This window comes from Corynebacterium confusum, from assembly GCF_030408715.1.
Taxonomy (GTDB): Bacteria; Actinomycetota; Actinomycetes; order Mycobacteriales; family Mycobacteriaceae; genus Corynebacterium; species Corynebacterium confusum.
Window position 1 is genome coordinate 2407897 of sequence record NZ_CP047202.1, and the last position, 56167, is coordinate 2464063.

Here is a 56167-nt window from a genome sequence, read left to right on the forward strand (position 1 = left end):
ACGCCGCGGAGCGCGCCGGTATGCAGATGCCGCAGACCCGCGAGCAGGGCGAGTACTCCGCCTACACGGAGGCCCCCGGCGCCAACGGCCACATCAAGAACCAGGTCATCCGGGAGCTGGGCGAGGTCGGCATCACCGAGGAAGACGTCAACACCCGGGGCCTGCGGATCACCACGACCATCGACATGAACGTTCAAAACGCCGGCATCGACGCCGTGGACACCAACCTGGCCCCGCTACAGGACGACGCCCGCGCGGCGGCGGTGACCATCGAGCCGTCTACCGGCGCTATCCGCGGCTACTTCGGCGGCCACGAGGAGCACGGCTGGGACTACGCCAACGCGCCGCTGCAGACCGGCTCGACGTTCAAGATCATGGCCCTGGCGGCCGGCCTCCAGCAGGGTATCTCGCTGGATACCAACTACTCCTCGGCCCCGTACCAGCTGCCCGGCTCGCAGGTGGTCAACAACGTCAACGGCAGCGGCTGTGGGGTCTGCTCCCTACGCGAGGCGACCAAGAAGTCCTACAACACCTCCTTCATTCGCCTGCAGGAGGACCTGAAGAACACCACGCAGGAAACCGCGGACATGGCCCACGCCCTGGGTGTGGCCCGCTCCCTGCCCGGGATTGAGAAGACCCTGACCGAGAACGGCAAGCAGCCCTACGAAGGCATCGTTCTGGGCCAGTACCAGTCCCGCCCGATGGACATGGCCGTCGCCATGGCCACCCTGGCCAACCAGGGCGTGTGGCACAACCCGCACTTCGTCGAGAAGGTCGAGACCATCAGCGGCGAGGTTCTCTACGAGCACCCGACGGACAAGGGCGAGCGCCGCGTCGGCCAGCAGGTAGCCAACAACGTCATCGACGCCATGCGCCCGGTGGCCGCTTGGTCGAACGGCGCCCTGGCGGGCGGGCGTGAGTCCGCCTCCAAGACCGGTACCGCCCAGCTGGGCGACACCGGCTACAACAAGGACACCTGGATGGTGGGTGCTACCCCGCAGCTGGCCACCGCCGTGTGGGTCGGTACCGCGGAGAACACCGACGCCATCTTCAACGCCTACGGCGGCAACATGTACGGCGCCGGCGCCCCGACCCAGATCTGGAAGTCCATCCTGGACACCTCGCTGGCCGAGGCCGACTACGAGACCTTCCCGCAGGCCGCGCCCGTGCGCTATGGGACCGGCGGCGCCGGCGGCGGCGCGACCTACTACGCCCCGATGGAGGACACCTACGCCCCGACCGACTCGGAGGGCGTCGAAGAAGCCCCGGCCGAGGGCGAGGAAGAACAGCCCTCGCAGCCGGCCCCGGCCGAGCCGAGCCGCAACCAGAATGAGAACCCCGGCAGGGGCGGAGGCAACGCCCCGTCCGGTGGAAACGGCGGCGGCAATGGCGGCGGTAACGGCGGCGGCGATGGCAACCCCTCGCTGGAAGACTTCCTCGAAGATCCCCAGGGCGGCTTAGCCGACATCCTGGGCTAAGCGCCGAGGCGGAGGAGTACTAAGACACATGGACGACACCGCCCCGGCCCCGCAGGCAGGCCCCGACCTCGCGACCCCCGTTAGCTATGACCGCCGGCGCTCCTGGGTGGCGCTGAGCGCGGAGCCGATGGCGCGGGGCATCGTCGACTTCCTGGGCGGTCCGGCCGGGCGCTTTGCCCGCCCGCGCCCGCACTGGATGACCCCGACACGCGCCGTCATCGCGGTCGCGTGGGTCTTCCTCACCCTCGGGTTTCTGGCCAAGGCCAACTGCGCGGGCGGCGTCCGGGACGAGCACGGTGCGGTGCAGCTCAACTGGTCCGGCAACCGGCACTACACCTCCGCCTGCTACAACGACATCGTGCCGCTCTTCGCCGGGCGCGGCCTCGACCAGGGCGGTTTCCCTTACGCCTTCTCCTGGGTTGAGGACGGCGTTAACCGCTACATGGAATACCCGGTGCTGGCTGGACTCTTTCAAGGCGCAATCGCGGCCGTGGCGCGCGCGACCCACCCGCTGGTGGTCTGGGCGGGCATCCCGGCCGCCGGCTGGTATTTCGCGCTGACCGCCCTCACCATGTCCATCCTCTGGGTCGCGGCCATCACGCTCGTGATGCGGCTGGTGGGCAACCGCTTCTGGGACACGCTGCTCATCGCAGCCAGCCCGCTGGTTATCGTCCACGCCTTCACGAACTGGGACATCCCCTCCATCTTCTGCATGGTCACCGCCGTTTTCGCCTTCCAGCGCTCCCGGCCGGGCTGGGCTGGGTTCTGGATCGGCATAGGCACCGCGGTCAAGCTCTGGCCGCTCTACATCCTGGGCGCCTACCTGGTGCTGGCCATCCGCACGAAGTCGTGGCGCCCGTTCAGCCTGATGCTGGGGACTGCGGCCGTGACCTGGCTGGCGGTCAACCTGCCGGTGGCGCTAGCCTACCCGGCGGCGTGGGGCGAATTCTTCCGGCTCAACTCGGAGCGGTCCTGGGAGTGGACCACCGTCTACGCGCTGCTGGCCCGCAACACCGCGTTCAACCTCTCCCCCGGCGTGCTCAATGTAATCTCCTTCGGGCTCTTCGCCGCCCTCTGCCTGTCCATCCTGGTCGTGGGCCTGAAGGCTTCCCACACCCCGCGGGTGGCCGAGCTCATCTTCCTCATCGTGGCCGCGTTCTTGTTGGTCAACAAGGTGTGGTCGCCGCAGTACTCGCTGTGGCTACTCATCCCGGCGGTGCTGGCCGTGCCGCGCTGGCGGCTGGTTACCGCGTGGGCCTGGGCCGAGTTCGCCGTCTGGCCTCTTCTGATGTGGCACATGCTGGGCGCCGAGAACGGCGGCATCCCCCACGAGCTGCTGGACGCCGCCATCCTGGCGCGCGACGGCCTCATCATGGCCATGGTCGTGCTGGTGCTGCGGCAGATGCGCGGCAGCGCCGACGATGCCGTCCGCCGCAGCCACCCCGACCGTCCGTATTCCGATCCCCTGCAACCGGTGCACTAATCATGCTTATCACCATTATTGGCATTATCTCTATCGTCATTGGCTTCGCCAGTGTTGGCACGGCCTACTACCTCTACCAGCAGAAGGGCCAGCGCACCGCGCCCATCGTCCTGGGCCTATTGGCGCTGGTTTTCCTCACGCTCGTGCCCGCCGGCAGCGCGGTGTTTTTCGCCGCTACCCAGGGCGGCTAGATTTCAGTTTTGGGCCCCGAATGCGGTACTGTGGTGGGGTTGCTTGACGCAACGTACCCTCCTGCCACATCCGCAAAGGTGATGTGGCCGAAAACCATTTACTAGACCATAGGAGGTGATGAGGTCCGTGCGTCACTACGAAGTAATGATCATTCTGGATCCTAGCCAGGATGAGCGCACCGTAACCCCGTCCCTAGACAAGTTCCTCGACTCCGTCCGCAAGGACGGCGGCAAGGTTGAAAACGTCGATGTCTGGACCAAGCGTCGCTTGGCCTACCCCATCAACAAGAAGGAAGAGGGCATCTACGCCGTCGTCAACCTAGAGTGCGAGTCCCACTCGGTACTCGAGCTCGATCGCCGTTTGAACCTGAACGACGCCATTCTGCGTACCAAGGTTCTGCGCACAGACGCTAAATAGCGGATACTGGGGTTTGTAAAAACTACAGTTTCCACGAAAAGGAGTTTAAGAACATGGCACAGGGAGACACCCCAATCACCGTAGTAGGCAATATCGTCGCCGATCCGGAATTGCGTTTCACCCCGTCTGGCGCACCCGTAGCTAATTTCCGGGTGGCCTCTACCCCGCGTTACTTCAATGCGCAGCAACAGCAATGGGAAGACGGCGAAGCTATGTTCTTGACCTGCAACGCCTGGCGCAACATGGCTGAAAACGTCGCAGAGACCCTGACCAAGGGCATGCGCGTTATTGTCAACGGCCGCCTGAAGGCCCGCAGTTTCCAGACCCGTGACGGTGACAACCGCACCGTCTTCGAGATTGACGTTGATGAGGTTGGCCCCTCGTTGAAGTACGCCAAGGCCCAGGTTCACCGTAACCCGCGTGAGGGCGGCAGCGGCAACTTTGGCAATAACCAGGGCGGAAGCAACTCGGGTTCCAACAACTTCGGCTCCAATCAGGGCGGAAACCAAGGCGGCTTCGGCGGCAACCAGGGCAACCAGGGCGGTTTCAGCCAGGGTGGCTTTGGCGGCAACCAGCAGTCCGCGCAGGACAACGATCCGTGGAATTCTGCACCGCAGGCCGGAGGCTTCTCCGGCGCTGATGATGAACCCCCGTTCTAACTAAGTGCGCAGTAATCATCGAATAAACGACTCAATTGAAAGGCAGGGATCATGAAGCTGATCCTCACCGCTGCCGTTGAGAACCTCGGCGCCCCCGGCGAAATTGTTGAGGTTAAGAACGGCTACGGACGTAACTACCTGCTGCCGCGCGGCCTGGCCATCGTTGCCACCCGCGGCGCAGAAAAGCAGATCGAGGGCATCAAGCGCGCCCAGGAAGCCCGCGCAATCCGCGACCTGGACCACGCTCGTGAGATCCGCGATCAGCTTGAACAGCTCAACGACGTCACGGTTGAGGTTAAGACCTCCGAGAAGGGCAAGCTCTTCGGCTCCGTGAACGCTGAGGACATCGTCAACGCCGTGAAGAAGGCTGGCGGCCCGAACCTGGACAAGCGCATCGTCAAGATGCCCAAGGGCCTGGTCAAGAAGACCGGCAACTACCAGGTCGAGCTCCAGCTGCACGCTGACGTTCTCGGCAAGGTGAACTTCTCGGTCGTAGCTGCCTAATTAGGCGCTCGACGGTCAAACCATAGACCCAAAGACAACAGCAGCTTTAAGGCCTTGGGGCCGGCAATCCTATGTGAGGTGGGATTCCGCTCCCAGGGCCTTTTTGCATGCCCACTCTCAGAACATCTTCCCCTTCTCCCCCCGTTTTCCCCACCCCGCCGGCAACCGCGACTCCCGCAATCACGAGCCGAACTGTGAATGACTGTGGATAAACCTCCCCTTCCTGTGGATAACTTCCGCCGGGCGCGGACTGTTACAAAAAATATACAGCGCGAATGTGACTCCCCGTCGCCGCAGGTAGGAAAGTTATTCACGGTTTTCCTTAAAGAATTCACACCTTTGAAAGACCCGTGACCTGTGCTTATTAAAACCGCAGTTCAGAAAATCGGGAAGTTATCCACAGCGCTCGGTGGATACTTCGACGGCGAAAGTAGAGGTGAGAAGGAATTCTACAGATAACTGTGGATAACTCCCCCAGCCTTATCCACCAGGGGCGACGATTTGTACCCCCGAGGACCACGCCGTGGGGGTAGATCCGGGCACCACTGGCCCGCCGGATGCTTCCCCGTCCCCACCCGCGGGGCGCTAAATTAAGAAAGTCTCACCGCGGGGAGCGCGGGTACGCGATGGCTGGGTCGGTGCTAGTTGTCCGCGTTCTCCGCGGCGCGAGCGGCGGCAGCCGCGCAGTCGGGCCGGCCGCAGTGCTGGGTCTCGGTGTGCTGGGCGCAGTGATCGCAGATGAGGACCTGGCGCCGGCAGGTGTCCTCGTTGATGCAGTTGTGGAAGGTGTTCGTTCCGGCCCCGCAGTGCACGCAGTGGCCCAGCTGGATAAAGCCGGGATCCTCGGTGCCGATGCCGAATTCGTGGTGCATGCGCTTGTCGAAGACGTACATCGATCCTTCCCACAGGCCGTCGTTGCCGTATTTCTCCCCGTAGCGCACGATCCCGCCATCGATTTGGTAGACCTCGTTGAAACCGCGGTTTTTCATCAGGGCGGAGAGGACCTCGCAGCGAATGCCGCCGGTGCAATAGGACACGACGGGCCGGTCCTTCATCCAGTCGTATTTGCCGGACTCGAGCTCCTTGATGAAGTCGTGCGTGGTGTTCACGTCCGGCACCACCGCGCCCTTGAACTTACCGATCTCGGCTTCCATAGCGTTACGGCCGTCGAAAAAGACGACGTCGTCGCCCCGCTCGGCGACCAGCTCGTTGACCTGTTCCGGGCGCAGGTGGACCCCGCCGCCCACGACGCCGTCCTCGTCGACCTGCAGTTCCTCCGGCGCGCCGAAGGCCACGATCTCGTCTCGCACCTTCACCGACAGCCGCGGGAAGTCGTCTGCGGAGCCCTCCGACCACTTGAAGGCCATCTTTTGGAAGCCGGGGTAGTCGCGGGTCTTGCGCACGTAGCGCTTGCAGGCGTTCATGTCCCCGCCCACAGTGCCGTTGATCCCGTGCTCGGAGACCAGGATGCGGCCTTTAAGCCCCAGGGATTCGCACAAATCCCGCTGCCACAGCATGATGGCCTGCGGGTCCTTGAGCGGGGTAAAGCAGTAGTAAAGGAGAATTTTGCCGATGCTCACGCCTTTGAATTTTAGGCGGGGCACCGGCAAAATCCGAATTGTTGACCTGCAGCTTAGCGCTTGTGGTACAGGCCCTTCTTACGGGCGAAAACCGGGTCCGAGGTCACCAGGACGCCCAGGTTGCGGAAGATACCTTCGTCAACCGAGCCCAGGATGGTGGTGGTGTGGACGTCGCAACCGGTCAGCTCCTTGATGTGCTCGAGGGCGCGGCGGGCGTTCTCGTCCTTCGCCGCGGACGTGGACAGGGCGATGAGCACCTCGTCGGTGTGCAGGCGCGGGTTGCGGGAGCCCAGGTGCTTGGTCTTGAGCGTCTGAATCGGCTCGATGGCCTCCGGGGACAGCAGGTGGATCTCGTCGTCGATGCCGGCTAGGTGCTTGAGCGCGTTGAGCAGCATCGCCGCCGAGCAGCCCAGTAGCCCGGAGGTGCGGCCGGTGATGATGGTGCCGTCGGCCAGCTCCAGCGCGGAGGCCGGGTCGCCGGTCTCCTGGGCGCGCCGGCGCGCCGGCTCGACTACCGGGCGGTCCTCGACGCGGATGCCGGCCTTGGCCATGATGACCGCGGCGCGGTCGGACTGGATGGAATCCAGGCCCTCGCGAGCTTCTTCGACCAGGGCCTTGAAGTAGCGGCGGATGATCTCCTGCTGGGAGGCGGCGCAGCAGACGGCGTCGTCAGTAATGCACAGGCCGGCCATGTTGACGCCCATATCCGTGGGGGACTGGTAGGGGGTCTGACCCGTCAGGCGCTCCAGCAGCGACTTGAGCAGCGGGAAGGCCTCCACGTCGCGGTTGTAATTCACCGTGGATTCCCCGTAGGCCGACAGGTGGAAGTGATCGATAATATTCGAGTCGTTCAGGTCCACGGTCGCGGCCTCGTAGGCTAGGTTGACCGGGTGCTCGAGCGGCAGGTTCCAGATGGGGAAGGTCTCGAACTTGGCGTAGCCGGCCTGCACGCCGCGCTGGTGCTCATGGTAAATCTGGCTCAACGCGGTGGCCAGCTTGCCGGAGCCCGGCCCCGGCGCAGTGACCACCACGAGGTCCCGGGTGGTCTCGGCGAATTCGTTGCGCCCCAGCCCCTCCTCGGAGACGATCAGGTCCGTGTCGGTCGGGTAACCGGGAATGATGTGGTGCCGAGCGACCTTAAGCCCCAAGCGCTCCAGCTTGTCGATGAAGGCTTCGGCCGGGCCGTTACCGTCCTCCAGCTGGGTCATCACCACGTTGTTTACCAAGAAACCGCGCTCGCGGAAGACGTCGACCAGGCGCAGCAGGTCGTCTTCGTAGAGGATGCCCAGGTCCGCACGCACCTTCTGGCGGGCGATATCCTTGGCGTTAATGCAGATGAGGATTTCCACCTCATCCCGGATGTGCTCCAGCATGGCAATCTTGTTGTCCGGGGTGAACCCGGGCAGCACGCGGGAGGCGTGCATATCGTCAAAAAGCTTGCCGCCCATCTCGAGGTAAAGCTTTCCCCCGATGTCACGCCGCCGGGCACTGATGTGTTCGGACTGGAGTTGGATGTATTTTTCGCGGTCGAGTCCAAGTGCGTGCGTCATAAATGGCCCTTCTTGCTCCATCAGCATGGGCGGCGTTACTGCCGTCTTATCGATTTATGTACGCCGCTACAGTCTACGCAACCCCGACCTAAAAGTCATAGAAATCCTAGTCAGCCTATAACGAGTCCCGAAAAATTTGTCATCTGCTTTGCGCTGGGAGGGAGATTCTTTACGATGGGGGAGACCCGGATATATCAAACGGCGCCGCCAGCCACGGAAAGGAATATGGGTAAGCGGCGCCGTTCGCCTCTCTCCAAGAATAGCATCCGACGGTTGCCGCTCTTACCCAACAACCGTCACGCCCGTACCCGACGTCAACCCTCTCGGACGGCGTCCGTCACCAGCCGCGACCGGCGGCCGCGCGTGCCCTGCCGACTAGACTGGGAAACTATGCCCGAAGGTCACGTCATCCACCGTCTAGCCAACCGCCTCAACCGGGATTTCCGGCACCGCACGCTGCAGGTCACCAGCCCCCAGGGCCGCTTCGCCGCCGAGGCCGCGCAGCTGGAAGGGCGCGAAATCGACCAGGCCGAGACCTTCGGCAAGCACCTCTTCGTGCACTTCGACGCGCCGCAGCCGGAGCACATCGTCTACATCCACCTGGGCCTTATCGGCTCCCTGCGCTTCGAGCCGACAGAAGACGTCTGGGGCCAGATCCGGCTGCGGATCGCCACCGACGAGCTGGCGGCCAATCTGCGCGGCCCGCAGTTCTGCCGGCTTATCACCGAGGAGGACTACGCCGCCCGCCTGACCAAGGTGGGGGAGGACCCGCTGCGGGCGGACGCGAATCCCGAGGCCGTCTGGGAGAAGGTGCACCGCTCCCGACGCAGCATTGCCTCGCTGCTGATGGATCAGCACCTGTTCGCCGGGGTGGGCAATATCTACCGCGCAGAGGCCCTTTTCCGGCAGGGCATTAGCCCTTTCCTTCCCGGCCAGGAGCTAGACCGTGCGGCTTTCGATGCCCTCTGGGCGGATCTGGTCTTCCTCATGCAGGTAGGCGTGGAGCGCGGCCGGATCGACACCGTCCGCGACGAGCACACCCCGGAGGCGATGGGACGCGATCCGCGCCAGGACGATCACGGGGGAGAGGTCTATGTCTACCGCCGGGCCGGCCTGGGCTGCTACGTGTGCGGCACCCCGATTGCCGAGCGCGCGCTGGAATCCCGCAATCTTTTCTGGTGCCCGAGCTGCCAGCCAGCCTAGGCTGGAGGCATGTTAGCCACCTATAGCACTGCCGCTGTCCGCGCCGCCGAGAAGGAACTGCTCGCCGCCGAGCCCGAGCCGGACCACGTCATGCGCGCCGCCGCCCAGGCCGTCGCCCGCACCGCGGCGGCGATGTCGGCCTCCGGGCGCATCCTGGTGCTGGCCGGACCCGGGGGCAACGGCGGCGACGGCCTCTACGCCGGCGCCCTGTTAGCGCAGCTCGGCCGCTCGGTCGAGGCCCTGCTGGTCACCGGCTCCGCCCATCCGCGAGCCCTGACCGCCGCACGGGAGGCCGGCGTCACCATCGCCGACAAGGCCCCGGAAACGGGGCAGTTCGACCTGGTCATCGATGCGGTCGCCGGGCTGGGTTCGGCCCGCGGCCTGGACGCGGACGTGCACTGCCTGCTGGCCGACGCGCAGGTCCTCTCCGTCGACATGCCCACCGGGGTGGACGCCGACTCGGGAGTGGCCGCGGACACCGCGGTCTGCGCCGACGTCACCGTCACCTTCGGCGGCGGGCGGCTGGGCCAGGCCGTGGCGGCCGAGTGCGGCGAGGTCGTCGTCGGCGAAGTGCCCGGCTTCGCCGAGGCGCTCGCCCGGCACATCCCGGACGCCTATTTGGCGGCCGAACCCACCGTGGGCAGCGGCTATGTTTGGGACTCGCCATTTCTGTACCCTGCAGAAACCACCGGCCCCATCCCGGATCCCCGCCCCGGGATCCACTCCCACAAGTACAGCGGCGGGGTGACCGGCATCTGCGCCGGCAGCCAGCGCTACCCGGGCGCCGGGGTGCTCGCCGCGGCCGGCGCCCTACGCACGACACCATCCATGGTCCAGGTCCTCAACAACCCCGGCGCCACGCAGCGCTTCCCGGAGATAGTCTCGGCCACCGGTACCGACGCCCGCGTCGATAGCTGGGTGGTCGGCCCCGGTAGGGCAGAGGCGGCCGCAAAGGAGCTGGAGGCGGTGCTGCAGCGCCCCGAGTGCGCGGTGGTCATCGACGCCGATGGCCTGCGCCAGCTGGCCGAAAGCCCGCGCCTGCACAGCCTGGTCCGCGCGCACCCGGCCGTCCTGCTGACCCCGCACGCCGCGGAATTCGACGCCCTCTACGTCGGCTGCGTCGGGGGCGAAAAGCCCGCCGGGCGCCTAGAGGCGCAGGACGCTCTCGCCGCGGCATTGGACTGCTGGGTGCTGCACAAGGGCCGGATCACCACCGTCGTGGGCCCGGAAAGCGCCGGCACCACCCCGGTCGGCATCAACGCGGGCCATTCGCTGGCCGCCACGGCCGGCTCCGGCGACGTGCTCAGCGGAATACTCGGCGCGCAAGTGGCGCTGGAGGGCATGAGCATGGAAGCCATCACCCACGCGGTGACCATCCACATCCACGCCGCGGAGATCGCGGCGACGACGGAGTACGGGGTATCGGTAGCCACCGCGGGACAGATAGCCGCCGCCATCCCCGCGGCTATCGCGCGTCTACTTGCGCGCCAGTAGCTTGCGGACCAGGCCCTTCGGGCCGATAGGCCGGGTGCGGCGGCGCAGATTGGGCAGCTGCCACGGCGCGGTCATCGCGGCCCAGGCCGCGCCCACCGCGAGGATCTCGGAGACGATGTAGAAAGGCCACGGGCCCAGGTAGTCGATGATGGAGCGGCTGCCCGGCGGGTGGTTCAAGAAACCGTAGTTGCCGTCAGTAAAGCGGTTGACCAGCATAGCGGTGGCCATCCAGACCGGGGTGGTGGCCACGACGGAGCGGTACCCGGCCCACGTCGGGCGGTAACCCAGGCCGAAGGTGAGCGCCAGGGGAGTGGCCAGCGCAGTGATGTGGAAGAACCAGTAGGTGGCAAAGCGCAGCCACTTCGGCTCGAAGTAGTAGATCACGTCCGGGGTGATGATCGCCTGCGGGTTGAGGATAATCCCCCAGAAATACGTGAGGTTTAGCGCCCGCTCGTTTTCCGTGATGAGACCTAGGGCCAGCACCGGCCGCAGGACGTCGCACAGGTGCAGCGGCAGCGACTCCCGAACGTCGAACTGCTTCGGGTCCAGGGAGATAATCGTCCAGGCGGTGCCGGCGACGAGCATGACCCAGCCGGCCATCTTCCGCAGGAAGGATTCCTTGCTGGTGCCGCGCACGCGCCGCGCGGCCACGATGAACACGCCGCAGGCGGCGACCGTGACGGCCAGCATGGTGATATGCGCAGGTCCCCACTGCGGCATCCGGGAATACTCGGTGGGGACTACACGTGCTTTACGCGGGCGTTTTAACATGACCCGAACTAGGTTACTATCGTCTCCTTAACCTTTCCGTCATTGACCTCCACTACGGCGTCGCACTCGGCGGCCAGGCCCCGATCGTGGGTAACCACCACCGTGGCGAGATCGCGCTCGCGGGTAAGCCGAATCAAAAGGTCCATGATCTGCTGGCTGAGCTTGGAGTCCAGGGCACTGGTCGGCTCATCCGCCAGCAGGACCTCCGGGTCGGCCATCAGGGCGCGGGCGATATTGACGCGCTGGCGCTGGCCGCCGGACAGCTGCTGCATGCGGCGTCCGCCCAGGCCGCCCAGGCCGACCTGCTCGAGGAGCTCGTCGGCGTGGTGCGAGCGGCGCTTGCGCCCGCTGATGTGATCGACGATCTCGAGCTGCTCGCGCACCGTCAGGGAGGCAATGAGGTTGGCCTGTTGGAAGATGATGCCGATGTGGTTGCGGCGGGTTTGAGAGCGCAGCTTGTCCGGGGCATCGGTGAGATCGGTGCCGGCGACGCACACACTCCCGCTATCCGGGACCACCAGGCCGCCGCCCACCGACAGCAGGGTGGACTTGCCGGAGCCGGACTCGCCGACGAGCGCGGTGGCCTGGCCGGCCGGAACCTGCAGGTCCGCGGCGTCGAGGGCAGTGGTCACGGTGGGACCATCGGGGTAGGTGACGGTGATATTGCGTAGATCAAGTGGGTAAGTCATCTTAGGCAGCCCCTCCTAGAGCCAGCATCGGATCGGTACGGGAGACCTTGCGGGTAGCCAGCGCCGCCCCCGCCAGGCCGAGCAGCCAGATGCCGACGGCGGGCACCAGCACGGTGTTGATGGACAGTTCGAACGGCAGCGCCTGGGCGGCGGCTTCGCCCAGCCCCCAGCCCACGACGGCGCCGAGGACCGTGCCCAGCCCCAGGACCACGGCGGCCTGGCCGAGCGCGTCGCGGCGCAGGTAGGAACCGTCGGCGCCGAGCGCGCGAAGGATGGACAGGTCGCGGGTGCGCTGGATGGTCCACACGGTCAGGAAGGCGACGGTCACCAGCGCGGAGATGGCGTAGAGGAAGCCCTGCATGGTCAGCAGCGAGCCGCGCTCCGACTGGTAGCTGGCCAACCCGCCGAGTGCGTCCTTCAGGGAGACTGCGCCCGGCGCGTCGGCGTCCTCGGTCAAAAGGACAGTGCCGACGACGTCCTGCGGGGCGTGCGAGATCTCCCGCCAGGTCTCCGTGGTGGTCCAGGCAACGGGGGAGTGGGAGTAGAACTCGTCCGGGACGGTCCCGGCGACCCGAGCGTCCTCCCCGCCTACCTGGATCATCTCCCCGGCGGAGGCGGCGACGTCCTCGGCGGCCGTCTCGGACAGTTGCAGCTGCCCGGATTTCACCGGGGTCTCCGTGCCGGGGACGAGGCTGCCTTCGGGCAGGCCCATCACTGCGACGGTCCCGGCCTCGTCGCCGGCGGCGATCCGGGTCTGGCTTACTCCTAGGGCGGTGGCGCCGGGGTAGTCGGCGGCGAAGTCCCGGTCGATCTGGGAGTCGCTGAACGAGGGCTCGTCGCTACTGAAGACCACGCCGGCCGGGTCGAGCGCCTCCAGGGCGGAGGTGTTTTGCTTGCTGAGGCCGCCGGTAAGTCCACTCAGCATGACGAGCAATAGAGTAATGAGCCCGACGACTGCGGTCATCAGCGCGAACCGGCCGCGGGCATAGGCGATATCTCGAAGTGCTAAGAACATACTTTCATCATGGTTTTCCAAGCTCAGAAAGTAATCGGGGCGGCGGTTGATTTGCCAGTCAACCGCCTGGTTGATGAAAATCAACCTCCCGCCCGACTAGCGTGGATCGCTGTGAAGTTTGGTTTCGACTCCGTATTGAGTGGGTTACGCGTGGGCCTGCACGTCATGTTCGCCTTCCTGCTGGGCTTCGGCGTGCTGCGCGCCGGCGTGGACGGGCGTTTGGACTACCGGGCCGTCCTGCTGGCCGGGGTTTTGGCCGTGGTCTACGTCGCCGGCACCTGGCAGGAAAAGCGGGGCGTGCCGCTGCGCTGGGTCACCCGGTATGCCTGGTTGGTGCTGGTGACCGTGCTGTGGCTCGGGCTGGTCGTGCACACGCCGGACTTTTTGTGGCTGGAATTCCCGCTGGCCTTTTTGTACCTGCACCTGCTGCCCACGGTGCCCGGCCTAGTGGCCGTGGCGGGCGCGTGGGCGGTGGCAGCCTTCGTGCCGGCCTGGCTCCACCCGGCGGATTGGACGGTGGCCGCGGCCATCGGGCCGGCCATCGGCACCCTGTTCGCGGTGGCTATCTACTACTCCTACCGGGCCTTGGCGCGGGAGGCGGATCACCATCGGAAGGTGGCCGAGCAGCTACGGGCCACGCGCGAGGAGCTCGCCGCCGCGGAACACCAGGCCGGCCGGCTGGAAGAGCGCGAGCGCCTGTCCCGGGAAATCCACGACACCGTGGCCCAGGGACTGAATTCCATCGTGCTGCTGGCCCGTGCGACCCGCGCGCAGGCCCCGGACAGCGCCCAGGAGGGCCTGTCCACCATCGAGTCCGTGGCCCGTGAGAACCTGGCCGAGGCCCGGCGCTTCGTCCGCGATCTGACGGCGCCGGAGTCCGCTCGCCCCCTCCCGGAGGCCGCCGCCGAGGTGCTGGCGCGGATGCGGCGCCGCGGCAAGGCGTTGGGGGAGCCCACCACCTTTGAACTGCACACCCACGGCCAGGCCGCCGCGCTGCCGGAGCCGGTCTTCTCCGCCGCCCTGCGCTGCGTGCAGGAAGGCCTCAACAACGTGGTCAAGCACGCCCACGCCTCCCGCGCCGTGGTCACCCTGGGGTTGTTTACCGACGCCGTGACCGTCGACGTCGTCGATGACGGCGACGGTGCGAACGGCCACTTCGGCTATGGGCTGCGTGGGCTGGCCCGCCGCGTGGAGGACTTAGGAGGTAGCCTGAGCCTAGAATCCACCGGCGCCGCCGGCACCGCCCTGGCGGTCAGCATTCCCCTGACCAGCCAACACGCGGCCGAATCCCAGCGCCCCGGCTAGGTTTCTGGACCCGGCCCCGGCGCGGCAGAAACGGGCACACAGTAGGAGCGGTCCGGACGCGGACGCACGAGTAGACGAGGAGGACGAGCACCATGGTGGCAGTGATGCTGATTGATGATCACCCCGTGGTCCGTGCGGGCCTGCGCGCCATTTTGGACAGCTTCGACGACATCGAGGTCGTGACCGAGGGCGCGGACGGCTCCGCGGTCGATGACTTAGACCCGCAGGTCGAGGTCATCGTCTGCGATATCCAGATGCCCGGCATGGACGGCATCACGGCCACCCAGCGGGTGGTGGAGCGCGGTGGTCCGCCGGTGCTCATCCTAACCACCTATGACACGGAGGCCGATATCGTCGCGGCCCTAGAGGCCGGCGCCCGCGGCTACCTGCTGAAAGATTCGCCGGAAGAGGAGCTCCACCAGGCGGTGCTGGACACGGCCGCCGGGCGCCGCACGCTGTCCCCGGAGGTCGCCGGGATGCTCGCCGACCGGCTGGGCCGGGGGCAGCAGGCGCTGTCGGCCCGGGAGATTGAAATCCTGCGCGTGCTGGCCACGGGCGTGTCCAACAAGGAGCTGGCCAACCAGCTGTTTATCTCCGTGGCGACGGTGAAAACGCACCTGATTCACATCTATCAGAAGCTGGGCGTGGACACCCGCACCGCGGCCATCCACCGGGCACAGGAATTGAAGCTCATCTGATGCTGGATTGTCTCGTTATCGGCGGCGGGCAATCCGGGCTCGCCTGCGGCTACTACCTGCGCAAGCGCGGCCTCGATTTCCGCATCCTCGACGCCGAGCCCGCCCCGGGCGGGGCGTGGCAGCACACCTGGGATTCGCTGCGCCTGTTCAGCCCGGCGACGGCCTCCAACCTGCCGGGCATGCCGATGCCCGCCTACCCCGGCTACCCGCCAGCCAGCCACGTGGTGGACTACCTGCGTGCCTACGAAAAGCGCTACGACCTGCCGGTTATCCGGCCGGTCACCGTCACGCGGGTCGACCACCACGCCGATAACCACAGTAAGGACGGCAGGGATCACTTCGTGGTGGCCCTCCGCGGCGGCGATGCCCCGACCGTTGCCGCCCGCACCGTCGTGGCCGCGACCGGCACGTGGACCAGCCCGTTTATCCCGTTCTACCCCGGGCACTTCCGCGGCAAGCAGTGGCATTCGGCGTGGTACCCGGGTTCTTCCCCCTTTGCCGGTGCGCGCGTGGCCGTGGTGGGCGGGGCCAATTCCGGCGCCCAGATCGCCGCGGACCTGCTGGACACTGCGGCCGAGGTGGAGTGGTTTACGCACCGGCCGCCGCGCTGGATGCCGGACGACATCGACGGCCGGGATCTCTTCCACCGCAGCCGCGCGCGGCTGCTGGCCCAGAAGGAGGGCCGCCCCGATCCGGGTTCAGAGTCTTCCCTCGGCGATATCGTCATGGTCCCGCCCGTCAAGGAGGCCCGCGATGCCGGGCGCTTGGTCGCCCAGCCCATCTTCGGGCGGCTGGACGAGCTCGACCACGACCACCTCATCTGGTGCACGGGTTTCCGCCCGGCCCTGGGGCCCATCCGACACCTCGTCGCCGAGGGCAAGGCCCAGGTGCCCAGCCTTTTCCTGGTGGGTTATGGCAGCTGGACCGGCCCCGGCTCGGCCACCATCACGGGGGTCTCACCGTTCGCTAAGCAGACCGCCGCCGCGGTCGAGGAGATCGTCCGCGCCTAACCGCGCAGGAAGGTAAAGCCCAGGGCGGCGAGCATCATCGCGGCGACGATGGCGGCTATCAGCGTCAGGCGCCGCAGGAGGCGGGTGCGGGCCGCGTGGTCGCAGCGGGCGAACCAAATGCCGCCGAGCGCCGCGCCGATGGTGTTGAACAGCAGATCGTCGACGTCGCTGTAGCCGAGGGCGAAGATGTACTGGATGACCTCGATGCTCAGGCTGGTGGCCAGGCCCAGCAGCACCGCGCGGCCGGTGCCGCGGGTCAGGGCGTAGAAGGCGGCGCCCACCGGCACGAACAACAAGATATTGCCGAAGGTATTGGTGTACGGCCCGTACCAGATGGGCGGGGTCTCCCAGCCGTCTAGGAACTGCAGGTCCAGGCTGCGGATCGCGTGCGCCGAGCCGTTAATAAGGCCAGGGATTTCGATCCACGGCTTGGCCAGGGTCACCAACCCCACCATCGCGAGGATGACGGCGAAACTGAGGGCCATCCGCCCGCGCCCAGCACGACGCGGCTGAGCGGCGGTGGGCTCGGCGACGGCGAGGCGGTAGTTGGCTGACATGTCCTCTACCGTAGCCTTCCGCCCTGCTAATCGGGAGGGGAGACACTGGTAGGAACCTGAGTCTTGCCCGAGGGTGTCGGTTATAACATTGCTGGTTAGCCGTGGGGCGCATAACATTGCGGACATGACTATTTGGGTAACTCGCAACGATGACGGCTCCGTCCAACACTCGCAGGAGTCCGAGCAGGACTCGGTCAACACCGAGGGTGACGTCGTAGTCGCAGTCAGCCACTCTTCCCTGAACTACAAGGACGCCATGGCCCTTAACGGGGACAAGGGCGTGATGCGCACCAACCCGCTGGTTCCCGGCATCGACGTGGTCGGCACCGTGGAAGAGTCGGACTCGGAGCGCTTCAACCCGGGCGACCAGGTCGTCTGCAACGGCGACGGCCTGGGCGAGTTCCGCCACGGCGGCTACACCGACCGCCAGCGCGTGCGCGCCGAGGCGACCGTCGCCGTCCCGGAGGCCTTCAGCCTAGCCCAGGCCGCGGCCATCGGCACCGCCGGCTACACGGCCGCGCTCTGCGTGAACTCCCTGCTGGACCACGGTCTTTCTCCGGAGGATTCGCCGCGGATCCTGGTCACGGGTGCTACCGGCGGCGTGGGCTCTATTGCGGTCGTGCTGCTCAAGCAGCTGGGCTTTTCCGTCACGGCCCTGACCGGCCGCGTGGCAGAACACGGCGACTATCTGCGCAGCCTCGGCGCAGACGAGGTGCTGGACCGCGCGGAGTTCGCGGAAGCCGGCAAGCCGCTGCAGAAGGCCCGCTTTGCCGGCGCGGTGGATACCGCCGGCTCCCACGTGCTGGCCAACGTCTTGGCCCAGGTGACCTGGGGCGGCGTGGTCGCCTCAACGGGCATGGCCGCCAGCCCCAAGCTGGAGACCACCGTGCTGCCGTTCATCCTGCGCAACGTCATCCTGGCCGGCGTGAACTCCGTCGACGCCCCGCTGGACTACCGCCAGCGCGCCTGGGACCTGCTGGCGGACAAGCTGCCGGCGAAGGTGCTCGACAGCCTGACGACGACCATCGGCATCGATAAGGTCGCCGACGCGGGCGCGGCCCTGCTGGCCGGTACCCGCCACGGCCGCACGGTCGTGGAGCTCTAATGGGCGAGGAGGCCATGGCCCAGGTCTATGCCGCCCTGGGCTTCGAATTCGGTGATTTCGACGAGCTGCTGGAGCTCATCCAGGAGGCCCCGGGGCAGCGGACCATCCCGGTAGACGGCTTCGACGCCGCCATGACCTACCAGGATCCCTCCGGCGCGCGCATGACCGCGCTGCAGTACGAAGGCGAGTGGGCCACCCTGCCGGGCTTCCGCTCCGACAACACGGTCGACGCGTCCACCTACCGTGTCAGCCCCTACCTGTCGCTGGTGGAGCTGCGCCGCGCCGGCGGCGGGGAAGTCTTCAACCAGTTCGCCGCCGCCTCGGACGAGGCTTTCTCCCTGCCCGCCGGCAACCCCGCGGGCGGGCGTAAGCTGCGCGCCACCGAGCTGCGCATGGCCGCGGCCGGCACCGACTACACGTTGTACGACTCGGTGGAAAGCTGGCGCGAGTCGAAGGACGCCTACGATGCCGCCGAGCCGTCCATGCTCTATTCGCCGTCGACCGAGCGTTTCTACCGCGATTTCCACCCAGGCAACGTCAACCCCTTCGCCCGCCTCGGCGGGGTCATCCGCAGCGCGCAGAAGCGCACCAACCAGCTGACCGGCAACGATTTCGTGGTCGCTGCCCTAGCCACCCCGGCGGGCAACCTCCCGCTGCTGCTGACCGGGAAAGTTCCGGAAGAAGACCAGGTTTTCTTCGGCGCGGCCTGCATGTTGGCTTCCGCCGGTTTCTGGGAGACCGCCCTGGCTCGCTAATCCCGCAGTCAAGCACCGCGCATCCGGCGTTCTAGTCCCACGCGTCGCTGCGGCGGCCCGCCGCCTCCGCGAACTCGTCCAGGACCTCGAGCACCTCCGGCGAGCGCCACGCTCGTGTCCTTTTGTCCAGGTTGGCGGCCACGACGATCCCGTCTTTGGACAGTCGGTCCAGCGCATTGCGGGCGTTAGGCGATGATGTATGTAGCTCTTCGGCTACCGCGCTCGCGGTCAGGACCGGACGCCGCAACAGCAGCGGGAGCACGTCCCAGGCCAGGGCATCTCCGCGTGCGTTCAGCCGGGCTTTCCATTCCTGTTGAATCTCCTCCAGCTGGCGGGCCAACCAGGTGCCCTGCTCAGCCGCCTGTACCGCTGCCTCCGCAAAGAGCTTCACGATGGGCTCCACCTTGCCCGCCCGGTAGTCATCGAGGGCGGCAAAATAGGTTGTCGTCTGCGCCAGCAGCCCGGCCGAGACGGGCAGCGCAGTGCCCCGGGATAGCCCGTGCTTTTTCAACATGACGTGGACGAGCGCCCGGCCGGTACGCCCATTGCCGTCGGCGAAGGGGTGGATGGTCTCAAATTGGGCATGAGCCAATGCCGCATGGGCGAGCGCCGGGATATCCGTGCGGGCCATGAAGGCCTCCAGATCCCCCAGGAGTTCTTTCACCTGATCTTGGTGGGGAGGGACGAACAGCGCATCACGGGGCGAGTCTTCCCGCCCGCCGATCCATACCGGCTCGGTGCGGAGCTCGCCGGCGATTTCCGGCGCATCCTCACGGAGCAACACCCGGTGCATGGCGCGGATGGCATCCGTACTAGGTGAGTCTTCTTCGATCGCTTCCCGCATCAAGCGGGTATTCGCCACGATGAGCCGAGCGTTTGGGCTGCCAGCGGCGGTAAGCTCCGCCTCCAGAACCTTGCGGGCCGAGGACGTCAGGTTCTCAATCCGACTGGATGCCATCGACTCCGATCGCAGAAGCAGGGGCGCGAAGGGGACCACGCCATGCGCGTGTACCGCTTCGAATTTCGCCACCGCGATAGTCGCGGCATCAAGCAACGCCCAGGTAGCAGTGTCCAGGGACGGCGTACTTTCCGCGATCCGCGGGACGAGGGCACTGCGGTATTCCCGCGCACGCCGCCGCGAGAGTCCTCGGTCTAGCGTCGGGGCCCAAGGACGAGTCTCATACTCCAGGTGCGGCCACGTCATGGCATGAGATTAGCAAAAGATCTTGTCGCTTTTCGAAAAACACAAAACCTTAATTGACTAAGTTTGTGCTTTTCTGCAAAAGGAACAAGATCGATTGAAAACTTTCACTGCCCCCGCGGCCCAGCCGGCCTCCTCGTGGGTCGGCTGGTTAGACGAAGACGATGCCGGTGGCCGGGGTATCCAGGTGGGCGACGGCCGTGGACTCGGTGGTTTCGGTATCCACACGGTTGATGGTTCCGTCTGGGGAGGAATGGTCCCCTCCTGGGTCCCGTTGGGGCGCGAGGTGCCCATCGTGGAGTAGAAAATATATCCTTCGGCCCACGCGATGCCGTCAGGCCCGGCGGGAGGCTTAGGCCGACACTGGGCAGATGACCGGGGTGCCGGCGTCGTCCAGGATGGTGGCCTCGATGCCGTAGACTTGGGCGATGAGTTCCGGCGTGAGCACCTCGGTCGGGGTGCCGTGGGCCAGGGCCTTGCCGCCCTTGATGACCAGCAGGTCGTCGCAATAGCGGGCCGCCAGGTTCACGTCGTGGATGGCCACGACGGCCTGGCGCGCGCTGTTGGCTACGGTGCTGCGTACCACCTTGAGCAGCTTGATCTGGTGGCGCAGGTCCAGCGCGGAGGTGGGCTCGTCCAACAACAGGATGTCGGGGTTGCCCACCAAGACCTGCGCGACGCTGACCAGCTGGCGCTGGCCGCCGGACATCTGGGAGACCAGGCGGTCGGCCAGGTAGGTGATGCCGAGCAGCTCCAGGGTGTCAGCGCTGGCCTGCACCGGTTCGACCCCGGGGCGGTGGCTGCGCCGGGCGGTGACCATGAGGCTTTCAAATGCGGTCAGCGAGGCCGTCGACAGGATGTCCTGGGGCACGTAACCGATGGCGGTGCGCCGTTCCTTCTTGCTCAGCTCGGTCTCGCCCCGGGTCAGGTGCACGCGGCCTCCCGCCGGCTGCTTGAGCCCGGCGATGGTGTTGAGCAGCGTGGACTTGCCGGCGGCGTTCGGGCCCAGCAGGCCGGTCACCCGGCCCTCCTTCAGCGGCCCGAAGGATATGCCATCCAAGATGATGTGCCTGCCGTAGCGGAAGCTGAGGTTGTCAACCGTGATTGCCATGGCTAGCTCCTTCCCTTCCGCCGCGAGAAGATGAGGAAAACGAAGAAGGGCACGCCCACCAGCGCGGTGATGATGCCGATCGGGATGGCGACGCCGGGCACGATCGAGATGGAGACCGCATAAGCCACGGTCATCAGGACCGCGCCGGAGGCTACCGAGGCGGGCAGGAAGAAGGCCTGGTCCTCACCCACCAGCATGCGAGCGATGTGCGGGCCCACCAGGCCGATGAAGCCGATGATCCCGGCGAAGGCCACCGCCGCGGCGGCCAAGACCGAGGCGACCACCAGGGTCGCAATCCGCAGGGCCTTGACGTTGACGCCCAACGATGCCGCCCGGTCGTCGCCCAGGCGCAGCGCCGTGAGCTTCCACGCGCTGGCGGCCGCGTAGGGGAGGGCCAGGAGCAGGACCACGCCGATGATGCCATTGGAGGTCCAGTTGGCCCGCTGCATGGAACCCATGGTCCAGAATACGATCTGTTGCAAAGCTTCCGTGGAAGCGCCGTATTGCATCAACGACAGCAGTGCCTGGAAGAAGAAGGACAGAGCGATGCCCAGCAAGATCATGACCTCCGCACCGGCGCCCCGCCAGAGGGATGCCGCGGCCACGACGACGACCGCCAGCAGCGCCGAGACGGAGGTCAGCAGCGCGAGGTTGAACTGCGGGTTGGCCAGGATGGTCCAGCCCATCACGATGGAAAAGGCCGCGCCGAAAGCCGCCGCCGCGGAAATTCCCAGGGTGAAAGGCTCGGCCAGGGGATTATCCAGGATGGTCTGCATGAACGCGCCGGACAGGCCGAGGGCCGCGCCGACCAGGAGGGCCATGACGGAGGCGGGCAGGCGCAGCTGCCAGAGCACCGTGTGGGTGCGCTGATCTACCCCGTCGGAGCCGGTCAGCGCGAGGAAGAGATCACGGATGCCCAAGTCGATGGGGCCGACGACGGTCGCCACGACGAAGGCCACGAAGGCGAGCAAGAACAGCCCGACGATGGCCACCACCTTCCGGCGCCCCCGCGATCGGTAGTCCTTGATGGCCAGTTGCTTTAGCTCCGCGTTCTCCTCGCCCGCAGCAGGCTGAACCTGACGGAGACGGTCTGGGTCTGTTGTTTGCATTAACGCCATCGCCGGTTATTTATCCCCATTCTGAGCAAAGAAGGCGCCGGAGTAATCGAACGGCAGCCAGTCCTTGTGGAAATCCTCGAAGTCCTTGGCCGCGTCCATGTCCTCGAACTTATCCGGGTAGAGCCACTTCGCGAAGGCCTCCAGGGCGAAGACGTTGAACGGGTTGTCGTAGAACTGGTGGTAGACGGCGAAGTACTTGTCGTTCTTCGGCGCCTCCAGCAGGTCTAGGACCGGGGTCTCCAGCGGGCCGTCCAGAGTTTCCTGGGCCTTATCCGGGCTGGACTGGTAGCCCAGCTGGACGTGGCGAACGTCCGGGGTCTTGTCCGTCTCATCGGACCACTCGCCGCCGGTGACAATGAGGTTCTCCGGCTGCATCTCAATCATCTTTTCAGCGGTCAGGGTGTTGTTCTCGGCCGAGGTGATGTCCTCGCCCAGGTTCTTGGCGTGCAGCGCGTCCAGCAGGGAACCGAAGTTCTTGTCCGCGGAGACGGAGCAGCAGTCCATCATGCCGGCCGCGGTCCAAACCAGCGCCTCCGGACGGTCCTCGTCCTTGACGTCGGCAACGCGGTCGGTGATTTCCTTGACCTTGCCCTCGTAGAAGTCGTTGAACTTCTCGGCCTGCTCGGTCTTACCCAGCAGGTCGCCTAGCAGCTTGACGGAGGTGGTGGTGTTCTCCAGCGGCTTCTGGCGGAAGTCGGTGAAGACGTAGGTGATGCCGGCCTTATCCAGATCGTCCAGGAAGCCGGTCTTTTCCGCGCCGTCCTTGTGGTCCAGAGACATGACCACGACGTCCGGGGCCTGCGCCAGCAGGTTTTCCACGGTCACGTCGCCCTTGGCGATGTTGCCGATCTCCGGCAGGTCCTTGGCCGCGGGGCTCAACTCGTAGAGCTTTTCTTCGAACTTTGGCGCGGCCTTGGTCAGGTCCGAGCCAAAGGCAACGACGTTTTCGAACGGGTCGTCTTGCAGAATCGAGGTGACGAAGGTGTTGCGGCCTTCCGCCAGGATGATGCGCTCCGGCTGTTCCGCAAACTCGACGGTGCGTCCGGCGGCGTCGTGAACCGTCAGGGCCGAGTTCTCCGCCTTCTGGCTTTCTTTTTGAACTTGTGAAGCTCCATTCGAGCCGTTGTCAGCGGAGTCGCTAGAACAGCCCGCTGCGCCGAACACCAGCGCAGTCGCCGCGACAGCGACCAGGATTTTCTTCATGATGAGCTAGATTCCTTTCACAGAAATAAGCAGGTAAGCAAGGACAAGTTTACCTTAGTCCTCCGATGGCTGGCATCAAAATTTTTTTAGGAGATCCTGCCCTAAATAATTCCCCTATACCCCCCGAGCGGCCTCAGCGACCATCCCGCAGTGAAATCACCCCACCTCACCGCGGGTTTTCGGGCGGACTACCCCAAAAGAAAGTATCCGCCCGCCCCGAGCGCTGTCGCGTGACTATTTCACGACCAGGTTGACCATGCGGCCCGGCACGTAGATCTGCTTGACCACGTTCTTGCCGCTAATCAGATCCGCGATCTTCGCGTCGGCGGAGGCGGCGGCCAGAACGGTGTCCTGGTCGGCATCGACAGCAACATGGATGCGGGACTTGACCTTGCCGTTGATCTGGACCGGAACCTCGATCTCGTCGTCTACCAGGTACCTGTCCTCGTAGGTTGGGAAGGGCTCGAAGGTGATGGTCTCTGCGTGGCCAAAGCGGCGCCAGATCTCCTCCGCGATGTGCGGGGCGACCGGGGAGACCATCTGGGCGATGGGCTCAACGGCCTGCCGCGGCGCGCCGTTCGAGTAGGCCTTGGTCAGGTAGTTGACGTACTCGATCAGCTTGGCCACGACGGTGTTCAGGCGCAGGTTCTCGTAGTCGTCCCGCACGCCCGCGATGGTGCGGTGCAGGGCCTTCAAGTCGTCCTCGGTCGGGGCGGCATCGGTAGCCGCCAGCTCACCCGTCTCCTCGTTGACGGCCAGGCGCCACAGGCGCTGCAGGAAGCGCTGCGCACCCACCACGTCCTTGGTGGCCCACGGGCGGGAGGTGTCCAGCGGGCCCATCGACATCTCATAGACGCGCAGGGTATCCGCGCCAAAGTCGCGGCAGATGTCATCCGGGGCGACGGCGTTCTTCAGGGACTTGCCCATCTTGCCGTATTCCTGGTTGACCTCTTCGCCGTTGTAGTAAAACTTGCCGTCCTTCCCCTCGACCTCGGCGGCCGGGACGTAGACGCCTCGGGAATCAGTGTAGGCATAGGCCTGGATATAGCCCTGGTTGAACAGGCGGCGGTACGGCTCCTTGGAGCTGACAAAGCCCAAGTCGTAGAGCACCTTGTGCCAGAAACGGGAGTACAACAGGTGCAGCACGGCGTGCTCCACGCCGCCGACGTACAGGTCGACGCCGCCCGGATCATTCGCGCCGTGCTCCTGCGGACGCGGGCCGGTCCAGTAGCGCTCGTTCTCGAGGTCGCAGAACTGCTCGTCGTTGGTCGGATCCACGTAACGCAGCTGGTACCAGGAGGACCCGGCCCACTGCGGCATGACGTTGGTGTCGCGGTAGTAGGTCTGCGGGCCGTCGCCCAAGTCCAGCTCGACCTCGACCCACTCACGGGCCTTGGCCAGCGGCGGCTGCGGCTCCGAGTTGCGATCCTCCGGATCGAAGGAGACCGGCGCGTAGTCCTCTACCTCCGGCAGCTCGACCGGCAGCATGGACTCCGGCAGGGCGTGGGCGTGGCCGTCCGCGTCGTAGACAATCGGGAAGGGCTCGCCCCAGTAGCGCTGGCGGGCAAACAGCCAGTCGCGCAGCTTGTACTGGATCTTCTCCGCGCCCTTGCCGGTCTCTTCCAGCCAGGCAATGGTGCGGGCGATGGCGGCCTTCTTGTCCAGGCCGTTGAGATCCAGCCCGGCATCGTTAGCCGAATTGACCAGGGTGCCGTCCTCGGTCCACGCCTCGGTGCTGACGTCGCCGCCGCTGACGACCTCCGTGATCGGCAGGCCGAAGGTCTGCGCGAACTCGTAGTCACGGGTGTCGTGGGCCGGGACCGCCATGATGGCGCCGGTGCCATAGCCGATCAGGACGTAGTCCGCGATGAAGATCGGGACCTGCTTCCCGGAGACGGGGTTGGTGGCATAGGTACCCAGGAAGACGCCGGTCTTGTCCTTGTTTTCCTGGCGCTCCAGGTCGGACTTCGCAGCGATGTCCTCGCGGTAGGCCTCCACAGCCTCCTTCGGGTCATCGTGGCCGTAGGTCCAGCGCTCATCGATGTCGTCGTCGTAAGGGATGGGGGAGAGCAGGTGGTCGACCAGCTCGTGCTCCGGCGCCAGCACCACGTATTCCGCGCCGAACAGGGTGTCCGGGCGGGTGGTAAAGACGGTGATCTCCTGGCCCTCCGCGGTGAAGTTCACGTCCGCGCCCCGGGAGCGGCCAATCCAGTTGCGCTGCATGGCCTTGACCTTCTCCGGCCAGTCCAACAGCTCCAAGTCATCGAGCAGCCGGTCCGAGTACGCGGTAATGCGCATCATCCACTGCTTCAGGTTCTTGCGGAAGACCGGGAAGTTACCGCGCTCGGACTTGCCGTCCGCGGTCACCTCCTCGTTGGCCAGCACGGTGCCCAGGCCCGGGCACCAGTTCACCGTGGAATTCGACAAGTAGACCAGGCGGAACTCGTCCACCGCCTCGGCCTTCTCCGCCGCGGTGAGCTCCTCGTAGTAGCGCCCGTCCTTGGTGGTGCGCTTGTTCGCCTCCAGCTCCTGGATCAGCTCCGAAATCGGGCGGGCCTTGCCCTGCGCCTCATCGAACCAGGCGTTGTAAATCTGCAGGAAGATCCACTGCGTCCACTTGTAAAACTCCGGGTCCGTGGTGGCCACGCTGCGACGCGGGTCGTGGCCCAGGCCCAGGGCGCCCAGCTGCCGACGCATGTTGTCGATGTTGGCCATCGTGGTCGTCCGCGGGTGCGTGCCTGTCTGGATGGCGTACTGTTCAGCCGGCAGGCCGAAGGCATCATAACCCAGAGTGTGCAGCACGTTCTTGCCCAGCATTCTGTTGTAGCGGGCGAAGGTGTCCGTAGCGATATAACCCAGCGGGTGGCCCACGTGCAGCCCTGCCCCGGAGGGGTAGGGGAACATGTCCTGCACGTTGAGCTTTTCCGCCGGCAACTCGCCATCCGTAGCCAGGTCGCCGGCCGGGTTCGGCGCGTTAAAAATGCCATTATCTGCCCAGTACTGCTGCCAGGTCTTCTCAATCTGGTTAGCCAGTTCCGGCGTATAGCGGTGCGCGGTAGTATCCGTGGAATCACTCGGGTTAGTCATAGGCACTTAGTGTAGTCGCCGCAGGTTAGCGGTGTCAGTTTAGGTTAAGTCGTGGCCAGTTATCTAGGCCCGAATCCTGAAGGAATCTGAGCAAGCCGAAACGCTGTCATCACCATACGGAAACTTTGCCCAATTCTTAGTGACAAAGAGCCGTGCGAACGCTGAACATCTCAGCGTCGCGCAGCTCTTGGCGTGCCGGCTAAGTTTAGGGCCTAGCCAAAGATACGGTCGAAGAAGTTCTTGACCGGCTTCATCATCAGGTGCGGTACATACTTCCAGACGGCCCAGCTGCCCAAGCCGAGCGCACCCAGCACGGCTGCGACCAGGCTAAAGCCCCAGAACACGTTGGAAGAGCCTTGCGAGCTAGCGGAGCTACCGTTGCTGCTGCTCGAGCTACCGGAGCTGGCCATTGCTGCTGCCGCTGCTGCCTTCCTTGTTCGGTTCCTTGCTCGGCTTCGCCGGCTCAGACGGCTTGCTCGGCTCAGTGGACTCTTCCGGTTCGCCCGGCTCGGTGGTCGGCTTTTCAGAAGGCTCGGCCGACGGCTCTTCGGTCGGTTCTGGCTGTTCCTCGCGCGGATCGACCAGGGCGCGGTCGCGGTTCTCTAGGGTGACACGGTCGACGAGCGCACCGGTGGGCTCGTCGTAGGTGGTCAGGCGGAGTTCCTCGCCGGTCACGTCCACCCGCAGATAATCCGGGGTGTAGTCTTGGCGCCAGTAGGCGGTGGAGTCGTGCACCAGTTCCTGCGGGACGTGTTCCATGCGGGCGTTCGGCTGCTTTTCGCCATTGACGTCCTGGAAATCGTAGAACTTGCCGCCGCCGGCGCTGGTGGTGGTCAGGTAGAGGACCTCGTTGTCGTTCGGGGAAAGCTTGTCATTGCGCTTGCCCAGGCCTTCAGAGACCGGCTGATTGCCGTTCATCAGGTGGGTGCGGGTGTAGATGTGGTCGTGGCCCGACAGCACCACGTCGACGCCGAGCTCAGAGAAGGTATCCGCCAGGCCGTCGCGCAGGCGTCCCACGTCGGTGTCGGTGTAGTGGGTGGCCTGCGAGTACAGGGAGTGGTGCATGCCTACGATTACCCAGTCGTTGAAGGCGCCTCGGTTGTCGATGGTGTCCTTGAGGAAGCGCTTGTGGCGCTCAATGTCGTCCTCTTGGCTTGCGTTGGAGTCCAGATTGATGAAGAGCACGTTGTTGCGCTCAAACCAGGAGTTGCGCAGGTCCGGGGCCTGGTTGGGGTTGATGAAGTGCTCGTCGTAGTCACCGAAAGCAATCGCGGAGGGGTAGCCCTCGTGGTTGCCCGGGATAGCACTGAGCGGAACCTGCCGGATGACATCTGGGCTGAAGAAGCCGTCGTACTGGGCTAGGGGAGCGCCCCAGCCCTCAATCTGGTCGCCCAGGGACCAGATGAGCTGCGAGTCCGGTACGTCACCGATCGCCTTGTTGATGGTCTTGTTCCACTGCTCGGTTTGTTCCTCGATCTTCGCGTCCACGCCGATCTGCGCGTCGCTAATCGTGACAAAGGACCAGTCCTCGCCGTGGGAACCGGTGTTGAACGTGTGCGGGGCGGACCAGCCGCCCTCGTCGGAGCCCACCACGTAGGTGTACTCGGTGTCTTCCGCCAGGCCGGTGGCCGTCGCATAGTTGGACAGGTAGAGGATGCGGCCGGCGTTCTTTTCCTTGGCGTCGAATTCCTTCGCCTGGTCTTCCTGCCCGGTCGGGTAGACCTTGAGCTTTTCCTCGCCTCGGTGGTTGGTGCGCCAGGAGACGATGACGGAGGTTTCATCCGCGCCCGGCTGCAGGACCTGGCGGTAAATCGGGGATTCCTGCGCCTGGGCGGTGGTCGGGACGACGGCGCCGGAGGCAAGAGTGACAGACAAGGCGCAACCAAGCGCCACGAATGAGCGGTTGAGGCGAGCTTTAATCATGGGCTTCTTCCTGGTCAGACGGCCCTACCGCGAGACCGGATGACACTGCAGTTATTCATTGGTGTCGGGAGTGCAGTACCAAGTGATCCGTGCGGCAGACCCAAAAGCAGAGTTGTGGGCGAGTTGTTTTACAGCTTTAGAGCCGGGCGGTCACGAGGAAGAATCTTCGGTCGCCTGCGTAAACCACCCGGCTTGAGCAAAACGTTAGGCACATGGAAACAAATACAGGTAAATGCCATGTTAAAGTCAGATTACTCAGGGAATAACTTCTACTTAAGACTCAACTACCAGCTCTTATTCTCCCAGCGAGCGGCCCGGGACTGGGCTAGTTTGTCAGCCATGAAGACAACCCGTTTCTCTCGCCGCACGGCACTGACCGCCGCCTCGCTCACCGCAGCCGGCATCGCCGCGGCCCCCGCTTTTGCCCAAGACCAGCCGACCTCCCCGTTAGATCTTTATACCCAGGATTCCGGTGCCAGCCTGCCGTTCTTGCACGGGGTGGCCAGCGGCGGCCCGCTGCCGAGCTCCGTGGTGTTATGGACCCGCATTACCCCGGATCGTGACTCGCTGCCCGGCTCCGGATTGGGCGAGCCCACCCGCGTCGACTGGGAGGTGTCCACCAGCCCGGAGTTCGGCGACATCGTCGCCCGCGGCACGGAGACCACCAGCCCGGATAGCGATCACACCATCCACGCCGAGCCGCACGACCTGAGCCCGGCCACCGAGTATTACTACCGCTTCCGCGTTGCCGACGGCCCGCACGCCGGGGCCGAGTCCCTGGTGGGCCGCACCAAGACCGCACCCGCCCACGGGGACAGCCCGGACCAGCTGACCTTCGCTGTGGCATCGTGTGCGAACTACGAGTCCGGCTTCTTCTGCGCCTACCGCGACATGGCCGAGCGCGGCTGGTCCGGCGAGCTCGACCTCGTCGTCTTCCTCGGCGATTACATCTACGAGTACGGCACGGGCGAGTACGTGGGCAAGTCCGGCATCGTCCGCCCGCACCACCCGACGTGGGAGATCACGACCCTCGAGGACTACCGCATGCGCTACGGGCGGTACCGCACCGATGCCCACCTGCAGGCCGCTCACGCCTCCGCCCCGTGGGTCGTAACCTGGGATGACCATGAGTCCGCAAACAACGCCTGGCGCGAGGGTGCGGAAAACCACACCGACGGCTTCGCCGAGGGCCAGTGGGCCAGCCGCCGCGACCAGGCCCTGCAGGCCTACTTCGAGTGGATGCCGCTGCGCAAGGCCGGCACCTCGAAGGAAGGCCACCTCTACCGCAGCTTCCAGTTCGGCGATCTCATGGAGCTGACGCTGATGGATCTGCGCAGCTACCGCGACGCGGAGACCACCGCCGCCAACTTCGCCAGCCCGGACCGCACGATGCTCGGCAGCGAGCAATTCGCCTGGCTGACCGACGTCGTGGAGACCTCCCCGGCGCGCTGGATGGTGCTGGGCAACTCGGTCATGATGTCGCCCATGCGCCTGCTGACCATGCCGGGCAACCGCGAGGCCGAAGAAGCAATCCAGGCGATGAAGGCCTCCCGCTCCGGTATCGCGCTTAACTCCGACCAGTGGGACGGATACACCCACGACCGCGACAAGCTGCTCGAGCTTTTGGGGAAGCGCGGCCGCCACAACTTCTTCGTCACCGGCGATATCCACTCCGAGTGGGCCAACTCCATCTACACCGGCGACAAGGAGGTCGCCTGCGAGATGGTGACCACGTCTATCTCTGCGCCGAACGTCGACGAAATCCTGACCGAGTACACCGGCATCTACCACGCGGAGGACAACTCGACCTCGCTGCTAGTGGAAAGCGCCATCAAGGACGCGAACCCCAACGTCAACCACCTCGACTACGACGCCCACGGCTACGCGGTCGCGCAGCTGCGCGCCGACGACGTGGAGATGCGCTACTACCGCGTCTCAGACGTCGAGGACCCCGAGGCGAGCGTCTCCCTGCACACCACCCGCACCTGGCGCGTGGACGGAGGCTTCGACCCCTCGGACGGCGAATAGGCAGTTCACAGGGTTTCGGAAGGGCCGAGACGTACAGCAACCCCACAGGAAACTTTCGGTTTACTGCCCCGGAACCCCCACGGCCTTGGCACCCGGGCGGCTTAGTCTCGAGTTCATGACATCACACAGACTCCGCACGAAAGTGGCCGCCCTCCTGGCTGCCGCCACCCTGACCATCCCGCTCGACCGCCTGGTCCAACTTCCCGGTGACCTTCGTGGAACGCAACGGGCTCAACCTCAACGACCTCAACGATGAGCAGCGCGCCGGGGCGTTGAAAGTGCTCGAAACCCTTTTGTCCGAAAGCACCTATGAGCGGGTCGTCAGGTTGCCGGGTAGACCATCGGCCGGCTGATCTTTAGCCCGATGGCGTCGCCGACCTTGGGGTGGTGCTCAAGGCCCACGCTAGCGCGGAAGGTGTGCCCGGAGCCTGCCTGAGCCGTGACCGAGTAGGCCGTGGTCTCGAAGAGCACGGAGGTCAGCGTGGCATCGACCGCCCCCGGCTGGCCCGGCGCGGTGACCTCCACGGTGCGGGGCAGGATGACGATTTCTACCGCCGTGCCCTCGCGCGGGGCATCGTGTCCCGCTGCCGGAGCTGGCTGCGCCGCCCAGGCGAATTCCTCCCAGCCGGTGCCGAGCGCCTGGCAATCCACCCGGTGCCCGCGCAGGTGCCCATCCAGCACCGTGGCGTCGGAGATAAACCGCGCCACCGCGGGGCTGGCAGGGGAGGAGAGCAGTTCCGGGGCCGTGGCTACCTGCTGGATGCGTCCGTCGGCCAGGACCACAATGCGATCGGCGACCGCCAGGGCCTCAGCGCGGTCGTGGGTGACGTGGACCGCCGTGAGCCCCTGGGTGCGCACCAGGGCCGTTAGATCGCGGCGTAGCTTATCGCGCAGCGGCTCATCGAGGGCCGACAGCGCCTCGTCAAGAAGTAGCACGCTCGGGTTCGCCACCACCGCGCGGGCCAGCGCCACTCGCTGCTGCTGCCCGCCGGAGAGGGTAGAGGGCTTGCGCTTGGTCATGCCCTCCAGCCCGACCATCGCCAGCGCCTCGTGGATACGCTCGCGGCGCTGGGCCGCAGGGACGCCGGCCATCTTCAGCGGGTAGCCCACGTTGTCCGCGACACTCATGTGCGGCCAGACCGCGTGCTGCTGGAAGACCATACCCATGCGGCGCTTCTCCGGGGGCAGTCCCGCCAGATCCTCGCCTGCCACGCGGAGCACGCCCGCAGTGGGGTGCACGAACCCGGCAATCGTGCGCAGCAGCGTGGTCTTGCCCGACCCGGACGGGCCGACAAGCGCGACGAATTCGCCTTCCTCGACCGTTAGGCTCACCGAGTCCAGGCCCCGAGTGCCGTCGGGGAAATCGACGGTCACGTCTTGTAATTCCAGAAATGACACTGTTTCTTATTTTCCTTTCGCGGGAGACCGGGCGGACAGCGCGAGGGCGACGATGCCCACCACGCTAAACAACAGCGACAGCGCCGCCGCCTCGTTATAAGCCCCGGCTTGCTGCAGGTTGAAGACCTGGACGCCCAGGGTGGTGGTGCCCGGCGCGATGAGCAGAATCGACACGGTTAGCTCGCGGACCGCGGTCACCGCCACGAGCACCGCCCCGGAGATGGCGGCGGGGATCGCCATAGCACCCGTCGTAGACAGCAACGCCAGCACCTGCCCGGCGCCGGACATCCGCGCGGCTTCCTCCACGGCCAGGGGAGTGGTCCGCAGGGGAGCCCGCACTGCTTGCAGGACCAGGGCGGTGAAGGCACAGACGTACGCGCCCAGGATGACCCAGATCGTGTTGTAGATGCCGGTGTACCGGCCGAAGATCAGCCAGGCGATGCCCACGATCATGCCGGGCAGTGCCGTCGGCAGGAGCACCACGAGCGTCAAAGCGGTATTTCCCCACAGGCGGGTACGGGTCACCACCAGGCCGACTGCCCAGCCGATGATCCCGCACAAAACGGCGGCACTCAGCGCGAGGAAGAGCGAGTTTTGGAAGCCGTCAATAACCCGCGGGTTAGACACCGCGTTGGTGAAATTGTCCAGGGAGATATTCTCCGTCGTAAACGGCACGCCCGGCGCGGGCAGCAGGGCTCGATACGCCAGCCCCGCCAGCGGGCCCACGGCAATCACCAGCGCCATCAACCACGCGATCACAGTGACCACCGGGCGCAGAGCCCCCAGCCCGAAGTGCGCAGGTTCGCCCGTGGCCTGCAGCGTCGTCGCCGCCCGCAGGGACACAACGTGCTCGGCGATCACCGCGCTGATGCCCAGCAGGAGCAGCACCACGCCCAGCGTGGAGACCACCTGGAGGGGATTCGAGACAGTGCCCGAGTCCATGAAGCGGTACATCATCGTCGCCAGCGTCTCGAAGCCCTGCGGCGAGCCCAAAATGGCCGGGATACCGAAGTCGGCCAGGTTGGAGACCGCGGTCAGCGTAAACGCCGACAGCAACGCGGGCCGCAGCAACGGGAGCGTGACGGTCCAGAAGACCGTAAACGGGCCCGCCCCGGAGACCCGGGCCGCCTGCTCCAGGTCCGCTGGAAGCCCCCGCAGCGCCGCCGCGACGATGATGTAGACCATCGGGTAGGAGTGGACCAGCATCAGGACCGTCACGCCGTCCGCGCCGTAGACATTCCAGACCTCAGTGCCGAAGAGGCGGTTGAGGCCCTGTGCGGGCCCGAACAGCTGCATCCAGGCAATCGCCCCGATAAACGGCGGGACCAGCAGCGGGGAGAGCAACAGCAACCGCAGCCACCGCGTGCCCGCCGCGTCGGTGCGGTCCAGCACCAGCGCCATGGCGGTACCCACGACGACCGCACCCACCGCGGAGAGCAAGGTGGTGAAAAACGAATTCCACGCCGCCTGTCCCAGCCCGCTGTCCAGCAACAAGGGCCACTGGTTGCCACCCAAGGCTAGGGCCACGACCAGAGACAGCGGGATGACGAAAAGACCGGCGACCACGAGCCAGGTGCCGAAACGGGCGAGGGAGACCCCGGACAACAGGGACGTGGCACTGGCGGCCGCGCCGGAAGCCTGCCTAGACTTAGCGCTTAGCTGAGTGTTTCGCGTAAGTGTGCTTGCCAAGGCTCTAGTTCATCGCGTCCTGGAAGACCTTAACCGCCGCATCCTTGTCTTCGGTCACGGTGTCCAGATCCGGAGTCATAAGCTCAATCTCATCCAGGGCCGGGGTGTCCTCCGGCACGCCGACGTCCTCACGGACCGGCAGGTAGGACTGCTCCACCGCCAGCTTCTGGCCTTCCTCGGACAGCAGGAAGTTAATGTACTTCTCGGCGGCCTCCTGCTGCTCACTATCGGCGAAGACGCCGGCCGGCTCCGTGATGTAGGGTGCGCCCTCGCTCGGGTAGGCAGTGGCGATGGGCGAGCCTTGGGCGGCCAGGTCGCGGACCAGGTAGTCCACGACAATGCCCACCGGGCGCGAGCCGGAGGCGATCTCCTGGGAGGTGGGGCCGTTAGACTCCGCCACCATCGGGGAGTTTTCGCCCAGCTGGTTGATCCAGTCTTCGCCGAGCTGCTCGTCGTTCTTCCAGACCGAGGCGTTGAAGGCCGCTGCGCCGGAGACAGCCGGGTTCGGCAGAACGATCTTGTCGCGATACTCCGGGTCGACCAAATCGGCCCACGACTGCGGGGCGTCAGCCTCGTCGATGACGTCGGTGTTGTAGGCGATCACCGTCGGGATGATGCGGGTGCCGACGTAGTAGCCGTCGTCCGAGACGGCCTCGTCGATGAGACTTGAGGTGTCCACGGCCTGGAGCTGGCTCAGGTCGTCGCTCGCGACGTACTGGTCGAAGGTAGCAGAATCTGCCGCCCACAGGACGTCGGCCTCGATTTCGCCGGAGGACTTTTCGGATTCGATACGGGCATTCAGGTCGCCCGTACCCGCGCGGTAGACCTCTACGGAGATGTCCGGGTTTGCCTCCTCGAATGCCGCGTTAATTTCATCGACCTTGTCTTCCGGCTCGGAGGTGTAGACCGTCAGGGTCACCTGGTCACCCTCGGCCGCGGAGTCGCCTCCGCCGTTGCCGCTTTCAGCCGGTTCGGAGCAGGCAGTCAGCGCCAGACCGACAGTCGCCACGCCCGCGATAGCGGCCGCGGCGCGCGGGCGGCGGGAGGGACGGTAGCGGTGGAAGAAACCGAAGAGATTCATGCGCAAACTCCTGTGCTTAGAAGATAAAGAGGATAGGGACTTGCAGTGCGGGCTCTGGACTCAGAGCCGCGACACCATGTCTGACCATCCAAGTCCCCGGAGGTTAATACCAGGTTCTCTCCACGTTGCGCTGCGGTGAATTATCTCCCCGGCCGGCTTTGGCCTTTAGCCGTTGATGATGTGCGGGTAGGCCAGGCCCTTCAGCCCCTCCGCGCCGAATTCCACCCCGTAGCCGGAGGACTTAATGCCGCCGAAGGGCACACGGGGATCCACCCCGCCGTGGCCGTTGATCCACGTGGTTCCGGCCTCCAGCCGGGCAGCCACGCGGCGCGCACGCTCGCGGTCGCTGGACCAGACTGACGACCCCAGCCCGACATCCAGCTTGTTCGCCTGCTCGATGGCCCACTCCTCGTCCTCGTAAGCGATGATTGGCAGCACGGGGCCAAACTGTTCTTCCACCACGAGCGGGCTATCCGGGTCGATGTCCCCGACCAACGTGGCGGGGTAGAAGTAACCCGGCGCGCCGTAGTCCGGCTCGCCGCCGAGCAGTACCGTGGCGCCGCCCTTCTTTGCCTCTTTGACCAAGCGATCGACGATCTCGAATTGCTGCTTGTTCTGCAGCGGACCGAGGACGTTGTCCTCCTCGAGACCAACGCCCATGGGGGAGTTCTTCACTACCTCAATCAGCGCCGCGACCACGTCGTCGTATTGCGCCGCCGGCACGTAGAGACGCTTCATCGCCGCGCAGGTCTGGCCGGTATTGATGAACGCGCCCCAGAAGAGATCCCCGGCAATAGCGTCGATGTCCGCATCATCCAGGACGATGCCGGCATCGTTACCGCCCAGCTCCAGCGTCAGGCGCGTCAGGTTGGCCGCAGAGGATTCAACGATCTTGCGCCCCGTGGCGGTCGATCCGGTGAACATGATCTTGTCGATCCCCGCGTGGGTGGACATCGCCGCGCCGACCTCCCCGTCGCCGGTGACCACCTGGAGGACGCCGTCGGGCAGCACATCGTTGATAATCTTCATCAACGCCAGCACAGACAGCGGCGTGTATTCGGAAGGCTTCACAACAACCGCGTTGCCCATCCGCAGGGCCGGAGCGACCTGCCAGATGGTGATCATCATGGGCCAGTTCCACGGGCCGATAGCTCCCACCACGCCCAGGGGGCGGTAGTGCACGGTGGCCGTGATGTCGTCATCCACCGCGGTGTAATCCGGGGATTCGAACGACGCCGTGGCGCGCAGCCACGCGGAACAGGCACCGACCTCAAAGCGTGCGTTCGGCCCGCTGAGCGGCTTGCCTTGCTCGCGGGAGAGTAGCTCCGCGAGCACCTCCGCGTGCTGCTCGATGGCGTCAGCGGCCTTGAGCAAAAGGTCGCAGCGGGCGGCATCCCCTAGCCGGTCGAAGTCTTTCTGCACCGCGCGGGCCTTATTCACCGCGACGTCGACGTCGTCCACGGTTCCGACGGGCGCGACGCCGACGACCTCTTCGGTCGCCGGGTTGATGATTTCACGCCCCGTGCCCGAGTCGACGTGGGGCAGGAGGTCTGTGTAGTTGTGCACTGTGGTCATGAGAACTCCTGGGAGAGGGTCGGAGGGTCAAGAACTTGGGCTCCAGTATTGCACAGGTCACACACCCATGGTTTCACGTGAAACTATGGGGTTAGTTGGCGGCACCTTCCAGGCCCTGCCGGGCTTCCGCCGAGGCGCCCGGGACGCGCATCTCGAACTTCTCGCGGACTACCGTGTAGTCGAAGTAGCCCATTCGGGCGATCGGCTCGGCCTTGAGGATATCGAGCAGCCCATCCTCAGTCAGGTAATCGTCATCGATGTGAATCTTCTCGACCCGCGCGAATACGACGTCGATGTTGCCCTGGTTAGAGTTCCCCATGAGCCGTTGCGTGGACAGGTAGCGGCACTCGAAGTGGACCGGGGATTCCTTGACCATGGGATGGGGTAGTTGTCCGCGTAGACCTTGGTGACATCGAGGTGGTCCCACTCGCTCTCGTTCGCCTCGAGCGCCATCGCGGACTTGTTGATCTCTTCGCGGAGGGGATAGGTGGCCATGTTCCAGACAAACCATCCGGTGCGCTCAGCATTAATGACCGTGTCCTTGCGACGCCCGTCGGGGTAGTGGTTCGCAGAGAACATCACCATCGGGGGATCAAAGGTCAGGTTCTGCCACTGACTGTAGGGCGCGATATTCTCCTGGCCGGTTAACGCAATCCTATGCGCACCCGGTGAACCCGGCAAGGACATTTCTCCCCCGAACGCGAATGTTTCACGTGGAACATTGCATTTCGCAAATCGCGAGGAGGACTCCATTAGCCCCACTGCGCCTCGCACAGTGTTTAACTATAATTCCCTCATTGACGCCTATCACCCCCTAAACACCCGCAAAATACGAATCCCAACCAGTAATTTTGGAGGTCGACTTTGAGCGTCGTCAAAAGAGTTGTTTTGCCGATAACAGCGGCCCTGGCTCTTTTGTGTACTTGCTTAGGCACAGCCGCGACAGTTTCCACCGTCGCCCCTTGGCTCACCGAGGTTACCGGTAATCCGCGGGCCGGCATACCTTATTCCGTCTGCTTTACGGTCTGCGGGCTCAGTTTCACAGTCTTTCTTGCCATCTGCACCTGGTTCTGCCTGACCCGGGGCGGGCGATCACCGGCCGTGTTCTTGCTCCGCTCCCTAATCGCCATGATCATCTTGTGGATGGTAGCGGCAGTAGCCTGCAGCGTCTGGTTCACCATCGAGGTCAACGACTTCGGCTACCCAGGAATTTTGGGAGTTCTGACTGCGCTGTCCATCGGTACTCTGATGGTCGCCGCCCTAAGTCGGGTCAAAGCGAGCATCGATCCGCGAGCCTAGGGACCGACCCACAGCAGACTTAACCGGGGTGGATATCGACCATCCACCCCGGTTTTTGCTTTTCCCAAGGAGCTAGGCAGGGTCCTGGCTAGGCCTGGCTTGCGTAGGGGTCGCGGATGCCCAGGTACTGAACCTCGGTGTACTCCTCGATGCCCTCCGCGCCGCCTTCGCGGCCCAGGCCGGACTGCTTCACACCGCCGAAGGGAGCGGCGGCGTTGGAGATGACGCCGGAGTTAAAACCCATCAGACCGAATTCCAGGCCGTCGGCAAGGCGCCAGAGACGGTCGGGATCCTCAGAGTAGACGTAGGAGGCTAGACCATACTCGGTGCCGTTGGCCAGCTCGATGACCTCGGCCTCCGAGCGGAAGGTCATGATGGGGACAATCGGCCCGAAGATTTCCTCGCGCATCACGCGGGCACGACTGGAGACGTTGCTCAGGACGGTGGGGCGGAAGAAGTAGCCCGGCTTCTTCACGGCGCGCTGATCCGTTTCCACGGTCGCGCCCTTGGAAACGGCGTCCTCGACGAGCTTTTCCAGGTTCTCGAGAGCCTTTTCCTCAATCACCGGACCGCAGGTCGTCTTTTCGTCCAAGCCGTTGCCGATCTTCAGCTGGCCCATCCGCTTGGCCAGCTTGCGGGTGAATTCCTCGGCGACGGATTCGTGGACGAAGAAGCGGTTGGCGGCGGTGCAGGCTTCGCCCATGTTCCGCATCTTGGCGCCCATGGCGCCCTCGACGGCCTGGTCGATATCGGCGTCCTCAAAGACGATGAAGGGGGCGTTGCCGCCGAGCTCCATCGAGGTGCGCAGCACGTTGTTGGAGGCCGACTTGAGCAGCGAGCGGCCGACTGCGGTTGAGCCGGTGAAGGAAACCTTCCGCAGGCGGGCATCGGCAAGCAGGGGGTTGGAAATCGCGGAAGCGGACTGCCCGGAAACCACGTTGAGCACACCCGCGGGCAGTCCGGCGTCCTCCATGGTCTTGGCGAAGTACTGCGCGGTCAGCGGGGTGAGCTTGGCCGGCTTGAGCACCATCGTGCAGCCGGCGGCCACGGCGGGCGCGACCTTACGGGTCGCCATGGCCAGCGGGAAATTCCACGGGGTAATTAGCAGGCAGGGCCCCACCGGCTTGCGGCGGGTAATCATGCGCAGCGTGCCCTCCGGGACGGGAGAGGAGTGGCCGTAATCGCGCACGGCTTCCTCGCTAAACCAGCGCAGGTACTCCGCGCCGTAGGTAACCTCGCCGCGGGACTCGGCCAAAGGCTTGCCCATCTCCAGAGTCATCAAGGTGGCGAAGTCTTCCGCGCGCTCGTGAACGAGTTCGAAGGCGCGGCGCAAAATGTCGGCGCGCTCCCGCGGGGACGTTGCTGCCCACTGGTCTTGGACGGAGCACGCGGAGTTTAAAGCCGCCAGGGCGTCTGCCGAGGAGCCGGAGGCCATTGTGGCGATAACTTCCTTAGTGGCGGGGTTTTCCACCTCATAGGTGGAACCGTCGCTAGAGTCGCGCCACTCCCCACAGATCAACAGACCCTTCGGTACGCGACTGAGAAGCTCTTCCACATTAACTGCCATGTCCCACTCCTAAACTACTAATTGAGGTTCCCTTCTGATCGCCACTCTACACTTATCTAGAAAAATGCGGCCCCGATCACACCTTCCGAAGCGAATCGGGGATGGACACTCACTCGCGTCCTTATAGTCACTGTGACGTTATCCCTTGGTAACGTCGGGTACCGCTGTGTTGCGATTCTGATCCCACGTTTGGCAAATGGTGGGCGGGGAGGACATCCGCTAGGGTGGCACCTATGCGGAAGGCGTTACTCATTGGGCTCGGTTGGGTAAGCGTGGCCCTGGCAGCGATCGGGGTGGTGCTGCCCCTTCTGCCAACGACGCCCTTCCTCTTGTTGAGCGCGTTCTGCTTCGCCCGCAGTTCCGAGCGCTTCCACGCCTACCTCTACAACCACCGGGTCTTCGGCGCCTACCTCCGCAACTACGAGTCGGGCCAGATGAGTATCCGCCACAAGATCCGCACGCTCAGCATCATGTGGATCGGCATCCTCGTCTCCGCCGCTTTAATCAGCAAGCCCATCGTTTGGGTAGTGTTCATCATCATCGCCAGTTGCGTGACCGTGCATCTGTGGCGGCTACGGCCGGCGGAGTCCCGGGACCCTGCCCGTAATGAATAAATCTCCCGATTCGCTCCCACCATCCGGAGTTTCTACATTAATATAGGTTTCATGAAGCAGAACACACTTAACGCCCAGTGGTGGTGGCTCGCTTAACGTAGCGGACCACCAGCTTCTAGTCATGTCCTAGGTCCGCTTAGCGCGGGCCTAGTGGTGTTTCTGCACCTCTCTTGCTCGCGGTAAAGCTAAATACCCACCGCTCCCACACCTTCGACCCGCAAGAGAGGTCTTCAATGACGCTAGTAACCGCCAGCCAGACGCTGGCTTTTCACGGCGACACGGCGGCCGTGTTTCAAGAGCTCAGCACGCCCCACGACAGCCTGCTGCTGGAATCAGCAGACATCCAATCCAAGGACAGCCTCAATTCCCTGGCCGTCCTCACCGCCGCCGCCAAGGTGGTCTGCCAGGAGGATGAAGTCACCGCCACCGCCCTCACCGCGGCAGGCAAGCAGATCGTCTCGCGCCTGAAGGAGCAGTTTTCCCACCGTTTAGTAGACGAGCCCGCTGCTCAGACCACGTTCCGCTTTAGCCGTTCCACGGCCATCGACGAGCGGGAGCGCCTGCGCGAGGAATCAACGGTCTCCGTCCTCCGGGCCCTGCAGGCGGACGCCGGCTACGGCGACGGAATGCTTCCCTTCGTTGCGGGCGGCTTCGCCTTCGACTACCTCGCCGGCTTCGAAGAGCTGCCCGCCGTCGCGAACGGCGCCAACACCTACCCGGACTACGAATTCATAGTGGCCCAGGAGTTGCTGCACGTCGACCACCAGGCGGGCGAAGCTCACCTGCACGTGTTGGGTGTTGATGAGGGCCAGGTCGAGCAGCAGCTGGGCGAGCTGGTGCGCCGAGTCGATGGCACTAGGGATAGCCTACCGCGGGACAACTCCACGGTGGGGGCGCCCAACACCACGTTCCAGGCGCGAGCGGACCGAACCGACGAGGAGTTCCGGGACATCGTCGAGCAGATGAAGGACCACGTTCACGCCGGCGATGTCTACCAGGTCGTGCCGGCCCGGGCCTTTAGCATCCCCTGCCCGGACGCCTTCGCCGCATACCGCGAACTGCGCGCGGCGAACCCCTCGCCCTATATGTTCTACGTGCGCGGCAGCGACTACGAGCTCATCGGCGCCTCCCCGGAGTCCAACTTGAAGTACGACCCGGAGACCCACGAGCTGCAGCTCTATCCCATCGCCGGCACTCGCCCCCGCGGGCTGAACCCGGACGGCAGCCTCAACGAGGTGCTAGACGTCCGCAACGAGCTGGACCTGCGCACGGACTCCAAGGAGCTGGCGGAGCACACCATGCTGGTCGACCTGGCCCGCAACGACCTGGCGCGTGTCTGTGTGCCGGGGACCCGGAAGGTCTCCGCGCTGATGCAGGTGGACCGCTACTCCCGCGTGATGCACCTGGTCTCCCGCGTGACGGGCCAGCTGGACGAAGACCTCGACGCCCTGGATGCCTACCGCGCGTGCATGAACATGGGCACGCTCTCGGGCGCGCCGAAGCTCAAGGCCACGGAGTTGCTCCGCAACGCGGAGGGGACCCGGCGCGGTTCCTACGGCGGGGCAGTGGGCTACCTCCGCGGCGACAGGGTGATGGACAACTGCATTGCCATTCGTTCCGCCTTCATCCGCGGCTCGCGCGCCATCGTCCAGGCCGGCGCCGGAGTGGTGCGGGACTCCTCGCCCCAGGCCGAGGCCGATGAGACCGTCCACAAGGCCTTCGCCGTGCTGAAGGCCATCGCCACCGCCCACCACGCTGAATTGGAGGTTATCCGATGAGCGACAAGCGCCCCACCGTGGCCGTCATCGACAACCACGATTCCTTTGTCTACAACCTGACCGACGCGTTGCGCGCCTACGACGTGCACGTCTTCCGCAACACCGTGGACGTCGACGCGGTCCTGGAGATCCAACCGGACGTCCTCTGCCTCTCGCCGGGGCCGGGCCACCCGCGCGAGGCGGGCAACCTCATGGAATTCGTCGAGCGCGCCGCCGGCCGCATCCCGTTGCTGGGCATCTGCCTAGGCTTCCAGGCCCTGTGCGAGCACTTCGGCAGCGACGTCGAGCGCTGCGGCCCCGTCCACGGCCAGTCGGTTCCCATGCAGCTGACCGAGGAAGGTATTGCCAGCGAGCTCTTCGCCGGGCTGGGCACCGACCCGGACCCGGCGGCCGTACCGGTCGCGCGCTACCACTCCCTGGGCTGCCGAAATCTCCCGGAACCGCTGCGGGCCCTGGCGACCACGGAGACCGCCATCGGGCCGGTCGCCATGGCCGCCGATAACGCAGACGGCACCATCCTGGGCCTGCAGTTCCACCCGGAGTCCATCCTGAGTCCGACCGGCCCACTCATCCTCGAGCGGTGCATCGCTCGGCTCAGCCCCAACTAGGGCGATGCTGACTCAAAGCAACCACCCCCTAAAGACTTAGAACTATCCCTCAAGGAGTCCAGCACATGGCAAACAACGAATCCCGCAAGATTCTGCAACAGTTCCTCGACAACTACGATCCGACGGTGGAGGAGGCCATGGAGACCTTCGCCCCCTTGGCGGTCGGTGACTACGACGACATCCAGATCGCCGCACTTCTGACGCACATCCGCACCCGCGGCGAGACCTTCGCGGACGTGGCCGGCGCGGCCAAGGCCTTCCTCAAGGTGGGCTACCCGTTCCCGATCACGGGCGAGGGCCTCATGGACACCGCCGGCACGGGCGGCGACGGCGCCAACACGATTAACATCACCACCGCGGCGTCACTGGCCGCCGCCGCCGGGGGAGTGAAGATGGTCAAGCACGGCAACCGCTCGGTCTCCTCCAAGTCGGGCTCCGCGGACGTGCTGGAGGCGCTGAATATCCCGCTCGACCTCGACGCCCCGCGCGCCGTGCGCCAGTTCGAGGCCTCCGGCTTCACCTTCCTCTTCGCCCCGGCCTACAACCCGGCCGTCGCGCACGTGCAGCCGGTGCGCAAGGCGTTGGGCGTGTCCACGCTCTTTAACACCATGGGTCCGCTGCTCTCGCCGGCCCGCCCGGAGCTCCAGATCATGGGCATTGCCAACCCCGACCAAGGCCAGCTCATCGCCGAGGTCTTTCAGGAGCTCGGCCGCAGCCGCGGCTTGGTGGTCCACGGCGCCGGCACCGACGAGATCGCCACCCACGGCACCACGCTGGTCTGGGAGCTGCGCGACGGGGAGATCACCCACTACGAGATCACGCCGGAGGACATGGGCATCGGCCGCCACCAGCTGGCCGACCTGGTTGGCGGCGAGGGCAAGGACAACGCAGCCGCCATCCGCGCCGTCTTCGCGGGGCAGGGGAGCGAGGCCCACTTCGACGCCATCGCGGCCACCACGGGCGCCATGTTCTACCTGGACGGCCACGACGAGACCATCGCCGACGGCGTGGCCCGCGCCCAGCAGCTCATTACCTCCGGCGAGGTCAACGCATGGTTGGCCAAGCACGAGGAGGTCAACTATGCCCAATAATTCCTCTTCTGCGAACCCTTCCGGGGCGCTGCCCACGGTGCTGGAAAACATCGTGGCAAACCGCCGGACGCACCTGCCGGAAATCCGCAAGCGCCTCGCCCACGTGGATTTTTCCGCGCTGCCGCGCTCCGAGCGCTCGCTCTACAGGTCCCTCAAGGGCACCAACCGCTTCATCATGGAGTGCAAGTCCTCCTCGCCGTCGCTGGGGCTCATCCGCTCGGACTACCACCCCGGGGACATGGCCCGCATCTACTCCCGCTACGCCGCGGGCATCTCGGTGCTGTGCGAGCCCGACCACTTCGGCGGGGACTACGACCACCTGCAAACCGTCTCCCTGTCCACGCGCCTACCGGTGCTCTGCAAGGACTTCATCGTCGATCCCATCCAGGTCTACGCCGCCCGCTACTACGGGGCGGACGCCATCCTGCTCATGATGTCGATCGTCAACGACGAAGAATTCGCCGAACTCAAGGCGCTCGCGGACGAGCTCGGACTCGACGTGCTCACCGAGGCGATCACCCCGGAGGAGGTCCAGCGCGCGGAGAACTTCGGCGTCGACATCATCGGCATCAACAACCGGAACCTCCACGACCTGAGCATCGACCTGAGCCGCACGGAGCGGCTGGCCAGCCTGGTATCCCCGGGCAAGGTCGTGGTCTCCGAGTCTGGCATCCGCGACCATGCCACGGTCCGCCGCTTGGGCGCGCACGCCAACGCCTTCCTGGTCGGCTCCCAGCTGTCCTCGCAGCCGGACGTCGACCGCGCGGCCCGCGAGCTGGTCTACGGCACCCACAAGGTCTGCGGCCTCACCGCCCCGGAGCACGCCCAGGCGGCCCGCGCCGCCGGCGCCTGCTACGGCGGCCTCATCTTCGAGGAGGCCAGCCCCCGCAATGTTTCACGTGAAACCGCGGAAAAGATCATCACCGCCGAGCCGGGCCTCCGCTACGTGGCCGTCAGCCGCCGCGAAGACAACTTCGCCGAACTCGCCCTCCCCGGCGTCCACGCCATCCAGGTGCAGGCGCCGTACCAGGGCAGCCTGGACGCCGAGCGGGCGCTCATCGCCAAGGCCCGGGAGCACGCCGGGGGAGCGGAGGTCTGGCGCGCCGTCGCCATGACCGACCCCGAGCACGCCGCCCTCGCCGAAGACCTCTCCCGCGAGGCCGACCTCCTGGTCCTCGACTCCGGCCACGGCGGCACCGGCCAGACCTTCCGATGGTCGGACGTGCCCGACGCGACAAAGGAACGCAGCCTGCTCGCCGGCGGCATCGACCACACCAACCTGGCGGGCGCGCTCGAGGTTGGCACCCGCGGGCTGGACCTGAACTCCGGGCTCGAGCCCCAGCCGGGAGCCAAGGACACCGGGCTGATCGCCCGCGCCTTCCGGGTAATTCGCGCCAACACCGATGCAACCCCCGCAAACCACTAAACCCAGACCACCGCACAGAAACACACAAGACACAAGGAGATTCCCATGGCGGAAGTTTCACGTGAAACCAAGAAGACGATCCTCCCGGCCTATTTCGGGGAGTTCGGCGGGCAGTTCGTGCCCGAGTCCCTAATCCCGGCCCTCGACCAGCTCGAGGCCGCCTTCGTTGAGGCGATGGACGACCCGGAGTTCCACAAGGAGCTGGCCGGCTATCTCAAGGACTACCTGGGCCGCCCGACCCCGCTGACCGAGGTGCCCAAGCTCGGCGGCAAGGCCCGGATCTTCCTCAAGCGCGAAGACCTCGTCCACGGTGGCGCCCACAAGACCAACCAGGTTATCGGCCAGGCACTGCTGGCAAAGCGCATGGGCAAGACCCGCATCATCGCGGAGACCGGCGCCGGCCAGCACGGCACCGCTACGGCTCTGGCCTGCGCGCTGCTTGACCTCGAGTGCGTGGTCTACATGGGCGCCAAGGACGTCCAGCGCCAGCAGCCCAACGTCTACCGCATGGAGCTCATGGGCGCGAAGGTCGTCCCGATCGACACCGGCTCCGGCACCCTCAAGGACGCCGTGAACGAGGCCCTACGCGATTGGACCGCCACCTTCCACGAGTCCCACTATCTGTTGGGCACCGCGGCGGGCCCGCACCCGTTCCCGACGATCGTGCGCGAATTCCACCGGGTCATCTCCACCGAGGCGAAGGCCCAGATGCTCGAGCGCACCGGCGGCCTGCCCGACCTCGTGGTGGCCTGCGTGGGCGGCGGCTCCAACGCCATCGGCATGTTCGCCGACTTCATCGATGAGGAAGGCGTGGAGCTCGTCGGCGCCGAGCCCAGCGGCGAGGGCCTGGACTCCGGCCACCACGGCGCGACCATCAACAACGGCACCGTGGGCATCCTCCACGGCGCCCGCAGCTACCTGATGCGCAACGCGGACGGTCAGGTCGAGGAATCCTATTCCATCTCCGCCGGCCTGGACTACCCGGGCGTCGGCCCGCAGCACGCCTACCTGTCCGCCACCGGACGCGCGAAGTACGTCGGAATCACCGACGCCGAAGCCCTGCACGCCTTCCAGCTACTGAGTCAGAAGGAGGGCATCATCCCGGCCCTCGAGTCCTCCCACGCCCTGGCGTACGCACTCAAGCGCAAGGACGAGGACATCAGCATCCTCGTCTCCCTGTCCGGCCGCGGCGACAAGGACATCGATCACGTGCGCGCGACCTTAAGTGCCCACCCCGAACTGCAACTGAACCAGGAGGACTAACCATGACCGACAACCGCTACGCAAAGATGTTTTCCGCCCTCGCAGAGCTCAACGAGGGGGCCTTCGTCCCCTTCATTATGCTCAGCGACCCGAACGCCGAGGACTGCCTGGACACCATCCGCGCGGTGGTAGGCGCCGGCGCCGACGCGCTCGAGCTGGGCGTGCCGTTCTCCGATCCGGTCGCGGACGGCCCGACCATCCAGGCCTCCCACATCCGCGCCCTCGACGGCGGCGCCACCGTGGATCAGGCCCTGGAAATCATCCGAACCGTCCGCGCCGAATTCCCCGAGCTGCCCATCGGCATGCTCATCTACGGCAACGTCGCCTTCACCCGCGGCCGCGACAAGTTCTACGCGGAGTTCCACGACGCTGGCGCGGATTCCATTCTGCTGCCGGACGTTCCGGTGCGGGAGGGCGAGCCGTTTGCCGAGTCCGCAAAGAAGGCCGGCATCGATCCCATCTTCATCGCCCCGGCTCGCGCTACCGATGCCACCCTGGCCGGCGTAGCGGCCCTGTCCAAGGGCTATATCTACGCCATCTCCCGCGACGGCGTGACCGGTACCGAACGCTCCTCCGAGACGCTGGGGCTCAAAGAGGTCGTGAACAACGTCGCGCGCCACGACGGCCCGCCGGTCCTGCTCGGCTTCGGCATCTCCCAGCCGGAGCACGTCCGGGATGCCATCGCCGCCGGGGCCTCCGGCGCCATCACGGGCTCCGCCATCACCCAGATCATCAACGAGTACGTCGAGCGCACCGATCCGGACGACGAGCACTCGCCGGCCCGCGTGACCGACCGAGCAGCACTCGATGCCAAACTTAACGAGTACGTCTCCGCGATGAAGGCGGCCACCCGCCGCTAAAAACAGGCCCGCGGCACCGACAAGCCAGTACTGGCAAGAAGGCACAAAGATCGCCGGCCCGAGAAGGACCGGCGGTCTTGTCATTTCTTAGTCGCTGCGGCCACCGACTGGCCGAGCACGACCATCAGCATCGTCAGCAGCAGAAGAAGCAGGGGACTTCCCGCCCGCGTTCTTTGCTGGGCGGGCCGGCCACCAGAAGCGCTCGCCCAGCACGTAGTGGGAGACCCACCAGCCCAGGCCCAGCGCCGCGATATTGGTCAGCAGGACGGAGGCGATCATGATGGCCGGGGCCACCAAGGCCCGCAGCATGACCACGAGAGCGGCGAAGATCAGCACCAGCACGAGGGGGAAAATAACCTGCCGGTCCTCGGCCGCTGCGGTCTCCACGTCGGCAAGCTCCGCATCCGGGCCGCCCACGAGCGCCCCGTCCAGCTCGCCGCGCAGCTCGACGAAGTCGGCGCCGCTGACCTGCAGAAGGGTCCAACCATCGACGCTGCCTTGTTCGCGGCCGCTAGCGCCCAGTTGCTCAAGCTGCTCCTGCGTGCGGTCCACGTCCTGGGTGGCCACCACCGGTGGGGTGGCCGACTGATCCGGGAAGTCGCGGCTGAGTTCTTCCGCGGCGGTGCCATCCTCACTGGGGATGAGCGCCTCACCCCACTGGGACGTCGCCTCCTTAAGGGCGGGCAGGTCCAGCGGTTCCGCGGACTTGAGGTAGACCAGCGCGGTGCTGCCGGACTCGCCGTCAGAGTTTTGGGCTGAGGCACGCGGGCTACGGGCGCTCCTCCTGGGCGACCGGGCGGGCGGCCTCGGCGTTAGCGGGCTCGCCCTCCGCGTTGATCTTGCCGCGGGCGAACTTGTCCACGATCATCGCGATGGCACCGTCGCCCGTGACGTTGGCCGCGGTGCCCACGGAGTCGACGGCGATGTAGGCGGCGATCATCAGGGCGACGAGGTTGTCGTCGAAGCCCATGTTCTGGCTCAGCAGGCCGACGGCAACCATGACCGCACCGCCCGGCACGCCCGGGGCGGCAATCATGGTGATCGACAGCAGGACCATGAAGCCCATGGCCGCGCCGAAGCTGACGTCCATGCCCGTCAGGTAGATGATGGCGAAGGCGTAAAGCATCAGCTTGATCATCGAGCCTGCGATGTGGATGGTCGCGCCCAGCGGGACCACGAAGCTGGCGACCGGCTTGGAGATATTGTTCTTCAGCGCGTTTTCCAGCGTCACCGGGATGGTGGCGGCGGAGGAGGAGGTACCGAGCGCGGTGGCGTAGGCCGGCAGCATATTCTTCAGCGCCTTGAACGGGTTCTTGCCGGTGATCGCGCCGGCGATCAGGTACTGGATAACCAGGTAGACCAGCGTCATGGCGACGGACAGCAGCAGGACCTTGCCGAAGGCGACGAGCACGTCGACGAGGTTGCCATTCATGCCCAGATCCAGGAACATGCCGAAGATATAGAACGGCAGCAGCGGGATGACAAAGCCCCAGATGACCTTGACCACTACGTTCTCAAGCTCTTTGGTGACGTTGTACAGGTTGTCGGACTTGACTTGGGTCATGGCCACGCCGATGCAGAACGACAGCAGGAGGGCGGTCATGACCTCGATGGGCGCGGGCATCTCTACCTCGAAGTAGGGCTCCAGCGCGCCCGCATCGATATCAGAGACGTTCGTGTTGATGGTCTGGCCGGCCAGCATCCACGGGTAGACCAGCAGGGAAACGCCGTAGGCCAGAAGGCCCGCGATGATGGTCGAGCCCCAAGCAATGCCGGCGGTGACCCCGAGCCACTTGGCGGCACCGCGGCCGAGCGCGGCGATGGCGGGGGCGATAAGCGCGAAGATCAGGACGGGGATGAAGAAGTTAAGGAAATTGCCGAAAAGCCCGTTGAAGGTGGCAAAGACCCGGCCCAGCCATTCCGGCGCGACAAAGCTTAAGCCGATGCCCAGCACGATGGCTACGGCGATCCGAAACAACAGGTTCTGGCTCAGTGTTTTCAAATTCATGATGTCACTAACTATTTTTATATCCTTCGCACCGGCGGTTCGTCGGTGCGCAGGATGAGACTTTCAAAGACAGCGGGCCAATCACCAAATATTTTCTATAGACCGACCTGAATTAAAGTTTACCCAACGGGTATGCCCTGCCGGAAGGGGGGATAGCTAACTGTACCCGCCGACAATTGCTGCTCGCCCAGCCTAGCGGGTTAGGATATGAGGCATGGTCGTTCTCGGTATTGTCATCCTCATCCTCGCCGCGGTCTTGATCGTGGTCGGAGCCCTCGCCACCGCCCGCAAACTACCGGGCAACTCGGTGGTGGGCCTGCGCGTCGAGGAGGTCCGCAAGTCCCGCGAGGCCTGGGATGCCGCGCACGCCGTCGCCGGCCCCGTCTGGTTCCTCGGGGGAGTGGCGCTCGCCTTCGGCGGGATCGTCGCCCTGACCGCGACCGGCTGGATGTGGCTCATCCCGGTGGCGACCGCCATCATCGCCGTCATTACCCTGTCGGTGGGCGCCAACCTGGGCGCGCGTTCGGCGTTCCTGTGGGATCAGGCCAACAACGCCGACGAGGGGTGCGGCGACAGCTGCAACTGCGGCTCCGGCGGCTGCGGTAGCGACAGCCCGGCGGAAGCCGCGCCCGCGCAGATCGATCTCGACGCCGTCCGCCAGGCAGCCAACCGCGCGGATCAGTAGCCGATCCCCGGCCAAATAGCCCGCCGCGCGCTCGACCCGCAGCACCCACCACTATTGTCACTGTGACGTAATGATTGTGGTGGGTGATTTTGTCTCTCGCGTTGCCCGCGTGGGGCCCGAGCCGACGCAAGGATAGCCTGCCGTAAATAGTCTCCCCGCCGGCCGAGGGATAGAGTAGGGGGCATGACTATGAAGTGTTCGCGTCGCATGTTCCTGATCGGGACGGCCACCACCTTCGCTGGCGCCTACCTCGCCGCCTGCGGCAAGCAGGCCTCGGCGGAGATCGCCGCCACCGAGATCCCGGTCGGCTCCGCCGTCATCGTCGACAACGTGATTTTCGCCCAGCCGGAGGAGGGGCTCTTCAAGGCCTACTCGCAAACCTGCCCCCACCAGGGCAACCCCATCACCGAGGTGGAGGGCTCCCACGTCATCTGCACCTCCCACTACACCGAGTACGACATCACCGACGGCTCGGTCGTCTCCGGGCCCGGCCGCGATCCGCTAGAAGAGATCTCCGTGGAAGACGACGGCACCACCGTAAAGACCGTCTAAGGTTTCACGTGAAACCCCGCCGCCGAGGGGGAGGCGGGGCGTAAACTGCGGTACATGCTCAACGCACTGCGCCGACTAGACCCGCTCATCGTCCTGATCATCACGGCGGTGATGATCGCGATCGTCTTGCCCGCCCGGGGACAGTTTGCCGAGGTCTTCGCGGTACTCACCAACATCGCGATCGCGCTGCTCTTCTTCCTCTACGGCGCCCGGCTATCCACCCGGGAGGCGCTCGCCGGCCTGCAGCACTGGCGGCTCCACTTGACCATCCTGGCGGCCACCTTCGTGCTGTACCCGCTCATCGGCATGGCGCTGCGGCCCCTGTCCTTCGCCGTGGGCGACGAGCTCTACCTGGGCATCCTCTACCTGACGCTGGTCCCATCCACTGTGCAGTCCTCGGTTGCCTTCACCTCCATCGCGCGCGGCAACGTGGCGGGGTCCATCGTCTCCGCCTCGCTATCCAACCTCGCCGGAGTCATCCTCACCCCGCTGCTGGTGATGCTGTGCATGGGCGCCGGGCACGGCATCCACATCGACTCCTCGGTCTTTCTGGAGATTTCCCTCCTGCTGCTCCTGCCCTTCGTCCTGGGGCAGCTGACTCGCCGCTGGGTGAAGAACTTCGCGGCCCACAAGGCCACCAAGGTGGTCGACCGCGGCTCCATCGCGATGGTGGTCTACTCCGCCTTTTCCTCCGGCGTGGTCGGTGGGATCTGGTCCGATATCGGGGTGGGCCAGCTGCTTTTCCTCATCATCTTCGCGGTCGTGCTAGTCAGCGCCGTGTTGTGGCTGACCCGCTGGGTGAGCGCGCGGCTGGGTTTCGCGCGCCCCGACGTCATCGCCATCGAGTTCTGCGGATCGAAGAAGTCGCTGGCCACCGGCCTGCCGATGGCCTCGGTCATCTTCGCCACCGGCGGCGGGCAGCTGGGGCTGCTCATCCTACCGCTGATGATCTACCACCAGGTCCAGCTGATGGTCTGCTCGTGGCTGGCCGCCCGCTACGCCCGGCAAGACCCCGCGGCCGAGGCGCGTTAAACACCGGGAAGGCTAGGCACTAAACTTGGATGCCATGACTTCCGCAGAGAACTACGGCCCCGAGAAGGCGCTGCTCTACGTCAAGACCACGCTGAGCATCCCCGGCGCCGGCACGGCCATCCACGTGGCGGAGATGCAGCAGCTCGACGCCCGCAGCTGCCGCATCCACCGGCTGATCGCACAGACCCCGGACGGGCAGATCGCCGGCGCGGTCAGCGGGGCCAAGCGCGTCGGTAGCATCGACAAGCCCAACAGCATCGTGCCGCACCCGGACACCTACGCGTCCTACCCGGACATCGACACTGAGTACCTCGCCGCGGCGGACTTCGAGTCCCTCTGGGTCGAGGCGCAGCTGCGCTATCCGGGACTCTAAAAGACGAAGTTCACCAGCACCATGTAGACAGCGGTGCCGCCCAGGATGGACAGCCCGGACTCGCGCCGCCACAGGTGCAGGCCGGCAGTGACGGCCGCGCTCAGCAGGGCGGCCAGAATGCCGCCCGGGGCCGCAGATTGCCCGACGATGGTGTAGACAACCAAGACCACCATCACGCCGACCGGCATCGTCCGGCCCAGCACTCCGACCAGATCGCTGCCGCGCAGCGCCCGAACGAAGCTAAAGGGAATCTGCCGCAGCAGGACCGTGACGACGCAGACGGGAATGAGCACGGCCAGGATCGCAGTTAGGCTCACGCCAGCTGGCATTAGCGTTCACCTCCCGGCCCGCGGCGCCACTCGATGAGTTCGTCAAAGCGCGGGGAATACACGCGCGCCAGCAGGAAAAGGAAATAGGCGATCAAGGCCACCATGAGCACCTGGTTGGGGGTTATCACCACGGCCAGGACGCCTAGCAAGGCGGCGACCGCTGGCAGGGAAAAGTCCGGGTTGTTGCGGAAGGAGTCCAGCGCCAGCACCACAAAGAGGGCCACCAGCGCGAATTCCATCCCCTGCACGTTGTCCGGGATAGCCTGGCCTGCCAGCGCGCCCACCACGCCGCCGCCGACCCAGAGGAACTGGGCGAAGAGCTGGATGGTGAGAATGCGCCGCCCGGTCAGGGCGGAGTCGTGGGGCAGTGCCGAGACGATCGCGTAGGTCTCGTCCGTCAGCGCGTAGGTGGAGTAGACCTTCCCGCCCACCGAAGAGACGCGGTGCCGGGGGAAGCTTAACCCGTAGAAGATGTGGCGGAAGTTGACCATGAATCCGGTCAGCGCCGCGGAGACGGGACCTACCCCGGAGGTGACCATGCTGATGGCCAAAAACTCCATGGAGCCGGCGTAAATGGCGATGGAAAAGATAGGCGCCCACCACCAGTCGAAGCCGGTTTGGACGATCAGGACACCGAAGGCCAGGCCCAGGGGAACCAGGCCCAAGGCTACGGCCCAGGTGTCCTTCAATCCCTGACGAACATCAGCGTGCATGCGCCTATCGTAGCGGCGGCGGGCCCGCCGGCACCCAAAAAGGCGGAGAAATATTCTAGTTATCGTCCAAGTCGGCGGGGAAGGTGGAATACAGCGGCAGCGGCATCGGCTGGCGCTTCATGACGTCCGCCCACAGATCAGCCGGGCCGGGAGTCAACACGTCCTGGGCCAGCGCCGGGGCGACGAACCAGTCGCCGCGGTCGATCTCCTGCTGCAGCTGGCCTGGGGCCCACTCGGCGTAGCCGGCAAACAGCCGCATCCCGTCCAGAGTCTGCGCCAGAAACTCCGGGTCGGCGCGCATATCCACGTGCGCCAGCCGCGGGGCCAGGCGGCTGAGCTGCGGGTGATCCTCGAAGCGTACGCCCTGCTTGGTCATGCCCAAGCCCACCACGGACTGCTGGTTGAGCGGGCCGCCGATGTAGAGGGCCTGCGGCTTGGCGACCACCGGTAGGTACTCCGGCAGCACGTTGAAGACCGCCAGCTCACTGCGGGTCGTCAGGTTCACGCCGAAGGTCAGGTAGTCGTCGTGCTGGATGAGCAGGATGACCGAGCGGGCAAACTCGGCAGAGAACATGCCCGGGGCGGCTACCAGCAGTTGGCCGGGCCCCGGGTCGTTGCGTTCGAGGGCATTAAATAGTCGGTCCGCGTACATTAACTACCAGACTCCCACCAAGCACGTAGCTTTGCAATTGCTTCCTCGCGGGGCAGCGGGCCCTGCTCGAGGCGCAGTTCCTTCAAAAACGACCAGGCGCGGCCCACCTCGGGCCCCGGCTTCAGCCCCAGGATCTCCATGATCTCGTTGCCGTCTAGGTCCGGGCGCACGCGGGCCAGGTCTTCCTTTTCCTGGATCTCCTGGATGCGTTCCTCCAGGTGATCGTAGGTGCGCTGCAGGCGGCGTGCCTTGCGCTCGTTGCGCGTGGTGCAGTCCGCACGCACCAGCTTGTGCAGGCGCGGCAGCAGCGCGCCGGCGTCGGTGACGTAGCGGCGCACGGCGGAATCCGTCCACTGCCCCTCGCCGAAGCCGTGGAAGCGCATGTGCAGGTAGACCAGCTGCGCGATGTCCTGGGTCATGGCCTTCGGGAATTTCAGCGCGCGCAGACGCTTACGCACCAGCTTCGCGCCGACCACCTCGTGGTGGTGGAAGGTCACCTTGCCGCCGGTGGTGTCCCGGGTATCCGGCTTGCCGCAGTCGTGCAGCAGCGCCGCCCAGCGCAGGACCAGGTCGGGTCCGTCCTCCTCCTGATCCATCGCCTGCCGCATGACCTGCAGGGAATGGGCGTAGACGTCCTTGTGCTGGGCGTGCTCGTCTGGGGCCATGCGCATGGCGGGGATCTCGGGGATGACGATCTCGGCGATCCCGGTATCGACAAGCAGGTCGATGCCCACCCACGGCGCAGTGCCACCGACCAGCTTGTCCAACTCGACGCGGATGCGCTCGACGGTGATGCGCCGGATCTCGCCGGCCATGTCCTGCATGGCGCCGAAGACCCGGTCGGCGACGTGGAATTCCAGCTGGGAGGCAAAGCGGGCGGCGCGCAGCATGCGCAGCGGATCGTCGTGGAAGGAGATCTCCGGCGCGTCCGGGGTGTCGATGATTCCGGCGACGAGATCCTCCAGGCCGCCCAGCGGATCGTGGAATTCGCGGCCGCCGTCGGCCTTGAGCTCGACCGCCATGGCGTTGATCTTGAAATCGCGGCGGACCAGGTCCCCGGCCAGGGTGTCACCGTAGACGACTTCCGGGTTGCGCGAGTCGCCGTCGTAGGAGTCCGCGCGGAAGGTGGTGATTTCGATCTGCTGTCCGCGGTAGACCGCGGAGACGGTGCCGAAGGCGATGCCGGTGTCCCAGACCTTCTCGGCGTAGTCTTCCAAAATCTCCTGGACGACGTCAGGGCGGGCCGGGGTGGTGAAGTCGAGGTCATTGCCCAGGCGCCCCAGGAGGGCGTCCCGGACGGAACCACCTACCAGGTAGAGCGGAAAGCCGCGCTTAGCGAAGCGCTCCACGAGCCCGCTCAACAGGTCACTGAGTTGGGCAATCTCGGATTCTGCCCGCGCCATAACGCCAATTAGCTGAGTGTCCTGAAAATTCACGCACGTTAGTCTACTACGATTAACCAGGATGACTAACCACAACGAGGCCAGCCCGAAGGCCAGCAACACCAACGCCGCGCCCGGCGGCGAGCCTGCGGCTGCCACGGCAGGCGGGAGCGGTTCCGGCTCCTCGCGTCGCGGAGGTCGCGGTCGTTCGCGCCGGCGCGGCGGGGCCAAGTCGCGCCGCGGCGGGCGCGCGAACAACGCCCGCAAGGGCGGCAATAATACCCGCACCCATGCCAAGTCCCGCGGCGGACGCGGCGGCAACAACTCCCGGCGCCAGGCGGCGGCCAGCCACATGACCACCCGGGACGAGACCTCGGCCGGCGGGCTGGTGGTCTCCGGCCTCGCCGAGGCCGTCCACGACGGCGGCGAGGTGGATCTCACCCGCATCTACGTGGCGCTGATCGGCCGGCTCGACCGCCGCGGCCGCCTGCTGTGGTCCATGCCGAAGGGCCACGTGGAGCCCGGGGAGCCGCGGCACACCACCGCCGAGCGCGAAGTTTGGGAGGAAACCGGCGTGCGCGGCGAGGTCTTCGCCGATCTAGGCACTATTGATTATTGGTTCGTCTCCGACGGGGTGCGCATCCACAAGACGGTGCACCACCACCTGCTGCGCTTCGCCGACGGCATCCTCAACGACGAGGACCCAGAGGTCACCGAGGTGGCATGGATCCCCGTCTCCGAACTCATCGAGCATTTGGCCTACGCGGACGAGCGCAAGCTGGCCCGCATTGCCCACGACATCCTGCCGGACATGGCCCGTCAGGAGGCAGCTGCCGGGAAGGCCACGCCGCGGTGATGGGACGCCGACTCCGCCGCCTGACCGTCGGTACGACCGCCTGCCTGGCCGTGGCGCTCGGAATCAGCATCGGCGGCCCGGCGGCCACCCCCGACGCGACCGCGCAGGACGCTGAATCCGCCGCCTGGGGCCAGGCGCGCCAGCCGGACCAGCTCGACCTCGAGCTCATCGAGGCCAGCCCGGTCCAGGTGGGCGACGCGCTGACCGTGCGCTTCCGGATCCACAACCCGACCGATCAGGCCGTGGAGGACCTGCAGGTCACCACCCGACGCGGGGATGCGGTGGCCACCACCGCCGAGGCCCGCACGCAGCTAGCCCAAGGCTCCTTTCCGTATTTCGGCGCCAGCGCCAACCCCGGGACCCTGGGCCCCGGGGAGACCCGGGAGGTCAGCCTGACGATCCCCACCGGGCTGGAGGGCGAAGGCTCTTTGGCCATGACCGAAGCCGGTATCTACCCGTTGCTCTACACCCTGACCGGCACCCGCGACGGGGAACCGGTCAGCCTGTCGGAGGACCGCACCCTGCTGGATCTCGCGCCGAAGCCGGGGGAGGAGTCGCCAAGCGACGTGGCCGAAGACCCCGCGGCCGAAGACGCAGACGACTTCGAGCCCCACGACCTGTCCGTTATTTATCCGATTACTGACACGGTGGACATCGTGCCTGGGGATACCGGCGGGCAATCGCTGATTCTGGACTCCGATCACTTGGCGCAGTCCCTGTCGCCCGGGGGACGGCTGGATCGCCTGGTGGATAGCTACCTGTCCCACGACCTACAGGGCGCGGCCTGCGCGGCGCTGGACCCGGCGCTGCTCAGCGTGGTCGAGCGTATGGAAGACGGCTACACCGTCCATGATTCCCGGCCCTCGGTGGCGCACCAGACCAAGCGCCTGCGTGATTCGTGGTTTAACGATGACGCGGACTACCGCGGCGAGTCCGGGCAGGGCAGTAGGGCCGCCAGCCAGTGGCTGGCCAAGATCAAGCAGCTCGACTGCGTCATGGCCATGCCTTGGGCAGACGCGGATCCTTTGGCCGTGCGCAGCGTGGACAACGCCTGGCTCGACCACGAGGCCTTCGCGCACGGCGCCGAGATCATCGAGCGCTTGGCCGGCCACCCGCTGGCCAGCAACGCCCTGGTGGGCAGCAAGGGCTACGTCACCGAGGACCTCGGCCGGCCCGCCGTCGTGGCTGACAACAGCATCT

The 56167-nt window shown here is 65.6% G+C and carries 55 protein-coding genes (2 of these 55 running past the window's edge); 30 read left to right on the forward strand and 25 right to left on the reverse strand.

Going from position 1 to position 56167, the window contains the following annotated elements; genetic code table 11:
• From CCONF_RS11115 to rplI, 6 genes are all read left to right on the forward strand, one after another.
• Nucleotides 1-1478, forward strand: the 3' portion of a protein-coding gene (locus CCONF_RS11115; protein WP_435384079.1) for a transglycosylase domain-containing protein. Its footprint begins 781 nt before the window's first position; 1478 of the gene's 2259 nt are visible here — the last part of the coding sequence; its start codon lies off the left edge, out of view; the stop codon is at nt 1476-1478.
• A 28-nt stretch (nt 1479-1506) separates the two neighbouring features.
• Nucleotides 1507-2961, forward strand: a complete 1455-nt coding sequence (locus CCONF_RS11120; RefSeq protein WP_290223743.1) for a glycosyltransferase family 87 protein — start codon at nt 1507-1509, stop codon at nt 2959-2961.
• A 2-nt stretch (nt 2962-2963) separates the two neighbouring features.
• Nucleotides 2964-3152 carry a hypothetical protein gene (locus CCONF_RS11125; RefSeq protein WP_290223745.1) on the forward strand — a complete coding sequence of 63 codons (189 nt, stop codon included), beginning with the start codon at nt 2964-2966 and terminating at the stop codon, nt 3150-3152.
• Between the two features lie 127 nt (nt 3153-3279).
• Entirely contained in the window at nt 3280-3570 is a 291-nt protein-coding gene (gene rpsF, locus CCONF_RS11130) for a 30S ribosomal protein S6 (protein ID WP_210400092.1), read from the forward strand.
• Between the two features lie 53 nt (nt 3571-3623).
• Nucleotides 3624-4229 (forward strand): single-stranded DNA-binding protein, encoded by a 606-nt coding sequence (locus CCONF_RS11135; RefSeq protein WP_290223752.1) that lies wholly within the window; start codon nt 3624-3626, stop codon nt 4227-4229.
• A 51-nt stretch (nt 4230-4280) separates the two neighbouring features.
• Nucleotides 4281-4733 carry a 50S ribosomal protein L9 gene (gene rplI / locus CCONF_RS11140; protein ID WP_070768785.1) on the forward strand — a complete coding sequence of 151 codons (453 nt, stop codon included), beginning with the start codon at nt 4281-4283 and terminating at the stop codon, nt 4731-4733.
• Nucleotides 4734-5374: 641 nt separating this feature from the next.
• Here rplI and trhO read toward each other — a convergent pair.
• Complete coding sequence (gene trhO / locus CCONF_RS11145; RefSeq protein WP_290223756.1) at nt 5375-6313, reverse strand: oxygen-dependent tRNA uridine(34) hydroxylase TrhO; 939 nt, start codon at nt 6311-6313, stop codon at nt 5375-5377.
• A 53-nt stretch (nt 6314-6366) separates the two neighbouring features.
• Complete coding sequence (locus tag CCONF_RS11150) at nt 6367-7863, reverse strand: DUF1846 domain-containing protein (protein ID WP_290223758.1); 1497 nt, start codon at nt 7861-7863, stop codon at nt 6367-6369.
• Nucleotides 7864-8253: 390 nt separating this feature from the next.
• Between CCONF_RS11150 and CCONF_RS11155 the strand changes: the two genes are divergently transcribed.
• On the forward strand, nt 8254-9066 hold the full coding sequence (locus CCONF_RS11155) for an Fpg/Nei family DNA glycosylase (RefSeq protein WP_290223761.1): 813 nt from the start codon (nt 8254-8256) through the stop codon (nt 9064-9066).
• A 9-nt stretch (nt 9067-9075) separates the two neighbouring features.
• Nucleotides 9076-10560, forward strand: a complete 1485-nt coding sequence (locus CCONF_RS11160; RefSeq protein WP_290223763.1) for a bifunctional ADP-dependent NAD(P)H-hydrate dehydratase/NAD(P)H-hydrate epimerase — start codon at nt 9076-9078, stop codon at nt 10558-10560.
• Here CCONF_RS11160 and CCONF_RS11165 read toward each other — a convergent pair.
• Genes CCONF_RS11165 through CCONF_RS11175 form a run of 3 tightly spaced genes read right to left on the reverse strand, consistent with a single transcriptional unit; the run spans nt 10543 to nt 13035 of the window.
• Nucleotides 10543-11331 carry a YwaF family protein gene (locus CCONF_RS11165; RefSeq protein WP_290223765.1) on the reverse strand — a complete coding sequence of 263 codons (789 nt, stop codon included), beginning with the start codon at nt 11329-11331 and terminating at the stop codon, nt 10543-10545. The two genes, CCONF_RS11160 and CCONF_RS11165, sit on opposite strands and share 18 nt — an antisense overlap.
• An 8-nt stretch (nt 11332-11339) precedes the next feature.
• Nucleotides 11340-12020, reverse strand: coding sequence for an ABC transporter ATP-binding protein (locus tag CCONF_RS11170; protein ID WP_290223767.1), 681 nt, complete (start codon nt 12018-12020; stop codon nt 11340-11342).
• 1 nt (nt 12021) lies between these two features.
• Nucleotides 12022-13035: an ABC transporter permease gene (locus CCONF_RS11175; protein WP_290223770.1), complete on the reverse strand. Its 1014-nt coding sequence runs from the start codon at nt 13033-13035 to the stop codon at nt 12022-12024.
• A gap of 165 nt (nt 13036-13200) precedes the next feature.
• Between CCONF_RS11175 and CCONF_RS11180 the strand changes: the two genes are divergently transcribed.
• The 3 genes from CCONF_RS11180 (at nt 13201) to CCONF_RS11190 (ending at nt 16048) form a co-directional block, all read left to right on the forward strand.
• Nucleotides 13201-14340 (forward strand): sensor histidine kinase, encoded by a 1140-nt coding sequence (locus CCONF_RS11180; protein ID WP_290226399.1) that lies wholly within the window; start codon nt 13201-13203, stop codon nt 14338-14340.
• Between the two features lie 92 nt (nt 14341-14432).
• A complete protein-coding gene (locus CCONF_RS11185; protein ID WP_290223772.1) occupies nt 14433-15038 on the forward strand; it encodes a response regulator in 606 nt (201 codons plus the stop codon).
• Nucleotides 15038-16048, forward strand: coding sequence for an FAD-dependent oxidoreductase (locus tag CCONF_RS11190; protein WP_290223774.1), 1011 nt, complete (start codon nt 15038-15040; stop codon nt 16046-16048). Before CCONF_RS11185 ends, CCONF_RS11190 begins: the two co-directional genes overlap by 1 nt.
• Here CCONF_RS11190 and CCONF_RS11195 read toward each other — a convergent pair.
• A complete protein-coding gene (locus CCONF_RS11195; RefSeq protein ID WP_290223776.1) occupies nt 16045-16605 on the reverse strand; it encodes a VanZ family protein in 561 nt (186 codons plus the stop codon). The two genes, CCONF_RS11190 and CCONF_RS11195, sit on opposite strands and share 4 nt — an antisense overlap.
• Before the next feature lie 124 nt (nt 16606-16729).
• Between CCONF_RS11195 and CCONF_RS11200 the strand changes: the two genes are divergently transcribed.
• Both CCONF_RS11200 and CCONF_RS11205 read left to right on the forward strand, forming a co-directional pair.
• On the forward strand, nt 16730-17710 hold the full coding sequence (locus CCONF_RS11200; RefSeq protein ID WP_290223778.1) for an MDR family oxidoreductase: 981 nt from the start codon (nt 16730-16732) through the stop codon (nt 17708-17710).
• A 14-nt stretch (nt 17711-17724) separates the two neighbouring features.
• Nucleotides 17725-18465: a hypothetical protein gene (locus CCONF_RS11205; RefSeq protein ID WP_290223780.1), complete on the forward strand. Its 741-nt coding sequence runs from the start codon at nt 17725-17727 to the stop codon at nt 18463-18465.
• Nucleotides 18466-18496: 31 nt separating this feature from the next.
• Here CCONF_RS11205 and CCONF_RS11210 read toward each other — a convergent pair whose 3' ends face one another.
• Nucleotides 18497-19669 (reverse strand): Fic family protein, encoded by a 1173-nt coding sequence (locus CCONF_RS11210; protein ID WP_353959506.1) that lies wholly within the window; start codon nt 19667-19669, stop codon nt 18497-18499.
• A gap of 94 nt (nt 19670-19763) precedes the next feature.
• On the opposite strand from CCONF_RS11210, the gene CCONF_RS11215 reads away from it, so the two are divergent.
• Nucleotides 19764-19970, forward strand: coding sequence for a hypothetical protein (locus tag CCONF_RS11215; RefSeq protein WP_290223781.1), 207 nt, complete (start codon nt 19764-19766; stop codon nt 19968-19970).
• A 48-nt stretch (nt 19971-20018) separates the two neighbouring features.
• Here the strand turns inward: CCONF_RS11215 and CCONF_RS11220 are convergent, their stop codons facing one another.
• From CCONF_RS11220 to CCONF_RS11245, 6 genes are all read right to left on the reverse strand, one after another.
• Nucleotides 20019-20777 (reverse strand): ABC transporter ATP-binding protein, encoded by a 759-nt coding sequence (locus CCONF_RS11220; RefSeq protein ID WP_290223784.1) that lies wholly within the window; start codon nt 20775-20777, stop codon nt 20019-20021.
• 2 nt (nt 20778-20779) lie between these two features.
• A complete protein-coding gene (locus tag CCONF_RS11225; RefSeq protein ID WP_290223787.1) occupies nt 20780-21886 on the reverse strand; it encodes a FecCD family ABC transporter permease in 1107 nt (368 codons plus the stop codon).
• Nucleotides 21887-21901: 15 nt separating this feature from the next.
• Entirely contained in the window at nt 21902-23098 is a 1197-nt protein-coding gene (locus CCONF_RS11230; protein WP_290223790.1) for an ABC transporter substrate-binding protein, read from the reverse strand.
• Between the two features lie 234 nt (nt 23099-23332).
• Entirely contained in the window at nt 23333-26185 is a 2853-nt protein-coding gene (gene leuS / locus CCONF_RS11235) for a leucine--tRNA ligase (RefSeq protein ID WP_290223792.1), read from the reverse strand.
• Between the two features lie 212 nt (nt 26186-26397).
• The gene (locus CCONF_RS11240; RefSeq protein WP_256381268.1) at nt 26398-26529 is read right to left on the reverse strand and encodes a hypothetical protein; all 132 of its coding nucleotides are present in this window, start codon (nt 26527-26529) and stop codon (nt 26398-26400) included.
• A 49-nt stretch (nt 26530-26578) separates the two neighbouring features.
• Nucleotides 26579-28108 (reverse strand): purple acid phosphatase family protein, encoded by a 1530-nt coding sequence (locus CCONF_RS11245; protein ID WP_290223800.1) that lies wholly within the window; start codon nt 28106-28108, stop codon nt 26579-26581.
• A gap of 339 nt (nt 28109-28447) precedes the next feature.
• On the opposite strand from CCONF_RS11245, the gene CCONF_RS11250 reads away from it, so the two are divergent.
• Nucleotides 28448-30136: an alkaline phosphatase D family protein gene (locus CCONF_RS11250; protein ID WP_290223802.1), complete on the forward strand. Its 1689-nt coding sequence runs from the start codon at nt 28448-28450 to the stop codon at nt 30134-30136.
• Between the two features lie 215 nt (nt 30137-30351).
• On the forward strand, nt 30352-30489 hold the full coding sequence (locus CCONF_RS11535) for a hypothetical protein (RefSeq protein WP_353959524.1): 138 nt from the start codon (nt 30352-30354) through the stop codon (nt 30487-30489).
• Here CCONF_RS11535 and CCONF_RS11260 read toward each other — a convergent pair.
• From CCONF_RS11260 to CCONF_RS11280, 5 genes are all read right to left on the reverse strand, one after another.
• Entirely contained in the window at nt 30458-31534 is a 1077-nt protein-coding gene (locus CCONF_RS11260; RefSeq protein ID WP_070768768.1) for an ABC transporter ATP-binding protein, read from the reverse strand. The two genes, CCONF_RS11535 and CCONF_RS11260, sit on opposite strands and share 32 nt — an antisense overlap.
• A gap of 6 nt (nt 31535-31540) precedes the next feature.
• Nucleotides 31541-33142: an ABC transporter permease gene (locus CCONF_RS11265; protein WP_290226404.1), complete on the reverse strand. Its 1602-nt coding sequence runs from the start codon at nt 33140-33142 to the stop codon at nt 31541-31543.
• An 85-nt stretch (nt 33143-33227) separates the two neighbouring features.
• On the reverse strand, nt 33228-34304 hold the full coding sequence (locus CCONF_RS11270; protein WP_290223805.1) for an ABC transporter substrate-binding protein: 1077 nt from the start codon (nt 34302-34304) through the stop codon (nt 33228-33230).
• 165 nt (nt 34305-34469) lie between these two features.
• Complete coding sequence (locus CCONF_RS11275; RefSeq protein WP_290223806.1) at nt 34470-35879, reverse strand: aldehyde dehydrogenase family protein; 1410 nt, start codon at nt 35877-35879, stop codon at nt 34470-34472.
• Nucleotides 35880-35970: 91 nt separating this feature from the next.
• Nucleotides 35971-36255, reverse strand: coding sequence for a hypothetical protein (locus CCONF_RS11280; RefSeq protein ID WP_290223808.1), 285 nt, complete (start codon nt 36253-36255; stop codon nt 35971-35973).
• A gap of 767 nt (nt 36256-37022) precedes the next feature.
• Here CCONF_RS11280 and CCONF_RS11285 point away from each other — a divergent pair.
• The gene (locus tag CCONF_RS11285) at nt 37023-37178 is read left to right on the forward strand and encodes a hypothetical protein (protein ID WP_290223810.1); all 156 of its coding nucleotides are present in this window, start codon (nt 37023-37025) and stop codon (nt 37176-37178) included.
• Nucleotides 37179-37266: 88 nt separating this feature from the next.
• On the opposite strand, the gene CCONF_RS11290 is transcribed toward CCONF_RS11285, so the two are convergent.
• On the reverse strand, nt 37267-38745 hold the full coding sequence (locus CCONF_RS11290) for an NAD-dependent succinate-semialdehyde dehydrogenase (RefSeq protein WP_290223812.1): 1479 nt from the start codon (nt 38743-38745) through the stop codon (nt 37267-37269).
• Nucleotides 38746-38978: 233 nt separating this feature from the next.
• Here CCONF_RS11290 and CCONF_RS11295 point away from each other — a divergent pair, with 233 nt between their 5' ends.
• From CCONF_RS11295 to trpA, 7 genes are all read left to right on the forward strand, one after another.
• Nucleotides 38979-39359, forward strand: a complete 381-nt coding sequence (locus CCONF_RS11295; protein ID WP_290223815.1) for a YbaN family protein — start codon at nt 38979-38981, stop codon at nt 39357-39359.
• Between the two features lie 233 nt (nt 39360-39592).
• Nucleotides 39593-41137, forward strand: a complete 1545-nt coding sequence (locus CCONF_RS11300) for an anthranilate synthase component 1 (RefSeq protein ID WP_290223817.1) — start codon at nt 39593-39595, stop codon at nt 41135-41137.
• Nucleotides 41134-41745 (forward strand): glutamine amidotransferase-related protein, encoded by a 612-nt coding sequence (locus CCONF_RS11305; RefSeq protein ID WP_290223818.1) that lies wholly within the window; start codon nt 41134-41136, stop codon nt 41743-41745. Before CCONF_RS11300 ends, CCONF_RS11305 begins: the two co-directional genes overlap by 4 nt.
• A gap of 65 nt (nt 41746-41810) precedes the next feature.
• Nucleotides 41811-42836 (forward strand): anthranilate phosphoribosyltransferase, encoded by a 1026-nt coding sequence (gene trpD, locus CCONF_RS11310; RefSeq protein WP_290223821.1) that lies wholly within the window; start codon nt 41811-41813, stop codon nt 42834-42836.
• Nucleotides 42826-44262, forward strand: coding sequence for a bifunctional indole-3-glycerol-phosphate synthase TrpC/phosphoribosylanthranilate isomerase TrpF (trpCF, locus tag CCONF_RS11315; RefSeq protein WP_290223823.1), 1437 nt, complete (start codon nt 42826-42828; stop codon nt 44260-44262). Before trpD ends, trpCF begins: the two co-directional genes overlap by 11 nt.
• A gap of 45 nt (nt 44263-44307) precedes the next feature.
• The gene (gene trpB, locus CCONF_RS11320; RefSeq protein ID WP_290223825.1) at nt 44308-45525 is read left to right on the forward strand and encodes a tryptophan synthase subunit beta; all 1218 of its coding nucleotides are present in this window, start codon (nt 44308-44310) and stop codon (nt 45523-45525) included.
• A 2-nt stretch (nt 45526-45527) separates the two neighbouring features.
• On the forward strand, nt 45528-46385 hold the full coding sequence (trpA, locus tag CCONF_RS11325) for a tryptophan synthase subunit alpha (protein ID WP_290223829.1): 858 nt from the start codon (nt 45528-45530) through the stop codon (nt 46383-46385).
• Between the two features lie 87 nt (nt 46386-46472).
• Here the strand turns inward: trpA and CCONF_RS11330 are convergent, their stop codons facing one another.
• Nucleotides 46473-46952 (reverse strand): MMPL family transporter, encoded by a 480-nt coding sequence (locus CCONF_RS11330; protein WP_290223831.1) that lies wholly within the window; start codon nt 46950-46952, stop codon nt 46473-46475.
• Between the two features lie 202 nt (nt 46953-47154).
• Nucleotides 47155-48393 (reverse strand): dicarboxylate/amino acid:cation symporter, encoded by a 1239-nt coding sequence (locus CCONF_RS11335; RefSeq protein WP_290223832.1) that lies wholly within the window; start codon nt 48391-48393, stop codon nt 47155-47157.
• A 214-nt stretch (nt 48394-48607) separates the two neighbouring features.
• Here CCONF_RS11335 and CCONF_RS11340 point away from each other — a divergent pair, with 214 nt between their 5' ends.
• From CCONF_RS11340 to CCONF_RS11355, 4 genes are all read left to right on the forward strand, one after another.
• Nucleotides 48608-49078, forward strand: a complete 471-nt coding sequence (locus CCONF_RS11340; protein ID WP_290223834.1) for an SdpI family protein — start codon at nt 48608-48610, stop codon at nt 49076-49078.
• A 207-nt stretch (nt 49079-49285) separates the two neighbouring features.
• Nucleotides 49286-49630, forward strand: coding sequence for a Rieske (2Fe-2S) protein (locus CCONF_RS11345; RefSeq protein ID WP_435384108.1), 345 nt, complete (start codon nt 49286-49288; stop codon nt 49628-49630).
• A gap of 54 nt (nt 49631-49684) precedes the next feature.
• The gene (locus CCONF_RS11350) at nt 49685-50662 is read left to right on the forward strand and encodes a bile acid:sodium symporter family protein (protein WP_290223840.1); all 978 of its coding nucleotides are present in this window, start codon (nt 49685-49687) and stop codon (nt 50660-50662) included.
• Nucleotides 50663-50696: 34 nt separating this feature from the next.
• On the forward strand, nt 50697-51035 hold the full coding sequence (locus CCONF_RS11355; protein ID WP_290223841.1) for a hypothetical protein: 339 nt from the start codon (nt 50697-50699) through the stop codon (nt 51033-51035).
• Here CCONF_RS11355 and CCONF_RS11360 read toward each other — a convergent pair.
• The 4 genes from CCONF_RS11360 to CCONF_RS11375 are packed head-to-tail and all read right to left on the reverse strand — an operon-like array spanning nt 51032 to nt 54165.
• Nucleotides 51032-51364, reverse strand: a complete 333-nt coding sequence (locus CCONF_RS11360) for a branched-chain amino acid transporter permease (protein WP_290223843.1) — start codon at nt 51362-51364, stop codon at nt 51032-51034. The two genes, CCONF_RS11355 and CCONF_RS11360, sit on opposite strands and share 4 nt — an antisense overlap.
• Complete coding sequence (locus CCONF_RS11365) at nt 51364-52077, reverse strand: AzlC family ABC transporter permease (protein WP_290223845.1); 714 nt, start codon at nt 52075-52077, stop codon at nt 51364-51366. The genes CCONF_RS11360 and CCONF_RS11365 overlap by 1 nt, the downstream gene beginning before the upstream one ends.
• Before the next feature lie 55 nt (nt 52078-52132).
• Entirely contained in the window at nt 52133-52729 is a 597-nt protein-coding gene (locus tag CCONF_RS11370; protein ID WP_290223846.1) for a YqgE/AlgH family protein, read from the reverse strand.
• On the reverse strand, nt 52729-54165 hold the full coding sequence (locus CCONF_RS11375) for a CCA tRNA nucleotidyltransferase (RefSeq protein ID WP_290223849.1): 1437 nt from the start codon (nt 54163-54165) through the stop codon (nt 52729-52731). The genes CCONF_RS11370 and CCONF_RS11375 overlap by 1 nt, the downstream gene beginning before the upstream one ends.
• A gap of 28 nt (nt 54166-54193) precedes the next feature.
• On the opposite strand from CCONF_RS11375, the gene CCONF_RS11380 reads away from it, so the two are divergent.
• On the forward strand, nt 54194-54967 hold the full coding sequence (locus CCONF_RS11380; protein ID WP_290223851.1) for an NUDIX hydrolase: 774 nt from the start codon (nt 54194-54196) through the stop codon (nt 54965-54967).
• Nucleotides 54967-56167, forward strand: the 5' portion of a protein-coding gene (locus CCONF_RS11385) for a hypothetical protein (protein ID WP_290223854.1). Its footprint extends 1013 nt past the window's final position; 1201 of the gene's 2214 nt are visible here — the first part of the coding sequence; the start codon lies at nt 54967-54969; the stop codon falls past the right edge of the window. Before CCONF_RS11380 ends, CCONF_RS11385 begins: the two co-directional genes overlap by 1 nt.

Bases quoted from the DNA above. Each gene is read 5' to 3' on its own strand.
- CCONF_RS11120 (WP_290223743.1), top strand. From the start codon at position 1,507: ATGGACGACACCGCCCCGGCCCCGCAGGCAGGCCCCGACCTCGCGACC.
- CCONF_RS11125 (WP_290223745.1), top strand. From the start codon at position 2,964: ATGCTTATCACCATTATTGGCATTATCTCTATCGTCATTGGCTTCGCC.
- CCONF_RS11135 (WP_290223752.1), top strand. From the start codon at position 3,624: ATGGCACAGGGAGACACCCCAATCACCGTAGTAGGCAATATCGTCGCC.
- rplI (WP_070768785.1), top strand. From the start codon at position 4,281: ATGAAGCTGATCCTCACCGCTGCCGTTGAGAACCTCGGCGCCCCCGGC.
- CCONF_RS11150 (WP_290223758.1), bottom strand. From the start codon at position 7,863: ATGACGCACGCACTTGGACTCGACCGCGAAAAATACATCCAACTCCAG.
- CCONF_RS11155 (WP_290223761.1), top strand. From the start codon at position 8,254: ATGCCCGAAGGTCACGTCATCCACCGTCTAGCCAACCGCCTCAACCGG.
- CCONF_RS11160 (WP_290223763.1), top strand. From the start codon at position 9,076: ATGTTAGCCACCTATAGCACTGCCGCTGTCCGCGCCGCCGAGAAGGAA.
- CCONF_RS11165 (WP_290223765.1), bottom strand. From the start codon at position 11,331: ATGTTAAAACGCCCGCGTAAAGCACGTGTAGTCCCCACCGAGTATTCC.
- CCONF_RS11170 (WP_290223767.1), bottom strand. From the start codon at position 12,020: ATGACTTACCCACTTGATCTACGCAATATCACCGTCACCTACCCCGAT.
- CCONF_RS11175 (WP_290223770.1), bottom strand. From the start codon at position 13,035: ATGTTCTTAGCACTTCGAGATATCGCCTATGCCCGCGGCCGGTTCGCG.
- CCONF_RS11180 (WP_290226399.1), top strand. From the start codon at position 13,201: ATGTTCGCCTTCCTGCTGGGCTTCGGCGTGCTGCGCGCCGGCGTGGAC.
- CCONF_RS11185 (WP_290223772.1), top strand. From the start codon at position 14,433: ATGGTGGCAGTGATGCTGATTGATGATCACCCCGTGGTCCGTGCGGGC.
- CCONF_RS11190 (WP_290223774.1), top strand. From the start codon at position 15,038: ATGCTGGATTGTCTCGTTATCGGCGGCGGGCAATCCGGGCTCGCCTGC.
- CCONF_RS11195 (WP_290223776.1), bottom strand. From the start codon at position 16,605: ATGTCAGCCAACTACCGCCTCGCCGTCGCCGAGCCCACCGCCGCTCAG.
- CCONF_RS11200 (WP_290223778.1), top strand. From the start codon at position 16,730: ATGACTATTTGGGTAACTCGCAACGATGACGGCTCCGTCCAACACTCG.
- CCONF_RS11205 (WP_290223780.1), top strand. From the start codon at position 17,725: ATGGCCCAGGTCTATGCCGCCCTGGGCTTCGAATTCGGTGATTTCGAC.
- CCONF_RS11210 (WP_353959506.1), bottom strand. From the start codon at position 19,669: ATGACGTGGCCGCACCTGGAGTATGAGACTCGTCCTTGGGCCCCGACG.
- CCONF_RS11220 (WP_290223784.1), bottom strand. From the start codon at position 20,777: ATGGCAATCACGGTTGACAACCTCAGCTTCCGCTACGGCAGGCACATC.
- CCONF_RS11225 (WP_290223787.1), bottom strand. From the start codon at position 21,886: ATGCAAACAACAGACCCAGACCGTCTCCGTCAGGTTCAGCCTGCTGCG.
- CCONF_RS11230 (WP_290223790.1), bottom strand. From the start codon at position 23,098: ATGAAGAAAATCCTGGTCGCTGTCGCGGCGACTGCGCTGGTGTTCGGC.
- leuS (WP_290223792.1), bottom strand. From the start codon at position 26,185: ATGACTAACCCGAGTGATTCCACGGATACTACCGCGCACCGCTATACG.
- CCONF_RS11245 (WP_290223800.1), bottom strand. From the start codon at position 28,108: ATGATTAAAGCTCGCCTCAACCGCTCATTCGTGGCGCTTGGTTGCGCC.
- CCONF_RS11250 (WP_290223802.1), top strand. From the start codon at position 28,448: ATGAAGACAACCCGTTTCTCTCGCCGCACGGCACTGACCGCCGCCTCG.
- CCONF_RS11270 (WP_290223805.1), bottom strand. From the start codon at position 34,304: ATGAATCTCTTCGGTTTCTTCCACCGCTACCGTCCCTCCCGCCGCCCG.
- CCONF_RS11275 (WP_290223806.1), bottom strand. From the start codon at position 35,879: ATGACCACAGTGCACAACTACACAGACCTCCTGCCCCACGTCGACTCG.
- CCONF_RS11280 (WP_290223808.1), bottom strand. From the start codon at position 36,255: ATGGTCAAGGAATCCCCGGTCCACTTCGAGTGCCGCTACCTGTCCACG.
- CCONF_RS11285 (WP_290223810.1), top strand. From the start codon at position 37,023: ATGGTAGCGGCAGTAGCCTGCAGCGTCTGGTTCACCATCGAGGTCAAC.
- CCONF_RS11290 (WP_290223812.1), bottom strand. From the start codon at position 38,745: ATGGCAGTTAATGTGGAAGAGCTTCTCAGTCGCGTACCGAAGGGTCTG.
- CCONF_RS11295 (WP_290223815.1), top strand. From the start codon at position 38,979: ATGCGGAAGGCGTTACTCATTGGGCTCGGTTGGGTAAGCGTGGCCCTG.
- CCONF_RS11300 (WP_290223817.1), top strand. From the start codon at position 39,593: ATGACGCTAGTAACCGCCAGCCAGACGCTGGCTTTTCACGGCGACACG.
- CCONF_RS11305 (WP_290223818.1), top strand. From the start codon at position 41,134: ATGAGCGACAAGCGCCCCACCGTGGCCGTCATCGACAACCACGATTCC.
- trpD (WP_290223821.1), top strand. From the start codon at position 41,811: ATGGCAAACAACGAATCCCGCAAGATTCTGCAACAGTTCCTCGACAAC.
- trpCF (WP_290223823.1), top strand. From the start codon at position 42,826: ATGCCCAATAATTCCTCTTCTGCGAACCCTTCCGGGGCGCTGCCCACG.
- trpB (WP_290223825.1), top strand. From the start codon at position 44,308: ATGGCGGAAGTTTCACGTGAAACCAAGAAGACGATCCTCCCGGCCTAT.
- trpA (WP_290223829.1), top strand. From the start codon at position 45,528: ATGACCGACAACCGCTACGCAAAGATGTTTTCCGCCCTCGCAGAGCTC.
- CCONF_RS11335 (WP_290223832.1), bottom strand. From the start codon at position 48,393: ATGAATTTGAAAACACTGAGCCAGAACCTGTTGTTTCGGATCGCCGTA.
- CCONF_RS11340 (WP_290223834.1), top strand. From the start codon at position 48,608: ATGGTCGTTCTCGGTATTGTCATCCTCATCCTCGCCGCGGTCTTGATC.
- CCONF_RS11345 (WP_435384108.1), top strand. From the start codon at position 49,286: ATGTTCCTGATCGGGACGGCCACCACCTTCGCTGGCGCCTACCTCGCC.
- CCONF_RS11350 (WP_290223840.1), top strand. From the start codon at position 49,685: ATGCTCAACGCACTGCGCCGACTAGACCCGCTCATCGTCCTGATCATC.
- CCONF_RS11355 (WP_290223841.1), top strand. From the start codon at position 50,697: ATGACTTCCGCAGAGAACTACGGCCCCGAGAAGGCGCTGCTCTACGTC.
- CCONF_RS11360 (WP_290223843.1), bottom strand. From the start codon at position 51,364: ATGCCAGCTGGCGTGAGCCTAACTGCGATCCTGGCCGTGCTCATTCCC.
- CCONF_RS11365 (WP_290223845.1), bottom strand. From the start codon at position 52,077: ATGCACGCTGATGTTCGTCAGGGATTGAAGGACACCTGGGCCGTAGCC.
- CCONF_RS11370 (WP_290223846.1), bottom strand. From the start codon at position 52,729: ATGTACGCGGACCGACTATTTAATGCCCTCGAACGCAACGACCCGGGG.
- CCONF_RS11380 (WP_290223851.1), top strand. From the start codon at position 54,194: ATGACTAACCACAACGAGGCCAGCCCGAAGGCCAGCAACACCAACGCC.